Genomic DNA, 57509 nt, shown 5'->3' with positions numbered 1-57509 from the left:
CGAGCCAGCAGCCCAGCAGGTCCAGCCGGTCAGCGGCCAGGACAATCCCGACTTCTTCCCGGAGCTCGCGCACCGCCGCCTCCGCGGCGCTTTCGCCGGCCTCGGGTTTGCCGCCGGGGTGCATGAACTTGTCCGTGCCCCTTTTCCGGACGGTCAGGAGGCGTCCGGCGTCATCGAAGACGCAGACGGCGGAGACGACGATGCGGGGGTTCACTCTGAAAGCCTAGCGTTCGGCGCTGGATCGAGTTTCGTGTCCACTGCGGCGTCCAGCCGGCGCAGGACCGACTCCAGCAGCTGGTCCTTGGCCGGCCCGGTGACGTCCCAGCGGTAGCCGCATTCGTCGGGCCCGGCCACGGTGTAGGTCACGCGGTACGTGTCGGGGTCGCACCAGTGCACGTCCCGGTTGGCCTGCCCCGCAAAGCCCATGCGGTGAAAGGGACGGCCGTCCGGGAAATACACGTCCAGGACAGCCGGCGTGTCCGCCGGCCGCAGCAGATATTCCCGGCTCGCCGGCGCGGTGAACGGCGTGCCGTCAAAGGAGGCCCAGCGGACGGTGCCTTCTTCGCGCCAGTGCAGGCCGCCGTCGTCGTCGGTAAAACGGACGACGCCGGTGAAGGTACCGCGGGTTCCGGTCTTGCGGTCCAGCAGCGCGCGGTCGACGGACCAAGAGCCGCGCAGGTAGGCGCGGAGGTCAAAGTCCGGAGCCGAATCCGGGGTTTCTTCCGGGGCAGGAAAGTTCAAGTGCCCTCGATTGGAATCGAACCAACGACACCGGCTTTAGGAGAGCCGTGCTCTATCCACTGAGCTACGAGGGCGGGCATCCGCGGCCGGCCACTGGCCGGCCCAGTCGGACACGGATACAAGCATACAAGGTGAGCGGGGGTACTACGCTCGTGGCATGACCGCAGGAACCACCGAACTTTCCGCCGGAGCCATCTACTACCCGGATGTGGCCGCCACCCGGTTCTACGTCGGAGCCCTGGCGAAGCTGAGCGTGCTGCAGTATTTCGTGGCGGAGTCTGCCGTGATCGGCGCCTGGGCCGGAGCGGACCCCTACAGCCGCCGCACCGGCTACATCAGCGACCTCGGCGCCTCGGCCTGCGGGGACTTTTCCGGCCGGGACGTCTGCTCGCCGGCGCACGTGCTGATGAACGCGTCCTTTGTGGTCCAGGGTCTTGGCATGATTGTCGGCGCGCTCCTGCTCGGTTCGGCACTCCTGTGCCTTGCCGCGCGGCCCGGTGTTCCGCTCACGCGGGGCGCCGGCCGGCCGGCCCAGGCGCGTGGGAATACAGGCCGAGCGCAGAACCCGGCGCGCTGGAGCGCGGGCGTGGCCGCCGCGGCTGCGGCACGGCTGTTGACCGGCACCGCCGGCGTGGGCACCGTCATTGTGGGGTTCGTACCCGAAAACACCGGATCCCCCTGGCACGTGGCCGGTGCCCTCATGTACTTCGCGGCCGGCGCCCTGGCCCTCCTGGTGATCGGCTGGCTGTGGCTCAGGCAGACCCCGCTGGGGTGGCTCATCCTGGGTTGCGGCGCAGTGTCCCTTGCGGCGCTCGTTGCCGGCGGCGTGACGGGCATGCATGTGCCGGAACCTGGCACGCTGGAGCGGCTCATGGGCTACCCCATTACGGTGGGCGTCGCGGCGGCCGGCCTCGTCATCGCCCAGCGGGTCCAGCATGAGCGCACGCTCCGCAAGCGCGCCCGGGCCCGGGCCCGGACCCGCTGACGCTTGACGCTTGACGCTGACGCTTGACGCTGACGCGGGCCGGGCCCGGACCCGCTGAACCGGACCTTCTAGGGCGCCGGAGCGGACGCCGTCGTGCTCGGAGCCGGAGAAGCGGGCGTCGCCGACTTGGCGGCCATGATTTTCAGCAGTTCTTCATCGCGCAGTTTGGACCACGGCGAGTCTGGTGATCCCTGCAGCGAAGCTTCGGGGCTGTCGGTCTGGGTCCACCACTTTGCCTCAAAGACCCTGCCCTCGAAGAGCACCCGGTCGCCCTTGCGGTAGACCGTGCTGGGCTGCCACGCCGGTGCCGTGCCGGCCGGCGCCGTGAGCTGGGGCGTGGGCTTGTCTCCAGCCAGGACCGGACCGATGATGCGCCACGGGGTCGCTGTGCCCTGGAGTACGGGATCGTCCGGGGTGTCGGCGCGCGTCCACCACTTGGCCTCGTACACGTTGGAATGCCACACGATCCGCTCGCCCGCGTTGTACGCGGCGTTCTCAGACCACACGGGGTACGGGCTGGTGGAGGGGTTATCGCTGACGGCAGGGACCGGCGTCGGCTGAGCGGCGCTGGCCGGCGCGGCCGACGGGCTCGCCATCACCCCGGCGCCGAGGATCGTGGCGAACGATGAGCCGCCCTGGTCCACCCCGCTGCAGCCATCGGAGACCTTCGTGACGTCGGGGAAGTTCTGGCTGCAGGTACGGTCTCGGTTCAGGGACCACATCGACAGGCGGCCGATGCCCTTTGCACTTGCGTAGGCGCTGAGATCCTGCGCGTCGTTGAGCGTGAAGATTTCGCCGGCGACGTCGTTCTGGCCGATCATCGGCGTCAGGCCGACCTTCCGCCATACCGTTTCGCTGCCGAGTTCACTGCCGGCTGCCCGGTACAGGCCCGTCAGCTGGCGGTGGGTGGCTTCCGCGGCGGACACCGCGTTCTCGTACATCGAACGACCCGGCAGCTTGCTCCCGCCGTAGTCCATGGTCATCGCGTTGACCCCGGCGAGGTCGACGCCTGCGGTGATCATGTGTTTCACGGCGTCGCTGCCCGCGGTTGTGAGGCCGTTGGGATCCGCCGGCAGCGTCAGCCACACGCTGAGTCCCTTGCCGTCGCGCTGGCGGTCGTGCTGGAGCGCCGCGATGGCCGTCGCACGCCGTTCAAGGGCCGCGGGGTCGGACAGGGCCTGGCCTTCGACGTCCAGATCGATGCTGCTGACGTTGTAGCGGTCGACGACGCTCCGGTAGGCCGACGTCAGCTTCGCGGAATCGGTGCAGGCGACGGCGAGTTCCTGGTTGGTCAGCCCACCGAAGGAAACGGCCACGCTCCCGCCGAGTTGCTGAAGCCGTGCCACGCGCCGGTCCAGGTCCAGCGAGTTCGCTGCCTCGGCGAGGGAGTAGGCGGCGCCCCACGATGGCGTGCACGGATCCTTGGGATCAGCGACCACGAAGGACAGTACGACTTTTTCGGCTTCCTTGGACGCCGGGGCCTCGAAGGCATACCGCGGCGTTGCCGTGACGTCGACATATCCCGAAAAGACGGACGGGATGCTCTCGGCCGCCCGGACATCCTGGAAATTGCCCCACGCGGCGACGCCGCCGGCGGCGACTGCCGCTACGGCGGTGATGAGTACGCCCAGCCGGACCAGCGACAGCTTGCGGCCTGGGAATCGTTCGGACACAGGGCCCCCCTTGTGTGTCTTGCATGGAGCAGCCGGGCATGCGCCGGCCGCCGGTATCAGCGCGCGCATTTGCCGGAGTGTCTGATGTCCGGCAAGCGTCTGACCTTGCATTATCATAAGGGCACTCACCGGAACATTCCGGTGCGGCGTGCGGGTTTTGCCGTAGGCGCGCGCCAATATGCCGACTTTGCAGTCTTATGGGGACTAATGCCAGATCAGCTTGTCTTGCCGCGCGTAGAAGCGGAAAGCGTGACTTCCGAACAAAAGGGTGCGGTCCGGCGCCGTCAATGGGGGGCTGAGCGGCGTTCCGAGCCGCTCTCAATTGTTCATCCGAGGCCGTCCAGGCGCAAAATAATCTTGGGCCGGCTAGGAATTCTGACCACGTTGGCTGCCTGGGTTACCTACCTCATTTCCACCATTCTGAAAGAGCTCGCGGACAACCCGAATGCCGGCTTCAGGTTTCAGTTTGAGACGACTTCCTATCTTGTCGTCGTAACATTCCTGACGTTTTCGGCCCTCATGTATCTTCTGGCCCGGCAAGGGGCCCTATATCGTTTCCGCGATCATTCCAGGGTGCCCCGCGGCGAACTGGACCGCCACTTTGCCGAATACTCCGAGGGCATCACGGTGCTGGTGCCCTCCTATGCCGAAGAACCCCAGGTGGTGCGCGCCACGCTGTGGTCCGCCGCCCTGCAGGAGTTCCCGGATCTCAAAGTGGTGCTGCTCCTCGATGACCCGCCGCACCCCGCGGACCCCGGCGATCGCGCCCGGCTGGACACAACCCGCGCGTTGACTGGGGAGATCTCCGCCGCACTCAGCGCCCCGGCCGCCCGCGTCAACACCGCCCTGGCCGAATACCGACGTCGGCAAAAGACGCCCGCGGGCCCCGAGGGGCGCGAACTGGAGTTGCTGGTCTCCGAATACGAGGCAGCCGCCGAATGGCTTGAAGCGATGGCGTCGGCCGAAAAAGTTGAGGACCACGTCGACGAGTTCTTTGTCGACCTCGTCCTCATGGGCCTGGCCCGCGAACTGAGGCTCGTGCTCCTGGGCCTGAACGCCGCGTCAGTGCAGCAGGCATCGCTGCCGCTGTCCCGGATCGAAGAGCTGTACCTCCGGCTGACCTGGATCTTCAACGTCTCCACCGAGACATTCGAACGCAAGAAGTACGCGAGCCTTTCGCATGAAGCCAACAAGGCCATGAACCTCAACGCCTACATTTCGCTCATGGGCCACACCTGGAACAAGGAGACCACCGCCGACGGCGTGGTGCTCCGGAAGGTGGCCGCCGACGTCGCCCCTGACGAGCAGGGCCAGGTCATGGCAGTCCGTGACACCACCTACGTGTTGACGCTCGACGCCGACTCCCTGCTTCTGCGCGACTACTGCCTCCGCCTGGTCTACTTCCTGGAATCGGCCGGCAACGAGCGCGTGGCTGTGACGCAGACGCCCTATTCCTCCTTCCGCGGCGCCCCCACCCGCATCGAGCGGGTTGCGGGAGCCACCACCGACCTCCAGCACATCCTGCACCAGGGCATGAGCTATTACGGTGCGACGTTCTGGGTGGGCGCGAACGCCGTCATCCGCAAGCGCGCCCTCGAGGACATCGTGGAGGTGGAAACCAACGGGGCCTTCGAAATCCGGACCTACATCCAGGACCGCACCGTCATCGAAGACACCGAATCCAGCATCGACCTCGGCCAGCACGGCTGGACCCTGGTGAACTACCCGGAACGGCTCAGTTACAGCGCCACCCCTCCCGACTTCGGCTCCCTCGTGGTCCAGCGCCGCCGCTGGGCCAACGGCGGCTTGCTGATCCTGCCCAAACTGTGGGCCCAGCTCCTCCAGCACCGGTCCGACCGCCGCAAGATCCTGTTCCGGGAGGTGCTGCTCCGGGTGAACTACATGGCCTCCATCGCCTGGGCGAGCTTCGGCCTGGTGTTCCTCCTGGCATACCCGTATGACAGCCGGCTGCTGAGTCCGATCGTGTTCCTCGCGGCCCTGCCCTACTTCCTGGCCATGGGCAGCGACCTGCGCGACTGCGGCCACCGGTTCAGTGACATCTTCCGGATTTACGGCTTCAACCTCGTCCTGCTGCCGGTGAACCTGGCGGGCGTGCTGAAATCGCTGCAGCAGGCCGTCACCGGCGACAAGATTCCATTTGCCCGCACCCCGAAGGTCAAGGACCGCACCGCGGCCCCGGCCATCTACGTCCTGACGCCGTACGCGATTGTGGCGTTCTCGCTGTTGACCGTGTGGCGGGACGCCCAAGTGGGCAACTGGGGCAACGTGGCATTCGCCTCCCTGAACGCCGTCCTGGCCGCAGGCGCCATCCGCGCCTACATCGGCGTCTTCAATTCCGCCGTGGATGTTTTCCTCGGGATGGTTAACTGGCTTTATGTCAGTCCCCGCCCCAAGAAGGTGAAGGAGAGCCCCGTGATTGCCAAAACAGCCGAGGAAGTCGACTGGGAAACGATTCTCTATCACGGCGACCGCCGGCTGAACCGGGACCTCCGGGGTTCCGCGGACCGCCGCCGTCGAATTGCGATCCGATGACGCTCGAGGCCCTGGCCGGCCACGGCGAGCGGCTCCCGGACGATGAAACCGGCGCCGCCCAGGGTGCGGCGGTGACGGCCGAAGCGGCGGTGCCTTCGGAGGTGGCGGTGACGGCCGGCTCGCCTGCCGCGGACAGCGAAGCGGCCGCGATGCCGGAGACGCCTGCCACACTGGAGACAGCAGCGGCCCTTACGGCGGCCGCCGCGATGGCGACGGCCGCGACGCTTGCGGCACCCCCGGCGTCGGAAGTGCCGACGTCGGACGGGCCTTCCGCGGACGCCGGTGCCGCCCGGGACCTGGCCGGGGACGCGGCCCGCGCCATAGGCGTACGGATGATCGACGGCGCCATCATCGAGGTCCTGCTGCCCCCCAACCAGGAAATCGAGGGGCCCGAAGCGCGTATTGCCGGTGACGCCGTCCGTGCCCTCGCCGCGGGCCGGCGGATGCCGGTGCTCCTGGTGATTACCGGCGTCGTTGGTGTCAGCGTCGAGGCCCGGCAGGTCTACACGGGATCCATCGCGGCGACGGCGTTCGCCCTGGTGGGCGAGAGCCCGGTGGACCGGGTCATTGCCCACTACCTCCTGCGGTCCAGGAGCGAAACGATTCCGGCACAGTTCTTCAGCTCCGAATCCGCGGCCGTCGAATGGCTAAGGCAGTACGTCCGTGACGAGTGAAGCGCAGGACCCCAGGCTGCATGCTCTCGTGGAGGGCATTGTGCGCATCGCCGGCGGCGATCTGAGCACCAGGATCCCGCACTCAGGGGCCCGGGACGACGTCGCCGCCGTCATTGCCGGCATTAACCTGATGGCTGATGACCTGCAGACCATTTATCAGGAGCTGGAGGAGCGCGTCGAAAGCCGCACGGCGATGCTGCGTGACGCCCAGGTCGAACTCGAACGCATGGCCTTGACCGACCCCCTCACGCAACTTGCCAACCGCACAGCACTCAACGCGGTTCTGAGCCATGCCCTGGCCGAGTCCTCGCGGGGCGAGATGCCGCCGGCGCTCCTGATTCTTGATCTCGATTCGTTCAAGGGCATTAACGACACCCTGGGGCACAGCGCCGGCGACGACGTCCTGCGGGTGATCGCGCGGCGGCTGGAGGGCGCCGTCCGCGAAACTGACACCGTGGCCCGCCTCGGGGGCGATGAATTCGCGGTCATGCTGCCCAAGTCCAATCTGGTCCGCGCCCGCCGGGTGGCGAACAGGATCCTCGCCGCGCTCAACGAGAGCCTCGACGTCGGGGACCTGAGAATTACGTGCGGAACGAGCATCGGCCTGCGGATCGCGGAGCCCGGACAGTCCGTTGATGACCTTGTGATGGAAGCCGACACGGCCATGTACGCCGCCAAGGCCCAGCCGCACAGCAGCATCAAAGTGTTCGAACCGGCCCTGCTGTACGCGCGCCGGCTGCAGAGCGTCATGATTACGGAAATGCGCGAAGCGATCAGGGAAGACCAGCTGACCCTGCACTACCAGCCGGTGGTGGACCTCGCCACCGGCAGGATCGAAGGCGTGGAGGCGCTGGTCCGGTGGAACCACCCCGAACGCGGCCTGCTCATGCCGGACAGCTTCATTCCGCTGGCAGAGGAAACCGGCATGATCGTGGACCTGGGCCACTGGGTGCTGCGTAATTCCGTGCGTCAATTGCGGCAATGGCAGCAGGAACAGCAGGTGGACAGCACCTTCAACGTCCGCGTCAACATTTCCACCACCGAACTGCAGAACCTCGAACTGATCGAACATGTCCGGGACATCCTGCGGGAGACCGGGGTGGATGCGTCAAACCTGATCGTGGAGCTGACCGAGTCCATGGCCGTCAACGGCGGGGATGTGGACCAGTATTCGCTCAACGGCCTCCGGCGACTCGGCGTGCAGCTTGAGATCGATGACTTCGGAACCGGCTATTCCTCCATCAGTTACCTGCGCAAGCTGCCCGTCAACGTCGTCAAGATCGACCGGAGCCTGATCAGCGGCCTGGGCACTGACGAGCAACAGCGGGACTTTGTGGCCGCGGTGCTGCATCTCATTCACGCCTGCGGCCTCAAAGCCCTGGCCGAGGGCATAGAGACGGCGGAACAGGCCGAGATCCTGCGCGAGATGGGTTGCGGCAGCGGCCAAGGCTACTACTTTGGCCGGCCCGCGCCGGCTGCGGATATTGCGGCGTTGATGAGCCGGCGGACGTAGGCGTTTGGGCCCGCTTTCAGGTCATGCTGGTTGATCCTTGAGCTTAAACAGCGACGGCGGGTGCCGGAATTTCTTCCGGCACCCGCCGCCTGTCACTACAGTCTCCGTTACTTCTGAGTGGAGTTCGGCCACCAGCCGACCGCTACAACAGAGCCCTGGCTCGAACCGCTTGAGGCAGACACTGCTGCTGAGGCGGACAGACCGGCGCCGGCCAGCGCGCCAGCGACGAGGAGCGTTGCGAGGATTTTCTTCATTTGAACTCCTGATACGTAAGAGGCTGATGTGACTCATGTGGTGCAGGTTTAGTATATGGGGAAATCGACACGCCACAAGGTAACGATTTATAAAGAATTGCGCTGGAGTGTGATATCCGCGCTCCTGGGTGAATCTTGCGTGAAGCCTGCGCAGGTCCTTCTTGCGTGGCTGGTTCGATTCCGCTCTCGCGGCAACGGATAATTGAGGCATGCAACGAAACTCTGTTTCACCCTCCTACGCCGCTGCAGAGCTGCAGGCACGGGAATATCGAACCAGCCATGACTTCGGCCGTGCGGCTAGCAGTGCGCAGGTGGCCTCGGAAATCGCGCGGAACGATGGTGACTTGGCGGCAGCCTGGGGCATGCGGCTCTTTCAGGCCGAGAATCTGCTCGACGCCGGCGATTTCGAGGCGTGCGCCGTGATTGCAGCCGAGTTGGTGGATGGCGCTCCTGGAGCCCCGGCTGAAGATGCCCGTGGCAAAGCAAATATCCTGCTCGCAAAAGCCAGGCAGGGCGCCGGGATGCTGGGGCAGGCGGCCGACGCCGCGCGAATAGCCGCGCTTTTGTCCTCGGGTGCTGGCGATGTGGAGAATAACGTCAAGGCCCGGCAGGCCCTCATCGCGGCCCTCGCCGAAAGCGGAAGGTTGGAGGAAGCCTGGAATGAGAGTCTGCTTTTGGCCGACGACATATCCAACGAGGTCGACGACCAGTTGGTCGGCAAGGCGTACTGGGTCATCGGCAATGTTGCTTTTCTCTGCAACAAAGTGATCGAAGGGCTCGAGTATCACGAACTTGCGGCGGAGACATTTTCGCCGGCGCGAAATCTTGATGTTTGGGCAAAGTTCAACAAGGCATCGGCGGCTATGCGCCTGGCCGCCGAGGTCGCCGACGCGGACACACTCCGCTGCATTGAACGGGCGGAACTGGCCACAGACGTCATTGGCGGCTCCGACGAGGACCATATTCTGTTGAAGCTAAATCGCGGTCACTGGAATTTCCTGGCGGGCGACCCGCAGTCTGCCATCGAAATCCTGACCGAGATCAGCACGGTTGCGGAAAAGACGTCGCCGCAAATTCTGGGCGAGGCCTCACTGTTGCTTGGCCGATCCTATGCTGCCATGGGCAACGTTCCCGAGGCACGGACACACCTGCTGGAAGCCGCAGATCACTTCGAGAAGGCCGGCGCACCGCAACGCGCAGAACAGGCCCGAGAATTCCTCACGAACGTGCCCTGACTTCCCACCGAAGTGGACATGCCCCTCGTTGTCGGCGAGGACTGGACATAACGCCAACATGTCCGGCGGCCGCGGCCAAAGGGGGACATGTCCCGTCGTGGGTCTCGTGCTGCTTCGCGGGACATGCCCCGTGCAGGGACCGAGGAGTGGGCATAGGACCACTGGGCCCGCTGCTCGTGGTCATAGCTGGACATGTCCCGTGGTTGAGTCAGTGTGCCAAGGACAAGTCCAATGGCGGGAGTCAGGACTGGACATGTCCCGTGGTCGAATCAGGGTACGAAGAACAAGTCCAGCGCCGGGGACCCAGGCTGGACATGTTCTACGGGTGAAGCCGGGTTCGAGGGACAAGTCCAGGGACAGGGACTAAGGCTGGACATGTCCCGTGGTGGGGGAAGCTGCAGTGGCTTTGCGTCCGAGGAATACGGCCACGCCGCCGGCCACGAGGCTCAGCGCCAGAAGTGCCCAGCCGGCCACGGTGAGCCCGGAGGCCAGGGCCACCTGACCGGCGTCGAGAGTCCCGGCGGACATCATTGCATCGATCACGATGTTGCCCCACAGCCTGACCACGGCAAAGAGCAGCGGCAATGCCCACAGCGCCCAGCGCAGGGATTTTTTGGCCACGTTGGTTCCGATCAGGAGCAGCCAGGTGAATCCGAAGATCAGCGGGAAGAGCATGCCGGCTGTCTTGTGGACATAGCTGAGCTGGCCGCGGGCGTCGGAGTCCATGGCCGCTCGCAGCTGCTCCACGAACCCCTGGTCGAAACCGCCCACCATCGAATCCGGCATCGCCTGGCCGCCCGACAGTTGCGTGAGCTGGTTGAGGGTGAGCAGATGCAGGTACCAGAACAGGAACAGGCTGGCCACGACCCCGGCGATCACAATCAGGTGGGTGTTGTTCTGTGCCTTCTGCGGGGTCCGGTCGGTGGTCGGATTGATCACCGGCGGAAGGTGGTGTTGGGGGACCGCCGCATTGGCGCCGTGCTTCTTGATCCGCTGCGCGGGTGTCTTGGCCATGGCTCCATTATCGCCCGTCCGGCTCGGCCTCCCGCGCCGGCTGTTCACTGCCAGCGGGCGCCGATACTCTGGAACGCGTGACCGAACTAGGAAAACACCGGCTTGGCCGGCACAGCACCGCAGATCTTGACCCGTCGCTGGATGACTACCAACTGGCCGAGGCCCTGGTCCGCGAGGCCGGCACGCTCGCGCTCTTGATGCGGCAGGCAGGGCTCGAGGGCAGGCAGAAGACGTCTGTCTCCGACGTTGTCACGGCCGCAGACCACGCCGCCGAATCCTATGTGCTGGAGCAGCTGCGGCGCTGCCGGCCCGAGGACGGCATCCTGGGCGAGGAGGGCGCCTCCGTGGCGGGCAGCAGCGGCCGGACCTGGGTCATCGACCCCGTCGACGGGACGTACAACTTCCTGCATGGATCCACGTACTGGTGCTCGGCCATCGCTTTGAAGGACCCGTCCGGTGCCGGGCTCGGCGCCATCTTCCAGCCGGAGGAGGACAAGCTCTGGCTTGGCGGGACGTCCCGGGCGGCAACGCTCAACGGCGAGAAGCTCCTCACTTTCCTCCCCGGCGCGTCCGGAGGCAAGGGAAGGTCGGCCACACCGGTCTCGGAGCTCGGCGCCGCAACGTACATCCACCCGACGTGGCTCGCCGATCCGATGTGTGCCATGCCCTGGCATGCGGCAGCGACGTCGGCAGCGGCCCTTCGCATGTTCGGATCCGGCTCCTGTGACCTTGGCCGGGTGGCCGACGGCGAGCTCGGCTGCTGGTTCCAGCACAGTTGCCCCGAGTGGGACTGGCTGCCGGGCAAGGCGATCGTCGAGGCGGCCGGCGGCGCGACCGACGTCGTGCGAGTCAACGGCCTGGACTGGTTCATCGCGGGAGGCACGACGGCGGTCCGGCAGCTGCGTGCCGCACTCGTCTCCGGTAGCGTCGGCTAGCTTCCCGCCCGGTCCCCGGGCCCCGGAGCCCGGAGCCCGGGGGTCCGCGGGCTAGGGGGTCCCCTCCTCCGTTTCCGGGTCTATCGGAGGGCCAGGGACGCGGCCTATACTTCCGGACATGGGGGACCGATCACCAATTCCGGACGTGCCTGATGTGCTGCCCAGACGAGGAACTGATCGGGTGCGGACCCGCCGGCTGCGGGGAGCAGGATGAGCGGTTACCTCGCCGAATCCGTACTCGTTGAAGCTCACGGCGCCAGGCGGCTCCTCCTGGAGTCAGGTCTGGGCGCCACCCCACAAGGACTGGTGGAAAATCCCAGCTTCTTTCACGGGTTTGCGGCAAGGCCGGACGTGGTGTCCAGCGCGCTTCTCGCCGTTGCCGACGTCGCGGCGTCGAGGTACTACGACGCAGGTTTCCGGCTCAGCGATGTCGTAGACCCGGTCATGACTGCAGGAGGAGACCGCCTGCGTTGTGAGTCGTTTTCGGCATGCAATGGGGTCCAGGCGCGGCTGGACCTGCTGGGCAGCGGCCTGGATGGCGGCGAGATCGGCTTCGGAACCACCAACGTGGACATCAACAGCCCGCTTCGCTCTGCGCTCGCCAACGTGCACCGCAACGACCTGCTCCACTTCGACGTCGGCCGGGACCGGCTGGTGGTCTCCACTCCCGAAGAGAGCCACGTGGAGCGGAAGGTGGACCTGCCTGACCGGTGGGTCCGCGGCTTCGCCGAGACACCCGCCATCGCTGCCGGCATGACGCATCTGGCCGCCGTTTCCGGCTCCGGAGTCAGTCAGTTTCTGGCCTCCTTGCCGGCAGCCCAGCCCGGACGCACGGTCTTCCTACTGCCATCGGCCCGGGGATTGCGCGAGGTGGCGGCGGCGAAGCCGTCAACGGTCACGCTGGCAGGTACCGGACGGCTTGCCGCCGCCAGGCGGGTCGCCCGATTCGCCACCCGCCTGGACATCTTCCGTCACGACAACGGGGCCAGCGGCTGGGTGTTCAGGCTCCCCGGTGCCGACTTCACGCTGCTGCTGTCCCCGGCGGCCGGCCGGGGATTCTCGGGGGAAGGCGGGATCCTTGCGGCACTCGCCGCCCCTGGCGTGAAGGAAGCCGGAGCGACTGTCCTGGACTTCCTTGGATGGCAGGCGGTCATTTCGATAGAGGCGCTCCGCGCAAAGACCTGTCTCTCGTCGGAGCGCGTCAGCCAGGGGCTGGCCTGGTTGGGTGCTTCCGGGAAGGTGGGGTTCGACTTGGTGGAAGACGCCTACTTCCACCGGGAACTGCCGCTGGACCCGGGCCGTACCGTCAGGGACCACCCCCGGCTGCAGGCTGCCCGTGGCATTGTTGCCCGGGGCGGGGTATCCCCGTTGGAGGACTGCTGGGATGTCCTGGCCGCAGACGGAAAATACGCCTACCGGGTGACGGTCGGGGACGGACTCTACCAGTGCACCTGTGCCTGGTGGTACGACTTTCGCGGCTCCAGGGGTCCTTGCAAGCATGCGCTCGCCGTTCAGCTTCTGCGGCTCGAGACGGCACCCGGCCACGTACTGGAAAACACATGACGGCGCCGGAGGGCCGCGGCGACCCGCCGCTCGTGCAGGAGGTACGCCGGCTCGCCACAGCCGAAGACTGGATTGCCCTTCGCGAATACATTGCCGCGCCCCCGCCGGACGAACTCGCCGAGGCGAGGACGTGGTTCGCCAAAGGCGGCCGGACCCTGCTGACCCAGGACCTGGACTGGCGACTCCACGGGACCATCAGCCCCATCGACTCGCATTCCCGCTCAATTGTGAGGGAAATGGTCACCGTCGCCGTCAGCGCACCTGCCGATGCCGCCAGATTCCTGCCCTGGCGGGCGATGGGATGGAACCGCAACGTTCAGATCCTGACGCTGCTGGATGTTCTGGTTTCAAAAGGCGACCATTGGTGCCGGCGCTTCGTGGCCGCGGCGATCCGCCGGAACGCGAGAGCCGGGCAGGAGATTGCCACAACCGTCATCCGCTATTGCCTGCCGCTCATTCTGCACTTTGGAGTTGCCACTGCAGATTTCGAGGCCTATCCGCGGCTTTGGGCGTTCTACTATCGGGGGCTCGCGAACGGCCGGCTCCACGAGGACTGGAACGATGAGCTTGCGGCGCACTTTGAGTCCCCCCGTTGGTCCGGACTCGGGTTCCGCATCAATGCCGCCGGAAGCGCGGTGGTCTTTCCGAAAATGCAGAAATCGTTGCTGGAGTTGTGGGATCAGGACCTGACGGCTTCGAAAACTCTGTTGCGTTGCTTTGAGGCGCCTGACGCGCTGGGGCCCCTGGCCAGGGTAGGAACGCCGACGGAGTGGACCGTCGGGGCCGCAATCGGCGGCTACCTCAACCGGGAGACCTTCAGCAGCGAGGAGGTCTTCGACAAGCTCCGCACGGCGCTCGCACGCGACGATGGACTCCCGACCCAGCGAGTGTTGGCCGATGTCCTGAAGTGGTGTCCGCCCAGCCCTGGGGAGGTTGCTGCCAGCATTCCGCTCCTGCTGTCCGTGGTCGCCACAGCCCCCGGATTCCTGTCCTTCCCGGCGCTTGGGCTTCTGCTCCAGGCGCCACTGGACGGCGGTGACCTCCGGGACCTGAGTGTTGCCGTGTTCGGCAGGACGGAGAAGAAGCCCCAGGAGCTTTTGGTTCGGCACCTCAAGTCGCTCCAGGCTGCGCAGGCATACGACGGCGACGTCCTTGCCGCCTGCTGGGAGGCGGCGGCCGGATCCTCCGATCTGTTGGTCCGGACGACAGCGAAGGAGATGACGGGGCGAGGTCTGGACCCAGCCCGGGAAGAGCCGCTTTACGCCACATCGCTCTGGGGGACGGGGGTCCGACAGCCTCCAGAAATTCCCCTGTTCGTGGCTCAAGAGGTCGATTCGAACAAACCGTTACCGCGGTGGTTCGGACCGCGCGAGCATTCCATCGCCGACGAGCAGCATGTTGATCGCTTCCTGCGGACCGTCTACCGCCGCCCCCAAAACGTTCAGGACTGGTATCGCCGGAACTGGCCGCGGTCGCCGAACACCTGGCGGCACTGGGCGGCCCCGGGCCCGGAGGTTGTCCTGTCGATGTGGGCATCAGGGCAACACAACCTGGCCGCTCACCGGAATCTGATCGGCCTGGTCCGGGCATCCCTGGCCCGCTCCTCCGATACGGACGACCCTTTTGGCTGGTCGAGTCCTTTGGCCGCAGTCCACATATTTCGTCAAAGTGAGCTGGTGGTCCAGGCAGGAACCGTGCCCTACTCCCTGGCCACACCGAGTTATGACAACTTCCGTGTGGAACTGGGCAGGCTGGTGTCACTGCTCCGGCTTTTTGAACGCGAAGGCTGGGCGTATGGTGAAGCCGACCTGTTTCAGGCACTCTTGCGCCTGGGGCCGATGGATGCGCGGCTGGCAGCCGATGTCCCTGAACTGCCCGTCCTGCCATTTGACGGTCCGGACGGGCAGGAGCGGCATGCCGGTCGAATTCTGCGCGAGTGGGTCGGAGGAGGAGGATTCAGGCCCCCTCCGGTGGACGCTCCGCTTACCTTGCCGGTCCCCTTGGAACGGTTTCCGTCGATCCCCCCGGAGCTTCTGTCGCCAGAGGTGTGGAGTGGCAGCGGACGCGGACATCTGGGTACGTGGCTCGCCTCTGAGGCCTCGGCGGTGGTGCCTTTCTGGCCCGACCTGGGCGCCATCTGGTTGGACAGGCGGGTGGTCTACAGCGGGCTCGTCGCACTGGCGGCAGGCGGACCTGCGGGGGCAACGGCCGGAGAACTCGGGCAACTGACTCACGATTGGTTCATTGCCATGCTCACCAGTTCCCGCCCGGACGACAGGAGCAGCACCCTTGAAACGGTGCTGGAAATGGCCGCGAGGCGCCAGTTGTCAGCTGAACACCTGGCCATGGCTGCACGGAAGCGCGTCGAGGCCGGCGACCAATCGCTGGGCCGGCTGTCGAGGGCCATGGCGCTGGTGGCCTATGAGGGTCATCTGGAGTGTGTCTGGCCGGTGCTCACCGCCCTTGTGGTGACGTCCTCCAAACAGCAGAGGCTTCCTGCCGGGACCAGTGAACTGCTCGCCACTTGCACGGAATTCTGGGAATCCATTCCTGTTGATCACCGGACAACCGCAACAGCCCAAGACTTCGCAGTGGCCGTCCAGAGGCTGGCCGGCGCCAAGACTGCCACTAAGACGGCTTTGGAAGCGAAGCGGCTCGCGTCGCAGATGGACCTCATGCGTTAAGCCAGCCTGGAGCTTCTCCCGATAAACAGGCCGGCGCCGCCAGCCGGCAAGCTCATTCCCTAGCGAAGTTTTTCAGTGGGACATGCTCATTCTTCGTGGTCAGGACTGGGCATGTGGGGATTGTGCCCATTGGTGGCTGGTTCCGCGGGACATGCTCATTGCACAGTCCGACGTTCAGGGGACATGCTCTTTCTTGAGCTCAGGCTTCGCGGGACATGCTCACTCCACGGTCCAACCTGCGTGGGACATGCTCATTCTTCGCGCTCAGGCGTGGGCATATGGGGGTTGTGCCCATTGGTAGCTGGTTCCGCAGGACATGCTCATTCCACGGCCCAACCTCCACGGGACATGCTCATCGCGCTGTCCAATGTTCAGGGACATGCTCATCGCGCAGTCCAATGTTCAGGGACATGCTCATTCTTTAGCGCAGGCTCCGCGGGACATGCTCACTCCACGGTCCAACCTGCGTGGGACATACTCATTCTTCGTGGTCAGGACTGGGCATAAGGGGATCATGTCCACTGGCTGCGGGCGGCGGAGGGCATGTCCCGAGGGGCGGACGTGGCTGTCAGCGCCACCGCCTAGACTTAGATACACCATGGATATGTTGTTTGACCCTTATGCCGACGGACCCTTCCAAGCTGCCTCCAAGGCGGCGGCAGGCACCAAAGAGCCTTCCGGGACCGGCCTTCCGGGGCTGGATTCAGAGGCCGGCTTTGGCCTGGACGGCAACGGCTTCGGCCCGGGCCATGCTCTCGGCAGCGCCCCTGGCAACGCCTGGGACGGTCCGCAGCTTCCGAACGCGAGCGAGCTTCTGGAAGGCCTGAACCCGCAGCAGGAAGAAGCCGTGAAACACGCCGGCAGCGCCCTGCTGATCGTGGCCGGCGCCGGCTCTGGCAAGACCCGGGTGCTCAGTAACCGGATCGCCTACCTGATCGCCACGGGCCGGGCGCACCACGGCGAGATCCTGGCCATCACCTTCACCAACAAGGCCGCGGCGGAGATGCGGGAACGCATCGAGGTCCTGGTCGGCGCCCGGGCGAAGACCATGTGGATCTCCACCTTCCACTCCTCCTGCGTCCGGATCCTGCGCCGCGAGGCGAAGAACGTCGGCCTCAATTCCAACTTCTCCATCTACGACTCCGCGGACTCGCTGCGCCTGATCACTCTCGTCGCCAAGAACCTGGACCTCGACCCCAAGCGCTTCGCCCCCAAGGCCATCCAGCACAAGATTTCCGCGCTGAAGAACGAGCTCATCGACGACGACTCCTACGCCTCCAGCGCCAACTACAACGATCCTTTCGAGCAGGCTGTCGCCGAGGTCTTCAAGGGCTACACCCAGCGCCTCCGCCAGGCCAACGCGATGGACTTCGATGACCTGATCGCCCAGACCGTCTACATGTTCCGGGCCTTCCCCGCGCTCGCCGACTCGTACCGGCGCCGCTTCCGGCATGTCCTCGTGGACGAATACCAGGACACGAACCACGCCCAGTACGCCCTAGTGCGCGAGATTGTCGGCGAGGGGCCGGAGGCCTCCGAGCTCACCGTGGTGGGCGACTCCGACCAGTCCATCTACGCCTTCCGCGGCGCGGACATCCGCAACATCGTGGAGTTCGAGAAGGACTACCCGGACGCCCGGACCATCAAGCTGGAGCAGAACTACCGCTCCACCCAGACCATCCTCAGCGCCGCCAACTCGGTCATCTCGCGCAACCCCAACCGGCCGGAGAAACGGCTCTGGACGGCCGAGGGCGACGGCGAAAAGATCGTCGGCTACGTCGGCGAGAACGAGCACGACGAAGCGCAGTTCATCGCCAAGGAAATCGACCGGCTGCAGGACGAGGGCAATCTGCGTCCCGGCGACGTCGCCATTTTCTACCGCACCAACGCCCAGTCCCGCTCGATCGAAGACGTCCTGGTGCGCGTGGGCCTGCCGTACAAGGTGGTTGGCGGCACCCGCTTCTACGAGCGCAAGGAAATCAAGGACGCCCTCGCCTACCTACGGGTTCTGGTCAACCCCGACGACGACGTCAACCTCCGCCGGATCCTCAACGAACCCAAGCGTGGCATCGGCGACCGTGCCGAGGGCGCTGTCGCTGCCCTTGCCGAGCGCGATCGCACCTCCTTCATGACCGCCGCGAGGCGCGCCGACGAAGCCCCGGGCATGGCAACCCGCTCGGTCAACGCCGTGCTGGGCTTCGTGAAACTCCTCGACGACCTCGCCGAGGTGGCCTCCGGCTCGGGTGCCGCCGCCGCCCTGGAAGCCGTGCTCGAACAGACCGGCTACCTCGCGGCGCTGCGCTCCAGCACGGACCCCCAGGACGAATCGCGGGTCGAGAACCTGGCGGAACTCGTCGCCGTCGTGCGCGAATACGAACGCGACAACCCCGAAGGCTCCCTCGGCGCCTTCCTGGAGCAGGTGTCCCTCGTGGCCGACGCCGATCAGATTCCCGATGCTCCCGGGGCAGATATTGACGCCGCGGTGGCCGAGGCCAAGCGTCTGGGCGTCGTCACGCTCATGACCCTGCACACGGCCAAGGGGCTGGAATTCCCGGTCGTGTTCCTCACCGGTATGGAGCACGGGCTGTTCCCGCACCAGCGCTCCGCCACCGATCCCAAGGAACTGGCCGAGGAACGCCGGCTGGCCTATGTCGGGCTCACCCGCGCCCGGAAGCGCCTCTACCTCACTCGGTCCGAGGTTCGCAGCATGTGGGGCCAGAGCCAGTACAACCCGGCCAGCCAGTTCATCGAGGAGATCCCGGCCGAACTCGTGGAATGGAAGCGGGAAGGCGCCAGCCGCCAGAGCGGCGGCTGGGGGAGCGGCCCCGCGATCGGTTCCAGCCGCTACAGCGGATCATTCTGGGGCGCCGGAACGCCCCGCGGCGCCGGCGCCAGCCCGTCTGCGGGCTTCAACGCCGATGTTCCCGCCGCCGTGGCCAAGAACAGGGTCCAGCCGCAGAAGGAAATCGTCGCCGTCAGCGTGGGGGACAAGGTCAACCACACCAGCTTCGGCAACGGCACCGTCCTTGCCGTGGAGGGCGCCGGGGACAAGACGGTCGCCAAGGTGAAGTTCGACGTCGGGGAGAAGCGGCTGCTGCTGCGCTACGCGCCGCTGACCAAGCTGGACGCCTAGGGGAGGTGCCCGGCGCCGGCACCGCCAGCGCACGCGCCAGAAGGCCATTGCGCATGACCGCTCGCCGGCCCTCGCCGAGCACGCATCTGCCGGCCGCCGCGCATCTGCCGGCCGCCGCGCATCTGCCGGCGCCTGCGCCGGCTCCTCCCGCCTACGTTACGAAGGCGCATCTGACACGGCCTCACGGCCGGTCCGCACGCCGTCGGACACCCCAAAAACCGCGTAATCTAGCGGTTTTTCTACGCTCCATAGAATAGTGTCCTTACTCACATAACGGGTACTCTGGAACGGGCTGGTCCGATCGAAGGACTAGAGTTCCCAGAGGAGCATTGCGCCGTGTGGCTCGTTTCCAAGCTTGTCGCAGGGTGCGTTTATTCCGCAGCCCGGTAACCGCGAATACGTGGGGTCCGGCTGTACAGAAACTACTTCGACGTAGAAGGACACTAAACCGTGGACCTGTTTGAATACCAGGCGCGCGATATGTTCGAGGCGCACGGTGTACCCGTGCTTGCTGGCATCGTGGCGCACACCCCTGAAGAAGCAAAGGCAGCTGCCGAGAAAATCGGCGGCGTAACTGTCGTCAAGGCCCAGGTTAAGGCCGGAGGCCGCGGCAAGGCCGGCGGCGTCAAGGTCGCCAAGACCGCTGACGAGGCATTTGAACACTCCACCAACATCCTCGGGATGGACATCAAGGGGCACACCGTCCACCGCGTGATGATCGCCCAGGGTGCTGACATCGCCGAGGAATACTACTTCTCCGTCCTGCTGGACCGGGCCAACCGCAACTACCTGGCCATGTGCTCGGTTGAAGGCGGCATGGAAATCGAGCAGCTCGCCGTTGAGCGCCCCGAAGCCCTGGCCAAGATCTCGATCGACCCGGCCGTGGGCATTGACCAGGCCAAGGCCGACGAAATCGTCGCCGCTGCAGGCTTCGCCGAGGAACTGCGCGGCAAGGTCGCCAGCGTAATTCTGAAGCTCTGGGACGTCTTCAAGAAGGAAGACGCCACCCTCGTGGAGGTCAACCCGCTGGTCCTGACCGGCGCCGGTGACATCGTTGCCCTCGATGGCAAGGTCTCCCTCGACGAGAACGCCGACTTCCGCCACCCCAAGCACGCGCACCTTGAAGACAAGGACGCTGCTGACCCGCTCGAGGCCAAGGCCAAGGCGCAGGACCTCAACTACGTCAAGCTGGACGGCGAAGTCGGCATCATCGGCAACGGCGCCGGTCTCGTGATGTCCACCCTCGACGTCGTTGCCTACGCCGGTGAGAACCACGGCAACGTCAAGCCCGCCAACTTCCTGGACATCGGCGGTGGAGCGTCCGCCGAGGTTATGGCAGCAGGCCTCGACGTCATCCTGGGCGACCCGCAGGTCAAGTCCGTCTTCGTCAACGTCTTCGGCGGCATCACCGCCTGTGACGCCGTTGCCAAGGGCATCGTTGGCGCACTGGCCGAGCTGGGCCACTCCGCGAACAAGCCGCTGGTCGTCCGCCTCGACGGCAACAACGTTGAGGAAGGCCGCCGCATCCTGGCCGAGGCCAACCACCCGCTGGTTACCCTGGCCGCCACCATGGACGAGGGCGCCGACAAGGCCGCCGAGCTCGCCAACGCAGCGAAGTAGAGGGACTCGACTATGTCTATTTATCTGAACAAGGACTCCAAGGTCATCGTCCAGGGCATCACCGGCGGCGAAGGCACCAAGCACACCGCCCTGATGCTCAAGGCCGGCACCAACGTTGTTGGCGGCGTCAACGCCCGCAAGGCCGGCACCACGGTCCTGCACGGCGACACCGAGATCACCGTATTCGGCACCGTCAAGGAAGCCATGGCCGAGACCGGCGCTGACGTTTCCATCGTTTTCGTGCCGCCGGCCTTCACCAAGGACGCCGTCGTTGAAGCCATCGAGGCCGGCATCGGCCTCGTCGTGGTCATCACCGAAGGCGTGCCGGTCCAGGATTCCGCCGAGTTCTGGGCACTGGCCCAGTCCAAGGTCGACGCCAACGGCAAGCAGGTCACCCGCATCATCGGCCCGAACTGCCCCGGCATCATCACCCCGGGTGAGGCCCTCGTCGGCATCACCCCGGCAAACATCACGGGCAAGGGCCCCATCGGACTCGTCTCCAAGTCAGGCACCCTGACCTACCAGATGATGTACGAACTGCGCGACCTCGGCTTCTCCACCGCCATCGGCATCGGCGGCGACCCGGTCATCGGCACCACCCACATCGATGCCCTCGAGGCCTTCGAAGCTGACCCGGAGACCAAGGCGATCGTGATGATCGGCGAAATCGGTGGCGACGCCGAAGAGCGTGCCGCCGACTACATCAAGGCACACGTCACGAAGCCGGTTGTCGGCTACGTGGCCGGCTTCACCGCCCCGGAAGGCAAGACCATGGGCCACGCGGGCGCCATCGTCTCCGGCTCCGCCGGCACCGCCCAGGCCAAGAAGGAAGCCCTTGAGGCTGCCGGCGTCAAGGTCGGCAAGACGCCGTCCGAGACCGCCAAGCTCCTGCGTGAGGTCTTCGCAACCCTTTAGTTCGAAGCACCTGCACCACGCACCAAAAGCAACGCGGGGTCACTTGCGGCCCGTCCCACTCACTGGGACGGGCGCGAAGTGGCCCCGCGTTGTTGTTCAAGTACGACGGCGGCAGTGCCACCTTCCCGGCGGAGGTGGCACTGCCGCCGTCGTACTTTGTGTTCGATGTATTTGGGGCTCCGGTTAGACCTTTGCCCCGGTGAGGACTTCTTCGAGCCGGTCGTAGCCCTCGGACATGCCGCCCTCCATCCCGGACTGCGCCATGCCGTCGCGCGCCTCCACGCTGGGGTAGACCGCGTGGCCGATGAGCCGGGACCGGCCGCCACCCAGATCCACGAAGGTCATGGAATCGAGGCTCACCACATCCGGGTAGCCGTCGAACTCGAAGGTCTGGATGGCGAAGTCGTTCTCGCGGACGGTGTGGAAGACGCCGCTGAAAACATACGCGCTGCCGTCCGGCGCTGTGTGGGTGTAGCGGTAGCTGCCGCCGGTCCGGAAGTCATAGTGGTCAATGCTCATGCGCATCCTCCGCGGCCCGAGCCACTGGGCGACGAGTTCGGGGTCCTGATGCGCCCGGAAGACCTCGGAGACCGGGAAGTCGAAGTCGCGCTCGAAGTCGATGAAGGGGAGTCCCGCGGGGACCTTCAGCGTCAGTGCGTTGCTCATGATGCGTCCTTTGCCTGTGTGCCGCCCTGCGCGGCGCGGGTTTCAAGCACGGCGTCAAGGCTGCGGTACTGGCCCTCGCGGATCAGCCGGTACTGGTCGATCCAGGCGGTGAGCGCCTCAAGCCGTGCGGGGTTCAGGTGAACGGGCCGGCGCTGGGCGTCACGGGTGCGCGTGACCAGCTGCGCCTTCTCGAGGACCTGGATGTGTTTCGAGACCGCCTGTTTGGTGATCCCGAAAGGTTCCGCCAGTTCATTGACGGTGGCCGGACCCCGGCTGAGCCGGGCAATGATGCGGCGCCGGACGGGATCGGCGAGGGCCAGGAAGGCCGCGTCGAGGTCGCCGTCGTCGCTGGAATCCATGGGGTGGGTGCCTCCTCTTCAGTAGTCACCTGCTCAGTAATCAACTAACTAATTAATCAACTAACTGCTTGATCAATCTCTAGGTTGTTAACGCTACGCCGACACTCCGAGCCGCGCAATACCCCAACACTGTGAGCCCCCGGGAATCCTTGCGCCACTCCTTCGAACTTTGTTAGTATGTCAGGACAAACTACCGAAGGAGACGCGAGTGCCTCTCGTGCGAATCGACGTCAATCAGGGCCGCACCACGGAGCAGCTGCAGGGACTCAGCCAGGGAATCCACGCTGCGATCGTGGCTGAATACGGCATTCCGGAACGGGACTACTTCCACATCCTGACGGAACATCCGGCCGGGCAGATCGTCGCCCAGGACGCCGGCCTCGGCTTTGACCGGACGCCGGATGTTGTGATGATCCAGATCTTCACCCAGGCCGGGCGCAGCCAGCCCGCCAAGCAGTCCCTGTTCGCTGCCATCGCGGAAAAGTTGGCCGCGGTAGGGGTTTCCGGCGAGGACGTCTTCATTGGCTACGTCGAAAACACGGCCGGGGACTGGTCGTTCGGCTTTGGCCGGGCCCAGTACATGACCGGCGAACTTGGGGTCCCCAGTCAGTAGCCGAGGGCCGTCCTGCCGCCGTCAGGACGGCCACTCCACGGCGCTGTTAGTGCGTCCCGTGTCAAGTTGTAAATATGTCAGTACAAACCTTTGACAGTACATGGATTCTAGGGCAAAGTAGTGGATGTGGCCCGGCTCACGCCGGCCCCTAAGCACCGAAGCTCAGGCTGCGAAAAGGTACCGAGTTCACACCAGAAAGGTCCACGATCACCGTGACCCACGAACTGCTCACGATCGGGCGAATCAGCGTTGATATCTACCCGAACGACATCGGGGTGGATCTGGAGGATGTCACGTCCTTCGGAAAGTACCTTGGCGGATCCCCATCCAACGTAGCGGTCGCCGCTGCCCGCCATGGCCGCCGCACCGCCGTTATCAGCCGCACCGGCGACGATGCCTTCGGCAAGTACCTGCACCGCGAGCTGCGCAAGTTCAACGTGGACGATTCCTACGTCACCGCGGTCAAGGAGTGGCCCACTGCGGTCACGTTCTGCGCGATCAAGCCGCCGGAAGATTTCCCGCTCTACTTCTACGGCCGGTTCCCCACGGCGCCGGACCTGCAGATCAGGGCCGAGGAACTGGACCTGGACGCCATCAGGGACGCCGGAATCTTCTGGTCCACCGTCACCGGCCTCTGCCAGGAGCCCAGCCGCACCGCCCACATCAAGGCCCACGAGGCACGTCCGCGCACCGGGCTGAAGCCAGGCCAGTTCACCATCCTTGACCTCGACTACCGGCCGATGTTCTGGGCCTCCGAGGAGGAAGCCCGGGAACAGGTCGGCAAGATCCTGCCGCACGTCACCGTGGCAATCGGCAACGACAAGGAATGCGCCGTCGCCGTCGGCGAGGGCACCCCGGACGAACAGGCCGACCGGCTGCTCGCCGCCGGCGTCGAAATCGCGGTCGTGAAGCTTGGACCGGAAGGCGTCATGGCCAAGACCCGCACCGAACGCATCGTCTCCGCCCCGGTGCCGGTGGAAACCGTCAACGGCCTCGGCGCCGGCGACTCCTTCGGCGGGGCATTCTGCCACGGTCTGCTCTCCGGCTGGCCGCTGGCCCAGGTGCTCGACTTCGCCAACGCCGCCGGCGCCCTGGTCGCCTCCCGCCTGTCCTGCGCCGACGCAATGCCGACGCCGGAAGAAGTCACGGGCCTGCTCGCCGAACGCGGCCGTCTGGCGCCGGGTTCCTACGCCACCGAAGGAGCAACACTGTGAGTGTCAACCCGGCCGCCGCCACCCTCACGCTGGGCGATGACCCCCGCCGCTACGAGCACCTGAGCATCATCCGGCTCGAAGACCCGGACGCGATCGCCCGCGCCGCGAAGGCCCGGCGCCGCCACCCCGGCGTCAAGGCCGGCAAGCAGAACTTCATCGTCGCCGCCGACCACCCCGCCCGCGGGGCCCTCGCGGTCGGCAGCGATCCGGTGGCCATGGCCGACCGCCGCCAGCTGCTGGACCGCCTGCAGATTGCGCTGGCCAACCCGGACGTGGACGGTGTCCTGGCCTCGCCGGACATCATGGACGACCTCCTCCTGCTCGGCGCGCTCGAGGGCAAACTGCTCTTCGGCTCGATGAACCGCGGCGGCCTCTCCGGCCTGGTCAACGAATTCGATGACCGCTTCACCGGCCACACCGCGGCCGCCCTCGAGGCCCTCGGCGCCGACGGCGGCAAGATGCTGACGCGCATCTGCCTCGGTGATCCGGACACCGTGGCCACGCTCGAGGCAACGGCGAGGGCGATCGATTCCCTGGCCGAGCGCAAGCTGATCGCCATGGTGGAACCGTTCCTGTCCGTCTGGGAGAACGGCAAGGTCCGCAACGACCTCTCCACCAACGCCGTGATCAAGTCCGTCGGCATTGCCGAAGGCCTCGGCGCGACCAGCGCCTACACCTGGATGAAGCTCCCCGTGGTGGCCGAGATGGAACGTGTCATGGCGTCTACCACCATGCCCACCGTGCTCCTGGGCGGAGACCCCGAGGGCAGCCAGGAGGACGTTTTCGCCAGCTGGCAGGCGGCCCTGGCCCTGCCGGGTGTCCAGGGCCTCACGGTCGGCCGGACCCTGCTCTACCCGCACGACGGCGACGTCGCCGGCGCCGTGGCAACCGCCGCCTCGCTGCTAAACAACAAAGCGTCCGTGCCCGCAGCCGCAGAGCACGCTGGGATTGCTGGGCCGACCTGGTCGGACCGCATCCCCCTGAAAGCATCGGAGTAACTTCCCATGGGAATGAGAACTGCCTCAGGAACACGCAGAATGACAGTCGCCCAGGCTGTCGTGGAATACCTGTCCAAGCAGTACACCGTCGATTCGATCGGCGGCCGGGACTTCCGGGAACGCCTGATTCCGGGCACGTTCGGCATCTTCGGCCACGGCAACGTTGCCGGCGTCGGCCAGGCCCTCAAGCAGTACCAGCAGCTCGATCCGACGATCATGCCGTACTACCAGGGCCGCAACGAACAGGCCCAGGCACACCAGGCTGTCGGCTACGCCCGGCACACCCGGCGCCGCCAGACGTTCGCGATCAGCACCTCGATCGGCCCGGGTTCCTCAAACCTGCTCACCGGCGCGGCGCTGGCCACCACCAACCGGCTGCCGGTCCTGCTGCTGCCGAGTGACACCTTCGCCACCCGTGCCGCCGACCCTGTGCTGCAGCAGCTTGAGCAGCCCTACGCCTACGACATCACCGTCAACGACGCCTTCCGGCCGCTGTCCAAGTTCTTCGACCGGGTCTCCCGGCCCGAGCAGCTGTTTTCGGCGTTCCACCACGGCCTGCGTGTCCTGACCGACCCGGCCGAGACCGGTGCGGTCACCATCTCGCTGCCCCAGGACGTCCAGGCCGAGGCCTTCGACGTGCCCGAGGAATTTCTCGCCGAACGCGAATGGCGGATCCGCCGCCCCGACGCCGACGACGAGGACGTCCGCCGCGCCGCCGACGCGATCCGCGCCGCCAAGCGCCCCCTGATCATCGCCGGCGGCGGCGTCCTCTACGCCTACGCCAACGAGGAACTCGCCAAATTCGTCGAACTTACCGGCATCCCGGTGGGCAACACCCAGGCCGGCGTCGGCGTCCTGCCTTGGGACCACAAGTTCTCCCTCGGCGCGATCGGCTCCACCGGCACGACGGCGGCCAACGCCATCGCCGCCGAAGCGGACCTCATCATCGGCATCGGCACCCGCTACGAGGACTTCACCACCGCGTCCCGGACCGCGTTCCAGAACCCGGACGTGAAGTTCATCAACATCAATGTCGCCGCCATCGACGCCTACAAACACGGCACCTCCCTGCCGATCGTCGCGGACGCCCGCAAGGCCCTGGTGAAGCTGAACCAGGCCCTCGGCGGCTACCGGATCGGCGCGGACCTCGAACAGCAGATCGCGAACGAGAAGACCCGCTGGAACGCCACCGTCGATGCGGCCTTCGACACCCGCTTCACCCCGCTGCCCGCGCAGAACGAGATCATCGGCGCCACGAGCCGCGCCATGGACGCGGCGGACGTCGTCATCTGCGCCGCCGGGTCCCTGCCCGGAGACCTGCACAAGATGTGGCGCGTGCGGGACCCGTTCGGCTACCACGTCGAATACGCCTACTCCTGCATGGGCTACGAAATCCCCGGCGGCCTCGGCGTCAAGCGTGCCGCCCTGGCCGAAGCCGCGAAGGGCGGGGCGCAGCGCGACGTCGTCGTGATGGTGGGGGACGGCTCCTACCTGATGATGCACACCGAACTCGTCACCGCCGTCGCCGAACGGATCAAGCTGATCGTGGTCCTGATCCAGAACCACGGCTACGCCTCGATCGGCTCGCTCTCCGAGTCCCTCGGCTCGCAGCGCTTCGGCACCCAGTACCGGGCCCTGGATGAGGAACACCACAGCTTCGACGACGGCGAGCGGCTGCCGGTGGACCTGGCCCTGAACGCCGAGTCCCTCGGCGTGAAGGTGATCCGGATCGAACCCGGCGAGAAGGTCATCGCCGAGCTTGAGCAGGCCATCCGCGACGCCAAGGCCGCCCCGGAAAACGGCGGCCCGATCGTCATCCACGTCGAATCCGACCCGCTGCTGGATGCCCCCAGCTCCGAGTCGTGGTGGGACGTTCCGGTCTCCCAGGTCTCCGAACTCGAATCCACGAAGCAGGCCTTCCAGACCTACGTCGACCACAAGAGCCGCCAGCGCAAGCTGCTCGGCTGACCCCCTCACCACCACGAACAGCCACAGACCAAGGAAGTCCATCACCATGTCAACGACGACCGTCACCACCATCAGCCACTTCATCAACGGCGCCGAAACCTCCGGCGAGGGCACCCGCACCCAGCCCGTCTACAACCCCGCGACCGGCGCGGTCTCCGCGGAGCTGCGGCTGGCCAACCGGGCGGACCTGGACGCCACGGTCGCCGCGGCCCGCAAGGCTGCGGACACCTGGGGCGATATCTCCCTGGCCAAGCGCACCGCGGTGCTGTTCAAGTTCCGCGAACTTGTCGCCTCCCACATCGACGAGCTCGCCGAGCTGATCACCGCCGAGCACGGCAAGGTCCTCTCCGACGCCAAGGGTGAGATCGGCCGCGGCCTGGAGGTCATCGAGTTTGCCTGCGGCATCCCGCAGCTGCTCAAGGGCGACTACTCGGACCAGGTCTCCACCGGCATCGACGTCTTCTCCTTCCGCGAGCCCCTCGGTGTCGTTGCCGGGATCACCCCGTTCAACTTCCCGGTCATGGTGCCGCTGTGGATGGCCCCGATGGCGATCGCCACCGGCAACGCCTTCATCCTCAAGCCCTCCGAACGCGACCCCTCCGCCTCCATGCTCCTGGCCAAGCTGTGGAAGCAGGCCGGCCTGCCCGACGGCGTCTTCCAGGTCCTGCACGGCGACAAGGAAACGGTCGACGGCCTCCTGACCCACCCGGACGTGGACGGCATCTCCTTCGTCGGCTCCACCCCGATCGCGAAGTACGTCCACGAGACCGCCACCAAGCACGGCAAGCGCGTCCAGGCCCTCGGCGGGGCGAAGAACCACGCGATCATCCTGCCCGACGCCGACCTCGACAACGCCGCCGACCACCTCGCCGCCGCCGCCTTCGGCTCCGCCGGCGAACGCTGCATGGCCATCTCGGTTGCCGTCGCCGTCGGCGACGCCGCCGACCTGCTGGTCAAGAAGGTCCAGGAACGCGCCCTGGACATCAAGGTCAACAACGGCACCGTGCCCGACGCCGAAATGGGCCCGGTCATCACCCCCGCCTCCAAGGAACGCATCGTCCGGATCGTCACCGAAGCCGAAACCGCCGGCGCCGCCATGGTGGTCGACGGCCGCGACCTCGTCGTCCCCGGCCACGAGGACGGCTTCTGGGTCGGCCCCACCGTCCTGGACCACGTCACGGCCGGGATGACCGCCTACACCGAGGAAATCTTCGGGCCCGTCCTGGTTGTGGTCCGCGTCGAGGACCTCGACGCCGGCATCGCCCTGATCAACGCCAACCCGTACGGCAACGGCACCGCGATCTTCACCTCCTCCGGCGCCAGCGCCCGCAAGTTCCAGCGCTCCGTGGACGTCGGCATGATCGGCATCAACGTCCCCCTGCCCGTGCCGGTCGCCTACCACTCCTTCGGCGGCTGGAAGGCATCCCTCTTCGGTGACAAGCACATCTACGGCCCCGAAGGCGTCTCCTTCTACACCCGCGGCAAGGTGGTCACCTCCCGCTGGCCCGAAACGCATCACGCCTCCGGCGCCTCCTACAACTTCCCCTCCAACTAGTCCCCACCGCCAGGGAACCCTGGCGGCGTGGGCCCACCCAACAGACACGATCGATTGCTCCGCAACCGCCGTTTTGAGCGTCCAAAACGGCACCTGCGGAGCAATCGATGAGAAGGAATGGAAATGACAGAGAACAAGCTGATCATCGGCACCGCGCCGGACTCCTGGGGCGTCTGGTTTGCGGACGACCCGCAGCAGACCCCGTGGGAACGCTTCCTGGACGAGGTCGCCGAATCCGGCTACAAGTGGATCGAACTGGGCCCCTACGGCTACCTTCCCACCGACCCCTCCCGCCTCGCTGAAGAACTCAAGGCCCGCGACCTGAAGGTCACCGCAGGCACCGTGTTCACCGCCTTCCACCGCGGCCTGCACCAGTGGGAAACCGCATGGGAGCCGGCCCGCAAGGTCGCCGAACTCACCGCCGCGATGGGCGGGGAACACATCGTGGTCATCCCGGCGATGTGGCGCGACGACGTCACCGGCGAGGCCGTCGAGAGCGGCACGCTTACCGAGAAGGCGTGGAGCGACCTCTTCACGGGCCACAACCGTCTGGGCAAGACCCTGCTGGAGGACTTCGGCCTGAAGCAACAGTTCCACTCGCACGCAGACTCCCATGTCGGCGCACAGGAGGACATCGAGACCCTTCTCGCCGCCACGGACTCCAAATACCTCAACCTCTGCCTGGACACCGGCCACGCAGAATACTGCGGGGCCTCCAGCCTCGACCTGATCAAGAACTATCCGGACCGGATCGGCTACCTGCACCTCAAGCAGATCAACCCGGACATCCTCAAAAAGGTCAACGAGGAAAACATGACCTGGGCCGCCGCCAACCTGGCCGGCGTCATGACCGAACCGCCGAACGGACTGCCGGACCTGCGCGCCGTCATCGAAGCCGTCGAGGCGCTCAACCGCCCGATCTTTGGCATTGTGGAACAGGACATGTACCCCGTGGCCTTCGACGTCCCGATGCCGATCGCCAAGCGCACCCGCAACTACCTGCTCTCCTGCGGCTCCCGCACCGCCGTCAACTAGAACTGAGGACAAAATCATGACCAAGACCCTCCGCGTAGCTGTCATCGGCGCCGGCCGTATGGGAGCAGACCACATCCAGCGGCTCAACACCCGCATCCACGGCGCCGAAGTTGCCGCCGTCGTCGACGTCGACCTCGCCCGCGCCCAGGCCGCCATCGAAGGCATCCCGGGCGCCGTCGCCCTGGCCGACGCCGACGAAGCCCTGAACAACGGCGACGTCAACGCTGTGCTGATCGCCACCCCCGGCTTCCTGCACGAGGACATCCTGCTCAAGGCGATCGCCAAGGACATCCCGATCCTCTGCGAGAAGCCGCTCACCCCGGACGCCGAGTCCGCGTGGAAGATCGTCGAGGCTGAAGAAAAGCTCGGCCACAAGCGCATCCAGGTCGGCTTCATGCGCCGCTTCGACGCCGAATACGCCGCCCTGGGCAAGATCATCCGCGACTCCGAACTCGGCGAGCTGCTCATGCTGCACCACCAGCACCGGAACCCGACCACCCCGGCAGGCTTCACCAACGAGATGCTGATCAACGATTCCGTGGTCCACGAGTTCGACGCCATCCGCTACTTCACCAGCGAGGAAATCACCTCGGTCCAGGTCCGCCTCGGCAAGCCCACCAGGAACGCCCCGGCTGGTCAGCACGACCCGCAGCACGTCCTGATCGAGACCGAGTCCGGCGTCCTGGCCGACGTCGAGATCTACGTGAACGCGAAGTTCGGCTACGAAGTGGCCACCCAGGCCTCCTTTGAGGACGGCATCGTCAGCATCGGCGGGGACAAGGGCCCGTACACCCGCAGCAACGGACACTGGGGCGGCAACGTCACCCCCGGCTTCGAGGAGCGTTTCGGGGCGGCGTACGACGTCGAAATCCAGTCCTGGGTCGACGCGGCCCTCCGCGACGAGATCGGCGGCCCCACCGCCTGGGACGGCTACGCCACCGCCGCCTGCTGCGAAGCCGGCGTCGAGGCGCAGAAGAACGGCGAAAAGGTCGCCGTGAAGCTCAACGCCAAGCCTGCCCTCTACCGCTAGGAACCCTGCCGGCCGGCCGCCTTCTGCTAACAACACGGCGCCGGCCGGCCGCGCGTCCGCCAGATCCACAATGGAGTGTTCAGAAGTGAAAATCGCCCTTGACCCCACGCCGTTCCACCACAGCCACGGACTCCTCGAGTTCCCGCGCGTGGTCGCCGACCTCGGCTACAAGTACATGCAGATGACCCCGCACGCCGATTTCATCCCGTTCTTCAACCACCCGAAGGCCGACGACGAGCTTGTGGGCAAGCTGAACAAGGCCTGCAAGGACGCGGGAATCGAAATTGCCTCGGTGCTGCCCGTGCTGCGATGGTCCGGCCCGGACGAGGACGCCCGCGAGGCCGCCGTCCGCTACTGGAAGCGCGCCATCCAGATCACCGTGGACCTCGGCGTCAGCACCATGAACACCGAATTCAGCGGCCGACCGGAGAAGGCCGAGGAATCCGAGCGTGCCTTCTACCGTTCGATGGAGGAACTGCTCCCCATCATCGAGCGGGAGGGGATTGACCTGCTGATCGATCCGCACCCGGACGACTTCGTCGAGGAAGGCCTCGCCGCGATCCGGGTGATCCGCGGACTGAACTCGAAGAACGTGGGCCTGGTCTACGTGGCCTCGCACAGCTTCCACATGAAGAACGAACCGCTGGAGATCATGCGGGCCGCGGGGGACAAGCTGCGCCTGGTCCACGTCGCCGACACCATGAACCACCACGCCTCGCATGGGCTGCGCTACATCACCAACCCGCCCGGGAACCCGGTGCGCGTGCACCAGCACCTGAAAATCGGCGACGGCGACGTCAACTGGGACGAGTTCTTCGGCGGCCTGAAGGAAATCGGCTTCCTCGACCGCGAGGACACCGTCATGGTCTCCAGCGTCTTCGCCGAGGACGACAACGCTGCCGAGGTCTCCCGCTACCAGCTGGAGACCATGATGCAGCGCGTCGAGAAGGCGAGTCTATGACGAAGTCCGACGGAACACTGACGAATTCGGCTCCGCCCACGGACGCGCCCGTTTCCGAGGCTGACTCCGATGTCCAGGAAGCCGCCGTCCGGAGAACCGGTGGAGCATCGAATCCCAAGAGGTTCATGCGGCGCGTGGCGCTCTTCTCCACGTTTGGCGGCCTCCTCTTCGGCTATGACACGGGCGTCATCAACGGCGCCCTGCCGTTCATGCAGCGGGACCTCGGCCTCACTCCGCTGACCGAGGGACTCGTGACATCCACACTGCTCTTCGGTGCGGCGTTCGGTGCCATCTCGGCGGGCCGGCTCTCGGACCGCTTCGGCCGGCGCCGGACCATCATGGGGCTCGCGTTGATCTTTGCGGTGGCCACCGTTGCCTGCTCTGTCTCGCCGAGCACTGAACTGCTCATCGCCTCGCGCACCCTGCTGGGCCTTGCCGTCGGCGGAGCATCGGTGATTGTTCCGGTCTACCTCGCGGAAATGTCCCCGGCAGCCCAGCGCGGACGCATCGTGACGCAGAACGAACTCATGATTGTCACGGGGCAGTTCCTGGCCTTTACGTTCAATGCCGTACTGGGCAACGCCTTCCCGGAGGCCTCCCACGTGTGGCGGTGGATGCTCGTTATTGCCACGCTGCCCGCCGTCGTCCTCTGGTTTGGCATGCTGGTTCTGCCGGAAAGCCCCCGCTGGCTGGCTTCGGCCGGCCGCTTCGGTGAAGTGCTTGAGGTACTGCGCCGGTCGCGCGCCACGGAGGACATCTCCACCGAGTTCGACGAAGTCCGGCAGGCCGCGAGGGAAGATTACCAATCCAAACTCGGCACATTCCGCGACCTCACGGTGCCGTGGATCCGGCGCATCTTCGTCGTCGGACTGGGGCTGGCCGTGATCAACCAGATCAGCGGCGTCAACGCCATCATGTACTACGGCACCTCCATCCTCTCCAGCTCCGGCTTCGGCGATCAGGGCGCCCTGATTGCCAACGTCGTCAACGGCGTCACTTCGGTAGTCGCCGTCGTCGTCGGAATGTCCCTCATGTCGCGTCTGCCCAGGAAGTCCATGCTGATCGCCGGCTTGATCGGCACGGCAACGTCCCTGCTGGCCATCGGCATCATCTCCATGGCGATCCCGGAAAGCATGCTCCGCGGCTATCTGGTGCTGCTGTTCATGGTGACGTTCCTCGCCTCGATGCAGTCCTGCATCGGCACGGTGACGTGGCTGACGATGGCCGAAATCTTCCCGCTGCACGTCCGCGGCATTGGCATGGGGATCTGTGTCTTCGTCCTGTGGATGATCAACTTCCTGATCGGGTTCTTCTTCCCGCAGATGGTGTCCTGGATCGGCGTCTCCGTGACCTTCTTCATCTTCGTGGCGATCCAACTGGCAGCCATCGTCTGGGTGAAGCGCGTGGTTCCGGAGACCCGGGGCAAGAGCCTCGAGGATCTGGAACACTTCTTCAAACAGGCGGCCGCCAAGCAATCCGTCACCGTATAGCGTTACCAACCGCGTAGCCTGACAAAGCAGCAAGCCCCGCCCCCGGCATGACCCAACTAGCTAGCAGCAGGGGCCGTTATGAGCCTTCATAACGGCCCCTGCTGCGAGTCACTTGGGCTGTAGCGGGGGCGGGGCTTTCTGCGTTGATACGGTTGAAGCGGTTATCGCGTTAGACCGCGGCGTGCAGCCGGGGGAGGGCGTCGACGAGCGGCGCCAGTTCCGGCACTTCCTGAGCCTCGGCCAGCGCGCGCTCCAGGGTAGCGTCGTGGACCGGCCTGCTCTGCTCGAGCAGCGTGATGCCACTGGGCGTGAGCTCGGTATAGATCCCGCGGCGGTCATCCGCGCACAGGATCCGGGTCAGCAGCCCGCGGTCCTCCAGCCGGTTGACCAGGCGCGTGGTGGCGCTCGCGCTCAACGCCGTGGCGCGGGCCAGCTGCTGCATCCTCATGTGCCAGCCGTCCTGCCGGCTCAGCGCGTCCAGCACCGTGTACTCCACGACGGAGAGCTGCGCCTCGGCCTGCAGGGAGCGCTCCAGCTCGGCTTCGATCAGCCCGTGCAGGGCCGCGAGGGTCCGCCAGCCTTGCGCCCGGACCTCGACGGCGTCGTCCTTGATGCCCATCTGGTGAATCCCTTCAGCTAGCGTGCCCGGCGGGAGTGGTGCCAGGCACATCAAATAATAGTTGCTTGCGCGCTGTATCTGCTTGTGCAAGAATAAATAACGCGTCTGCAACTACTAGCTTACGCGTCATACCCCTTTCCGTACAGCTTTGTAAGGAGCACCCCCATGCCTGTTGGCCTGATAGCCCTAGCCCTCGGCGGGTTCGGCATCGGACTCACCGAGTTCGTCATCATGGGTCTGCTGCCGCAAGTGGCCGCAGACTTCCACGTCACCGAGGCCAACGCGGGCTGGCTCATCTCCGGCTACGCGCTCGCCGTCGTGGTCGGGGCGCTGGGCCTCACCGCGGCCGTGACGCGATTCGAACGCAAGCCCGTGCTGGCCGTGCTGATGGTGCTCTTCATCGCCGGCAACCTCGTCTCCGCGCTCGCCCCCGACTACCCGATCATGATGGCAGGGCGCATCCTGGCCGCGCTGTCGCACGGAGCGTTCTTCGGCATCGGCGCCGTGGTGGCCGCCAGCATGGTGGCGCCCGATAAGAAGGCCGGCGCGATCGCGATCATGTTCACCGGCCTGACGGCGGCCAATGTGCTGGGTGTCCCGTTCGGCACCATGCTGGGCCAGGCTGCGGGCTGGCGCGCCACGTTCTGGGCGATCACCGTCATTGGCGTCCTCGCCCTGGCGGGCATCCTCGCCCTGGTCCCGAAAACCGGCTCCGGCGAGGCGGCCGCCGGTGGGCTCCGAAGCGAGCTCCGGGCCTTCCGGTCCGGCCAAGTCTGGCTTTCCATCCTGGTCACCATCCTGGGCTACGGCGGCATGTTCGGCGCCTTCACCTACATCGCGTTCACCCTCACGGAGGTCACCGGCTTCGCCGCCTCCACCGTGCCGTGGCTGCTGATCCTCTTCGGCGTCGGGCTCTTCATCGGCAATACCCTCGGCGGCAAGGCGGCCGACAAGAACGTGGACCGCACCCTGCTCGTGGTGCTCGCCGTGTTGGTGGTGGTGCTCGTGGTCTTCGCCCTGACCTCCGGCAACCAGCCGATGACTATTGCTTCCATGGTGCTGCTGGGCGGCTTCGGCTTCGCCACGGTCCCCGGGCTGCAGATGCGCGTCATGAAGTACGCCAGCAGTGCTCCCACCCTGGCCTCGGGCGCTAATATCGGTGCCTTCAACGTCGGCAACGCCCTCGGTGCCTGGCTGGGCGGCGTGACCATCACCGCCGGCCTCGGCTACACCTCGCCGATCTGGGCCGGGGCCGGGATCACCGTGCTGGGCCTGGCGGTCATGGTGTTCGCGGCAGCCGCTGCAAAGAAGCACGACGCCGGCCGGCCGGCCGCCGTCGACAGCTCCACGGCGGATGCCGCGACTGAGTTGCAGACGGCCTAACTGCCCGGCCTGCAGACCTACTGGCCGAACGGCAGCCGCGGGTCCAGGTCCTGGCCCTCCCAGGTCTGGCGGATCCAGCCGTGGTGCGGGTCGTCGCTGATGAGCCAAGCGCGGACCGGGCCCGGGCCGGCCATGACGTTGAGGTAGTACATGTCGTAACCGGGGGTGGCCATGGCGGGCCCGTGCCAGCCGTAGGGCACCAGGACGACGTCGCCGGTGCGGACCTCGGCCGAAACGTCGATGGGCCGCTCGTCGGACGCGTAGACGCGCTGGTAGCCGATGGCGTCGTCGGCGCCCGGGCGCTGCGGCGCTCCCGGTGTGACCCGGGTTTCGAAGTAGTAAATCTCCTCGAGGTTCGTCTCGCCGTCCTTTTCCTCATCGTGCTTGTGCGGGGGATAGGAAGACCAGTTGCCGGCCGGGGTGAGGACCTCGCAAACGATGAAGCGGTCCGCTTCGAGTGCGGCGGGGGTCCCGAAATTGTGCACCTGGCGGGAGCAGTTGCCCGCTCCGCGCAGTTCCACCGGCGTCTCGGCGGCCGTGATGAGGCGGGTCGGGTAGGACGCTTTGGCCGGGGCGGTGGCAACCGCCACCCGTCCGCCGTCGGCCGAGGTGATCTTCACGGCCTTGTCTGTTCCCGTGTAGAGCACATCGCTGGGGCCGCTAAAGACGCTGTCCCGCCCGGCCAGCGGATACTCCTGCCCGTCCACGGTCGCCACGAAGGAGCCGTTGAGCGGCACCACGATGCGTTCCTCCGCTGCGGCGGCCAGTTCGACGGCGCCGCCGGCGGCCAGTGTGGCGACCTTCAGTCCGGTATGGGCCCAGCCCTCCACCTCCAGTGAGGAATCGGATGTTCCGATGGAAATGTCCCACTTGCCTTGCGCGGCGGTGCCGAGCGGATAGACCCAGTTGGCCATGGAAGCTGCCCTTTCGTAGTCGCGCCGGAAGAAGGCGCGGGTGTGCGGGGTTGGAGGTGGCGGTGCTCGCTGTTGAACGCCGGTGTCCGGACTGTGGTTCTCTCGACGCCGATGTCAGGGCGCCTAGGTCGGACCGCTTGTCTCACGGCGCCGGTTACGGAACGCCTATCTCTGAACTCTTATCTCTGAACCAGTGTCATTTCAAAGCTGTAGGAATCGGCCCTGTAGGCGTGGTGGCCGGTTTCCACCATCCGCCCGGTGTCATCCACAGCCGTGCGCTCCATGGTGACGAGGGCGGAGCCGGCGGTTGTTTCGAGCAGCGGCGCCTGGTAGTCGTTGGCGATCATGGCGCCGATCCGCTGGGAGGCGAGACGGAAATTCACGCCACCATTGCGCAGAATGCCGTAGAGGCCCTGCGATGCCAGGGATGCCTCGTCGATCGTGGTGATGTCATCGCGCACCCAGTTCTCCATCAGGGCCAGCGGCTTGCCGCCTACTTTCCGGAGCCGGGTGAAGTGGTAGACCTTGGCGCCGTCGGGGAGCTGCAGCGCCTTCCGGATCGAGGCGTCTGCCTCTTCATGGGAGAAACTGAGCACGTCGGTGGTGGGTTTGCTGCCGCTGTTGCTCAAATCGTCGTAGAGGCTGGAGAGTTCCAGCGGGCGGCGGACCTGGCTGGACACCACCTGGGTACCAACGCCGCGCTTGCGGACCAGGAGGCCGGAGCGGACCAGCTCATCCATGGCTTTGCGCATCGTGGGGCGCGACAGGTTCAGCTGGGCGGCCAGATCGATCTCATTTTCCAGCCGGCTGCCGGGCTCCAGCAGTCCGGTATGTATCGCGGCCTCGATGCCCTGGACCACTTGGTGGTACAGCGGTACCGGGGACGACCGGTCGATCCGCAGATTTAGTTGATTCGCCACTGGACGTGCTCCCTTGCGCTCCGCAGCGGCCGTGATAGCGGTCTGTCTGCGTTTGTCAGGCTCATGTTCGCTTGATAGGACATACTGCCTTTTTCTGATAGTAGCAGGGTGGACAAAAGGAGCCAAGGGCTGCCGTGGGGAGCCGTGCGAGTAGGGGGCGCATTGTCAGCTTTGTGCTGGTCACGCCCGCGAAACCGGCGTTTTCATCGCTTAGCGTTACGTCAAAACATCCTAATGTCAGGACAAACTATTGACATCTGTGATTGAAGTCACCATGATCGGTTGTAGATGGCTCACAGACCGACGCGATGAAGCGGCCGGCGTGGCCCAGAATCGAAGGAGATTAATCGTGACCAAGTTCTCGTGGCGGAAGGCAGCCCTTGTGGCTGCCGTTGTACCCATGCTGGCCCTGAGCGCGTGTTCCAGCAGTGGCGGCAAGCCCGCGGATACAGGAAATGCGGCCGGTGGCGGCCAGGCCGTCTCGACGCCGCGGCTCAAGGTCGCCCTCATTACGCATGCAGCGGCTGGGGATACCTTCTGGGACATCGTTCGCAAGGGCGCTGAGGAGGCATCAGCGAAGGACAACGTCGAGCTTCTCTACACGTCCGATCCCGAAGCCGGGCGCCAGGCCCAGCTCGTCCAGCAGGCCATTGACCAGAAGGTTGACGGCATCGCTGTCACGCTCGCCACGCCGGACGCGCTCAAGGACGTCCTCAAGAAAGCCACCGACGCCGGGATCCCCATCGTAAGCCTCAACGCCGGCGAGGGTGTCTCCCAAGCTCTCGGTGCCTTCACCCACTTCGGTTCCAACGAACAACTCGCCGGCGAGGCCGTCGGCACCAGGCTCGCAGCGGAGGGCTACAAGCATCCCGTCTGCGTGATCCAGCAGCAGGGCCACGTGGGCCTTGAAGCCCGTTGCGCCGGCGTCAAAGCCAAGGTCCCCGGAACTGAAATCCTTTACGTCGACGGCAAGGACATGACCGCCGTCCAGTCCACCGCGACCGCCAAGCTCCAGGCCTCCAAGGACGCCGACGTCATCATCGGCCTCGGCGCCCCGATCACCCTCACGCTCCTCAAATCGGTCACGGATGCCGGCAGCTCAGCCAAGGTGGCAAGTTTCGACCTGAACGCGGAGCTCGCCCAGAAGATCGTCGACGGGGCAGTCCTCTTCACCGTGGACCAGCAGCCGTGGCTGCAGGGCTACATGTCCGTTGACGCGCTCTGGCAGAACAAGCGCGGCGGCTTCAAGCTCGGCGGCGGCCAGTCGGTCCTCACCGGCCCGAGCATCGTCGACAAGTCAAATGCGGCCGATGTCCTGACGTTCGCCAAGCAGGGTATCCGCTAACAGCCCGCTGGCCGGGCCGGCCGCTGGCCGGCCCGGCAGCAAGGAGAATCATCATGACCATCACCCAGACAAAGACAAAGTCGCCGGCGCCCGATGAGCGCGTCGCCAAGCGCAGTCCGTTCCAGAAACTGCTCGGACGTCCCGAGGTCGGTGCCCTCGTCGGGGCCATCGTCCTCTTCATCTTCTTCGCGTTGGTGTCCCCGACGTTCACCCAGCCCAACGCGCTGGCGACCATCCTGTACGGTTCCTCCACGATCGGCATCATGGCGGTCGGGGTGTCCTTGCTGATGATCGGCGGGGAGTTCGACCTCTCCACCGGCGTCGCCGTGATCTCCTCGGCGCTGACGGCGTCGCTGTTCAGCTGGTACTTCACCACGAACGTCTGGGTCGGTGTCGGCCTGGCCCTGGTGGTCTCGTTGTCCATCGGCTTCATCAACGGCTGGATCCTGATGAAGACCAAACTCCCATCCTTCATCGTGACCCTGGCGACCTTCCTGATGCTGACCGGCCTGAACCTGGGCCTGACCCGCCTGATCGGCGGCTCGGTGTCCTCGCCCTCGATCTCCTCCATGGACGGCTTCGCCTCGGCCCGGGCGGTGTTCGCCTCCTCCATCAACATCGGCGGCGTCGAGGTCAAGATCACCGTGTTCTACTGGTTCCTCCTCGTCGCGGTGGCCACCTGGGTGCTGATGCGGACCCGGGTCGGGAACTGGATCTTCGCCGTGGGCGGCGACGCGAACGCGGCCCGCGCCGTCGGTGTGCCGGTCAAGGCCACCAAGATCGGCCTGTTCATGGCAGTCGGGTTCTGTGCCTGGATCCTGGGCATGCACAACCTCTTCGCCTTCGACGCCGTGCAGTCCGGAGAGGGCGTGGGCAACGAGTTCCTCTACATCATCGCCGCGGTCATCGGCGGCTGCCTCCTCACCGGCGGCTACGGCTCGGCGATCGGCGGCGCGATCGGCGCGTTCATCTTCGGCATGGCCAACAAGGGCATCGTCTACGCGCAGTGGAACCCGGACTGGTTCAAGTTCTTCCTGGGCCTGATGCTGCTGCTGGCCACCATCGTCAACCTCATCGTCAAGCGCCGCGCGGAACTCAAGTAAAGGGGCACGGACTACAATGAACGCCAAAGAGATCGACCAGCAGACCCTGCTGCAGAACGAAAAAGACCCCCTCACCCACACCCCGGTGCACCTGCTCTCCCTCGACGGGATCGCCAAGCACTACGGCAACATCATCGCCCTGTCCGAGGTCACCATGGCCGTGGACAACGGCCGCGTCACCTGCGTGCTGGGCGACAACGGTGCGGGCAAGTCCACCCTGATCAAGATCATCGCCGGCCTGCACCAGCATGACGCCGGGATCCTGAAGGTCATGGGCGAGGAACGGAAATTCACCTCGCCCCGTGACGCCCTGGACGTCGGCATCGCCACGGTCTACCAGGACCTCGCCGTCGTGCCCCTGATGCCGATCTGGCGGAACTTCTTCCTCGGCTCGGAACTCACGTCCGGCTTCGGCCCGTTCAAGAGCATGGACGTCGAGAAGATGAAGGAGATCACGCTCAAGGAACTCGCCGCGATGGGCATCGACCTGCGCGACGTCGAGCAGCCCATCGGCCAGCTCTCCGGCGGTGAACGCCAGTGCGTCGCGATCGCCCGGGCCGTGTACTTCGGCGCGAAGGTCCTGATCCTGGACGAGCCCACCGCCGCCCTGGGCGTGAAGCAGTCCGGCGTCGTGCTCCGCTACATCCTGCAAGCCCGCGACCGCGGCCTCGGCGTCATCTTCATCACCCACAACCCGCACCACGCCTTCCCCGTCGGTGACCGCTTCCTGCTGCTCAAGCGCGGCAAATCGATCGGCTACTACGACAAGAAAGACATCACCCTCGACGAACTCACCGCCCAGATGGCCGGCGGCGCCGAACTCGCCGAACTCGCCCACGAACTCGAACAACTCGGCGGCCACGGCGACGTCGTCAAAGAAGTCCAGGGCGAAGTCGCCGAAGTGGCTCAGACGACCGGCAAGACCTACGGATAACGGCCATCCCCACGCTGGAAGGCCTGGGACGTTCCGGGCAGCATCCACCGTGCCCGCACTACACACGAGAGTAGAAGTATGAAAGACGTAATCCTGGGGCTCGTCGGAGTTGGGCGGATCGGCGTCATGCACGCCAACAACATCGCCGCCCTCAACGAGGTCCTGAACCCGCAGGGGATCCGTGTCCTTCTCCGGCTCACGGACGTCGCAGAAGATCATGCCCGGACCGTGGCATCCGGTCTCGGCGCGGAATTCCTGCCGTCGGTCGAGACACTCCTTGCCTCCGGGGTGGACGGCCTCGTCATCGCCACCGGAACCGGAACCCACCCCGAGCTCATCAAAGCCGGCGTGGACGCCGGGATCCCGGTGTTCTGCGAAAAGCCTGTGGCCCTGAACGTGGACGACGCCCTGCCGGTGCTCGATTACATCCGGGAGCGCAACGGCGTGGTGCAGATCGGGCATCAGCGCCGGTTCGACGCCGGCTACCTTGAGGCCCGCCGCGCCTACCAGGCCGGCGAGCTGGGCTGGATCCATTCCCTCCGCGCCGTCACGTGCGACATGACGCCGCCCCCGGTCGAATTCCTGGCCAGCTCAGGCGGCCTGTTCCGGGACTGCTCGGTCCACGATTTCGACATCCTGCGCTGGCTCACCGGCCGCGAAATCGTCGAGGTCTACGCCAAGGGCTCCAACAACGGGGATCCGGCGATCGGCGAAGCCGGCGATGTGGACACCGCCCTCGCGCTGGTGACGTTCGACGACGGCACCGTGGGCACGGTCTCCGCGACCCGCTACAACGGGGCAGGCCACGACGTCCGGCTCGAAATCCAGGGTTCCCGCAGTTCGCTGATGGTGGGCCTGGACGACAAGACGGCGATCGCCTCCGCCGAAGCTGGGACTACCTTCCCCTCCGGGAAGCCCCACCAGACGTTTGCCGAACGGTTCGACCAGGCGTACCGCTCCGAGATGGAGGCCTTCGTCGAACTGATCCTTGGTCGCCGGGACAACCCCTGCACCCCGGAAGATGCCGTGGCGGCGTCCCGGGTGGCGGACGCGGCCCAGGAATCGCTGGCCACCGGTGTCCCGGTCGAGGTGGCGGTGAGCGTCGTTAGCTGACCGGGGCCCCGTGCGGGACCCCTGGCCCGGATGGAATTGAAGGAACCGGAACCTCCGGGGCTCATTGAACTGGCCCCGGGGGTTCTGTTGTCTCCCTTAGGGCCGGTTCCGGCACACCTCGACGAAGGCCCGGAACGGTGCCAGCCGTTCCGCCGCAGAAAGTTCCAATGCCTCGGGATGCCACTGCACCGACACCACCCAGCGGTCCGGATGCTCCAGCGCTTCAACGGTCCCGTCCTCGGCGACGGCCGTCACCCGCAGTGCTCCGGCCACCCGGGCCACGGCCTGATGGTGGCCCGATGCGATCTTCACCGTCACGGCACCGGATCCGCCGCCGTAGAGGGCTGCCACCTTGGAGCCGGCCTGGACCGCTACCTCGTGCCAGGCCCACGGACCGGCCCCGTGTGCCGGCGCGGGCTCGCGGTGCGCCACCGTCCCCGGAGCCATGTCCTGGATGAGGGTCCCACCATAGAGGACATTGAGCAGCTGATGCCCCCTGCAGATGCCCAATAGCGGCAGGCCGGCGTCGATCGCCTGCCGCGCCACCTCCGCGTCCAGCTCGTCCTGGGCATGATTGACGTCGTAACAGACTCCGCTTCGCTCCTCGCCGTACAGGCCGGGGTCGAGGTCGCCGCCGCCGGGAAGCACGACGCCGTCGAGAGACTCCAGCGCAGCCCCGAGGCCGCCGTCGTCGCTCACCGCAGCGGTGAGCAGCACCGGTTCGCCGCCGCCCTCACGCAACAGCTCCACGATGTATTCGAACAATGCGTTGGCTTCCGCCACCCGCGGGTCGGGATCGGATGAGCTGGTGAGGCGGACAGGAACGCCGATGCGCGGCCGGTTGCCCGGGGTGCTGCGGAAAATCTGCATGCCTCATTCTGCAACACCATCCCCGGACTAGGATTGCCAGATGAAAGCCCGCTATCTCGTGTCCCGCAGCCGGTTCATCGCGGCCGCCCCGGATGCCATCTTCGACGTGCTCGCCACGCCCGCCCTGCACAGCGCGATCGACGGCTCGGACACCGTGAAGGGAGCCCAGCCGCGCGGGCCCGAACGGCTCTACCTCGGCGCCAAGTTCGGCATGCAAATGAGGATGCGGGTGAACTACAAGATCCTGAACAGGGTCTGCGAGTTCGAGGAAGGCCACCGGATCGCCTGGCGGCACTTCTACGGCCACGTGTGGCGTTACCTGCTCGAACCGTCCACGGGTCCGGACGGCACCGCCGGCACCCTCGTCACGGAACAGTGGGACGCGCGGCGGGTCCGCGGCAAGAGCCTGCTCCGGTTGGCCGGCTACCTTCGCCGCCATCCGGTCAACCTGGAACGGACGCTGGCCAAGCTCGACGCCTACATGGCTGCGCGGTGACTTGGGGCACGCAGGGACTTGGGTAATGTGGATGGAAGCACGAGCCGCGACTGAAGGTGGGAACTGGGATGGGCCGCAGGACACTGGTCGACGATCTCGTCGACGGCCTGCTGACCGAGATCCTCGACGGAAAGCTCCCGCCCCACACTGCGATTCCGCCGGAAGCCGACATCGCCAAGGCCTACGGTGTCAGCAGGCTGACCGTGCGTGAAGCCCTGAAGGCGCTCCGCGCGCAAAACATTCTCTATGTGAAGGCCGGCCGGGGAACCTTCGTCAATCCCACGGACAACTGGACCGGCCTCGACGCGATCTTCAGGGCGGCCTCGCACGGCAATGCGGCCGAGCAGGTCTCCGTGGGGCTGATCGAGATGCGCCGCATGGTGGAAACCGGGGCGGCCGCACTCGCCGCCACGCGCTATACCCCGGAGCACGCCGAGCGGATGCGCGAGTGCATCGAGGACATGAAGCGCTCCCACGAGTCCGGCGACCTGGACCGCTTCGTGGAGGCGGATATCGGATTCCACGACGCCGTCCTGAGGGCCTCCGGCAACCCCTTTGTCCGTGCCCTCTTCGCCCAGCTGGGCCAGCTGCTGTACATGACCCGACGGGAAACATCCGCCGTCGACGTGATCCAGCAGCACGCCATCGATTACCACCAGAGAGTCCTGGATGGCATCCTCAGCGGCGACGCCGAGCGCTCGCGGCAGGCGATGGATGCGCACATGGACCAGACCAACGCGGACTACGAACGCTACGTCCGGGGCGCCAAGTCCTGACGCCCGCCTGCGGACTCTTCGCCTGATCCAACAGACTCTTGACGTAATCCGGATCACATTCTAAGCTCGTGCCTAGTTCTTGAGTCAGATGTCTGACATCTGACTCAAAGGTTGATCCTGATTCCGCAGTCGCAGCTGCGGACAGGACCTCTCCCACATACCCACGAATCCCTACGCGGCAAAGCTGCCGGAGGGAACCGCACGTAAGAAGGTCGATGATGACTCTATTAGCCCCCAAGTCCTCCGGACTCGGCGAACTGGGTGACCGCACGCTCCGCAAGGTCCGCCGCCGCGTCATGCCCCTGATTGTCCTGCTCTACTTCGTTGCCTATCTGGACCGCAACAACGTCGGATTCGCCAAACTCACCATGAGCGAGGACATCGGCCTGAACTCCGCTGCCTACGGCCTTGGCGCCGGCATCTTCTTCCTCGGTTACGCACTCCTCGAGGTTCCCAGCAACGCGGGCATGTACCGGTTCGGGGCCCGGAAGTGGTTGGCCCGCATCCTCATCACGTGGGGCCTCTTCGCCACCGCCATGTGCCTGGTGAACGGCGAAAGCACCTACTACATCGTCCGGTTCCTGCTGGGCGCCGCCGAGGCCGGATTCTTCCCGGCGATCCTGTTCTACCTGACGCTATGGTTCCCCGCTGCGCAGCGCGTGACCGTGCTGGGCATCTTCATCCTCGCCCAGCCCGTCTCCAACGCGCTCGGCGCCCCGGTATCCGGGCTCCTCCTGCAGCTGGACGGCGTCATGGGCCTCCAAGGCTGGCAGTGGCTCTACATCATCGAAGGCATCCCGGCGATCCTCCTCGGCGTCCTGACGCCCCTCCTCATGACGGACCGCCCGCGGGACGCCAAATGGCTTGAGACTGACGAGCGCAACTGGCTGTCCGCCACCATGGACGCCGAACTGGCGGCCAAGTCCCAGTCCGGAAAGCACAACTTCCTGGCCGGGCTCAAGGACAAGCGCACTCTGGTCTACTCCGCCCTGTACTTCGGCCTGGTGTGCGGAATCTACGGCCTGGGCCTGTGGATGCCCACCATCGTCGCGGCCCTCGGCAAGTTCTCCATGGCCGAGGTGGGATTCATCGTCTTTATCCCCTATGCCGTGGCCGCAGTTTTCGTCTACTTCTGGAGCAAGCGCGCCGACCGGACCGGCAAGCGTGCCTGGCACTCCGCCGTCAGCATGGTGCTCGCGGGCGTGGGACTTCTGGCCGCCGGCTACCTGTTGCCGGTCAACCCTGTCCTGGCGATGATCGGCCTGACGGTCTCGGCCATGGGGATCTACGGGGCCATCGCCCCGTTCCTCTCGATGCCCTCCGCGGCGCTGACCGGCGCGGCTGCCGCTTCCGGCCTCGCCCTGGTGAACTCCCTCGGAAACCTCGGCGGCTTCATCTCCCCGTACGCCGTCGGCCTCCTCAAGGACGCCACCGGCAGCAACCAGAGCGGACTGCTGTTCCTCTCCCTCTGCCTGTGCCTGACCGCGGCGGCCACGTACCTCTACGCCCGCAAGCGCCCCGAAGGTGACGCCGCCCTCGACCCCGCCGTCGCAGCGGCGGCCGCCGTCGACCCCGCCAAAGTCTCCTAACCCCGAACTCCCAGAAGGAACCGTCGTCATGACATCAATTACCCCTTTCCCGACTGAACGCACCGTAGTCCTGACCGGCGCCGCCTCGGCCCGCGGCATCGGCCGCGCCGCCGCCGACCGCCTGGCCAGCGAGGGCTGGTCCATTGCGATCCTGGACATCAATGCCGAGGACGCTGCCGCAGCTGCCGCCGAAATCGGCTCCAACCGCGCGGTCAAGGCCATCGGCGTCGGCGCGGACGTTTCAGACGCCGCATCGGTAGACCGGGCCATCACGGAGATCGAAGGCTCGCTGCCCCCGATCGTTGCCCTGGCCAACCTGGCCGGCATCAGCTCCCCGACGCCGTTCATGGAGACCACGGTCGAAGAATGGGACAAGGTCTTCGCCATCAACATGCGCGGATCCTTCATCGTCTCCCAGCGGGTACTCAAGGGCATGATCGAGCGCAGGCTCGGCAGGATTGTGAGCATCTCCTCGATTTCGGCACAGCGGGGTGGCGGCACGTACTCCAAGGTCGCCTACAGCGCATCCAAGGCCGGCATCATCGGATTCACCCGCGCCCTGGCCCGCGAGGTGGGCGAATTCGGGGTCACCGTCAACGCCATCGCCCCCGGCCCCATCGACACCGACATCATGGGCGGCACGCTGAGCGAGGAACGCAAGGCCCAGATGTCCGAGGGCATCATGATGGGACGGGTCGGCAGCCGCGAGGAAGTGGCGGCCCTCATCGCCTTCCTGCTCGGCCCGGACGCCGGCTACATCACCGCGGCCACCTACGACATCAACGGCGGCCTCCAGGTCTCCTGACCGTTCCCCGCCCTCCCAACCTCCCCGTTGCGCTATCACTTGTGGCCCTTAAAACCCCGGAATGCCCGCCACAAGTGATAGAGCAACGGGGGGAGGGAGGGGCCGGCCACGGTCTAGGCTGGCTCCATGAGCGCCGCCCGCAGCCTGCACCCCAGCCCCCGGACCCTGGAGGTCGAGAGCCTGGCCGGCTTCGACCGGCTTGTCGCCGCCGGGGCGCGCAGCATGCACGGCTGGCATGTCCAGTCGCTGGACCTGCGGGGCCGCCGGCACCAGCTCGAGGTGCTGGACGTGCAGGGTGCGATTTTCCTGGGCTGCACGTTCGACGGCGGCGTGGAGGATTCGCTGCGCAACCGGGGGGCCCTGCTCTTTCCGCGGCTCGAGGCCGTGCCGTTCAACCCCTACCGCGGCAAGCTGTACACGCCGCAGGAACTGTATGCCGGCATCAACACGTCACGCTATGAGGACACTCTCGACGCGCGGATCTACCAGTGGAGCATCCGACCGGGCCAGCGCCACCGCCTCGATGCCACCCTGGCCGCGGCCCTGCATGACCACTCGATCGGCGATGCCCTCGACGAGCTGACCCGCTCGGACTTCTGCGCGGGCCGCACGATGGTGGGCGTCATGGGCGGGCACGCTGCCCGCCGCGGCACGGCCCTCTTCGAAGAAGCCGCGCTGCTGGGCCGGCTGCTGGCCCGGAACAACCGGGTGGTTGCCACCGGCGGCGGCCCCGGGACCATGGAGGCCGCCAACCTGGGCGCCTTCCTCAGTGAAGCCCCGGAGCCGGTCTTCCGGCAGGCCCTGGCCGACCTCGCTGCGGTGCCGGCCTTCCGCCCCTCGGTGTCCGCCTGGGCACGGGCGGCCGCCGCCGTCGTCGAACGCCATCCTGAGGGAACGCCGTCGCTGGGAATTCCCACGTGGTACTACGGACATGAGCCGCCCAACTTCTTCGCCACGCACGTGGCCAAATACTTCGCGAATGCCATCAGGGAAGCGATCCTGCTCGAGCTCTGCAACGGCGGCATCGTGTTCCTGCCGGGCTCCGGCGGCACGGTGCAGGAGATCTTCCAGGACGCCTGCGAGAACTACTACGGCGCCCCCGAAACCATCACCCCCATGGTCCTGGTCGGGGAGGAGCACTGGCTGCGGCGGTTCCCGGCATGGCCGCTCCTGCAGAGCCTGGCCTCCGGCCGCCGGATGGAAGGACGGATCTTCCTGGTCGACACCGTGGAGGAAGCGCTCGACGCGCTGGCGCGCTAGCTGTCCCGTGCCATCCGGCTAGAGGTCTTTGCGGCACTGGGCGTGGCCGAGCTCGTACAGCCCGTTCAGGTCGCCGGCGGCAAGCCCGTCGGGGGTTCCAATCTCCGGATACATCAGCTGGGCGGGGTCATTGACGTGTTCCAGGCCCATGACATGGCCGAGTTCGTGCAGGATCACCGCCGTGGCATACGACGCCCCGTCGGACCGGCCCAAGTCTTCCGTGATTTGCGGGGCATCCAGTTCGAGGCTGCCGGTGACGAAGCTCTTGGGACCGTCGCCGAAACTGAAGTGGGTGCTGCCGCCCGTGCCGATCACCGGGCCCTTGAGCTGCGGGGCCTGTTCCGGTGTGGTCCAGGCAATCAGCAGCGGCGCCCACCTGTCCCCGTAGACGTCCTTCTGGTATGGCGCACGGTTTGGCGAGGGGAGCTCGCCCGTGGGGCCGTCATTGATGAACTTAATCCCGGTGGCCTCCGAGATGGTCCGGATGGAGTCGTCCACGAGCCGTTCGGACCCCTGCGGAGCCAGGGCGGCATTGACCACATAATGCAGCGGCCGGCACGGCGAGTAGCCCACCGGGCTGCCGTCCTCGTTCGTTGCGAGGAACTTGTAGGAGGTGCTGGCGACGTCCGGTTTCCGGGCCGAGCCGAGAGGTTTGTCCTGTTCCTCGAGCCCGGGCGGGGGAGTGTCCGTCCGGGACTCTCCGGCCGGAACAGCAGGCTGGCCCGACACCTGGCCGGTCCGCGGCGCCGGCTGCACGTCAGCGCCCTGGCTGTGGCCTGCGTTCTGCCCTGCGTTGTGCCCAGTGCCGCGGGAGACCTCGAAGAGCCCCGTGAACCCGGGATCGCCGTAGATGAGTCCGGCCGCGAGGAACGCCGCACCGGCGATCATGGCAGCGGCGACCAGGTTCCTGACCACCCGCAATGCCGTGGCGGGCCGGCTGTGCTGCGGCCCGCGGTCCCGAAATTCAGGACCGTCCACTAGCCCACCACGGCGCCAAAGACCATGCCCAGCAGGTACGTCACGCCCGCGGCGCCCATGCCGATGCCCAGCTGGCGCAGGCCGCGGGTGGTCGGGGACGTGCCGGACAGCAGACCTACGACGCCGCCGGTAAGCAGCAGCGCCAAGCCGACCAGGGCCGCGGAAACCACCAGCGCGGCTATTCCCGTCATGCCCAGCAGGAAGGGGATGATGGGCACGATCGCGCCGGAGGCGAAGAAGCAGAAGCTCGACGCCGCTGCTCCCCAGGCCGTGCCGACAGCCTCATGCTGGTCCTCGGCATCCGGCAGTTCCGGCTGCAGGGACAGGCTCGGATCGCAGTCGCAGTCCAGCAGGCCCATGCGCTCGGCGACGCGGTGCTCGGCGGCCTCCCGGGACATGCCGCGGGCCAGGTATACGAGCAGGAGTTCGTTGTGCTCGATGTCCAGCAACGGCGCCGCCGCCAAGGTGATCTGGGTGGGCCGGGTCGCGGCAAGGAGCTCCCGCTGCGACCGGACGGAAATAAACTCGCCGGCACCCATGGACAGCGCACCGGCCAGCAGCCCGGCGACACCGCTGAGGAGGACCACCTGGCTTCCAACGCCCGAGGCCGCCATGCCCATGACGAGGGACAGGTTGCTGACCAGCCCGTCGTTGGCGCCGAAGACGGCGGCCCGGAAGGTTCCGGCCAGGCGATTGCGGCCCCGGGTGGCCAGTCCGCGGACCACTTCCTCGTGGATCTGCTCGTCGGCGACCATTGCCGGCGTGGCAGAGGGGTCGTTGGCGTAGGGGGAGCGGCTCTCCGCGCGCTGGGCCAGGGCCAGGACGAAGACCGAGCCGAAGTGCCGGGCCAGGAAGCCAAGGAACCGGCTCCGGAGCGAGGCATGCCGGTCCTTGCCGGCGTGTTCGCCCAGCAGCTGAAGCCAGTGGGCCTCGTGGCGGCCCTCGGCCTCGGCCAGCGCGAGCAGGATGGCATGTTCCTCGCCGCTGCGGTTCTGCGCCAGATCGCGGTAGACGGATGCCTCGGCGCGTTCATCGGCGAGGTACTGCCGCCAGCGTTTGATGTCCGCAGCGCTCGGAGTTGCGGTTGGCGCGGGGCCGGGCGTCGAGGCCTGCGGCGGCGCGGGGCGCGGGTCCGTGTGGCCGCGGTCCGAAGAATCCTGTGTCGGGTGGGGCTGCTGGGAATCGTTGTGGTCCGATTCGGTGTACTGAGACACGAAAAAACTCCTGGGTTTGGTCGGGCATGGTCCGGCCCCATTGCGACTCCAGAGTACCCCGTAATTCCGAGCTTTTCCGGCTGGCAATCCTTAGCGGAAAGTTTCGGGAAGCCGTAACCGGCGAGCAGTGGCAGGGCTGCCCGCAGATAGTTTCCGCCAACGATTGCGGGCCCTTGACCGCCCGGGTTCACGGTGTTCGAATGAAACCCAGGGCGGGCCCTCCGGGGCCCTTGCCGCCACCCCTGTCACACGGAGGTTGCACCATGGACAGCACCGGATCACCCATCCCGCCGGCCCGGGACTCCCTCGAGTCCGATCCCGCTTACGACTACGCCGAGGACGCGCCCGTGAGTGATGGCGCGGAGACCGAGGAGGAGGAGCTTCTGGAGGAGGCGGACCGGCTCGTTCCCTTGGACAGGGAGGACTTCCTGGGCGAGGAGAAACCGGTAGTGCCCCTCGAAGGGGAAGAATTCCTTGAACCCGAGGAAAACGAGTGATTCTCCCACCCGGGTGACGGTTCACTAAACAACGAGCCAACAAACGACGACGGCGGCGCCCCCGGAAGGGGAGCGCCGCCGTCGAGCATTAACTTACTTTCAGTGCGTCAGAACGGGGACCTGTTCGTCCTCGGCTGCGCCGCCGGCGACCCGCCGGTGCCAGTTCTGCATGACCGCCGGATCCGTCGGCTTGGTCAGCAGCGACACCGCGATGTAGACGACCGCGGAGGCGATGAGGCCGTAGTAGATCGGCTCGTTGGCGTAGATGCCGTCCAGCGGAACTTCGGCGTTGATTTCCAGGATGATCATGGTGCCGAGAGTGATGACCGAGCCGACCGCCATGGACGCCGCGGCGGCAACGCCGGTGCCGCGCTTCCACACCAGGCCGCCGAGGATGGCCACGAGCAGGCCGCCAACAAGGATGTCGTAGGCAATGGTCAGGGCGGCGACGACGTCCTTGGTGATGATGGCGATCACGATCGCCACGACGCCGAGGCCCAGGACCCACAGGCGGTTTGCCTTGACGTCGTGCTCCGGGTTGTCGGTGTCATCGGTGTTGACGGTCTTGCCGAACCAGCCGGCGACGAACGGCAGCACGTCGGCGCGGGCCACGGTGGCGGCCGCGATCAGGGCACCGGAGGCGGTGGACATCATGGCGGCGACGGCGGCGGCGAGCACGAGGCCGCCGATCCCGATGGGCAGCAGGTGGGTGGCGACCTCGGCGTAGACAACGTCCTTGCCGAGGGCCTTGACGTCGATCTGCGGGAGGGCCACGCGGGCGCCGAGGCCGATCAGGGCACCGGCTGCACCGTAGAGGATGCAGTAGATGCCGGCCGTGGCGCCGCCCCAGCGTGCCACTTCGGGCGTCTTGGCGGTGAACACGCGCTGCCAGATGTCCTGGCCGATCAGCAGGCCGAGGGTGTAGACCACGAAGTACGTGATGATCGTCTGGGCGCCGATGCCGTCGATCTGGAAGAAGGTGGCATCCACGCGGCTGCGGATCCCGTCAAGGCCGCCGGCGGCGTTGAGCGTAAACGGCAGCATGAGGAAGAAGATGCCGACCGTCTTGATGACGAACTGGACCTGGTCGGCCAGCGTGATGGACCACATGCCGCCGATGGTCGAGTAGACCAGCACGATTGCGCCGCCGACGGCGATCGCGAGGGCGCGGTCCCAGCCGAAGAGCACCACGAAGATGGTGGCGTAGGCGCCGGTGGAGGTGGCGCAGAGCATCAGCGTGTAGGCGAGCATGACGATGCCGGAGGTCTGCGTGGCATTGCTGCCGTAGCGCAGGGTGAGCATCTGGGAGACGGTGTAGATCTTCAGCTTCTGGATGGTGCTGGCGAAGAGCAGGCTCAGCAGCAGGACGCCGGAACCGATGGCGACCACGAGCCACATGCCGGAAATGCCGAACTTGTAGCCCAGGCCCACGCCGCCGACCGTCGAGGCGCCGCCCAGCACGACGGCGGCCATGGTGCCGGTGTAGAGGAACGGCCCGAGGCGGCGGCCGGCGACGAGGAAGTCGCTGTTGTTCTTGGTGCGGGACTTGCCCCACCATCCGAACGCCAGCATGGCGAGCAGATACACCACCACAATGGCGATGTTGACGAAACTTGCGTCCATAAAAAGGGCTCCTTGGAGCTGATGGGCAGCGTGCGCGGGCATTGCCGGGCCTCAACGGTGCATTCGGCAAGTCAGCTGCTGCGCGTGACGGGGGTGGAGGAGGTGTCCGTCGGAACCTCCAGTATTGCCTCATAGGCAACACATGTTGCCAAAGGGTATGTTGTGACTCCGGTAACAGTCAAGGCGCAGCGCGTGCCGCCGCCGGTTCCGCGTCACCAACGCCCGCTCCGGCTAGGATTGCTCCAATGATGGGGCCAAGCGGCCGGCCGTGAAAGGTTCCTAAATGAAGGCTCTACCAGTTGAACCGAGCAACGTTCCCGTTGCCATCGGTTCGCGGATCCGCGCCGCCCGGCAGTCCCAGCGGCTCACCATTGAACAGGTCGCCGACGCCACCGGGCTCACCAAGGGATTCCTCAGCAGGGTCGAACGGGACCTCACCTCGCCCTCTGTCGCCTCCCTGGTGACACTGTGCCAGGTCCTGTCCATCTCGATCGGCGACCTCTTCGCCGCCCCCGAGACCCACCTCACGAAGCGGAACGAAGGCCCCCGGATCTCCCTCGGGGGCGAGGGGATCGTCGAGCGGCTGCTGACTGCCCGCTCCGAGCGCCGCGTCCAGATCATCCAGGCCGTGATCGAGCCCCGCGGGCGCGGCGAGTCCGAACTCTATGCCGTGGACTGCGATGTCGACGTCCTTCACGTGGTCAAGGGAAGCATCCGGCTGATCCTCACCAACGAGGAATTCGAGCTCAGCACAGGTGACACGGTGACGTTCCCCGGCCGGGAGCCCCACACCTGGGTCAACCCCACGGACGACGCCGTCGAGGTGCTGTGGGTGCTGGTACCGGCCGCCAGCCGGTAAGGCTGGTAAGCGTGAGGAAGTAACCACTCCGGCTCCGCCGGAAATATCTGTCGGAAATATCTGTGCCGGAACCATACAGGACGAGCGGAAGCCGCTCACACTAGCTTCAACTGGGGGATTTCATGAACCGCAACGACGTCTTTCTGTCCCTGGCGCTGGCCGCCACGCTCGCGGCCGGACTCGGCCTGAGCTCCTGTGCCGCGCCGGGCCAGCGTGCCGGCGAGACCGGAAGCGGCACGGCGAGCGCCACCGCGGCGGCCCCGACGCAGCAGGAGTCCGGCCCCGTCGCGTCGGCGGAACCCTCCGCGACCGCGGCCACGCCGGCCCCCGCAGTCACTGCCACCTCGCCGGCCACGCCGACAGCGGGTGCTGAAGCCGGCGTCAAAACCTTTACGTTCCCGGACGGACATCTGTCCTTTTCCTACCCGAGCGACTGGTCCATCCGGGTGGTCGGCTCTCCCGAGAATGCCGCCAAGCTGCGTGGCGTGCAGGCGGTCCTCGCCGATGCCACGGGCAACGAGCTGGCGTCGATTGTCAGCAGCACCAACGGCAGCAGTGCGTCCGGCCCGGTGGCCCGGACCGTCCTGGACACCGCTCCGGTGCCGGGGCTGAAAGATGTGGACGGCGAACAGTTGGCCTTCGGGTTCGCGTTTGACTCCTTCGCCGATAAGTCGGACTTCCATATGGGAGTGCGCAAAGAACGCGACTTCGCACCTTCGGTCACGGAAGCCGGTTATTCCCACGTCCAGTTCCCCAATGGCGGCGCCGAGGCCAAGGTACTGTTCGGCAGCCCGGCGTTCGCCTCCGTCGACTCCGCGAAAGCCTGGATGACCACGGAGCAGTACACCCAGCTCAAGCGCCTGCTGCTCAGCCTCAAGTACAGCTGACCCGCGCGCGGCCGACAGCTGCGAGTTTTGGTGAGATGTACGTCACATTCCGGTAACCTGCCGGAAACGGCGAATTCATGCCCGGGGCCGTCCCGTAACGCGCCCGCAAAACGAGGAAAGCCTTCCTGAAACACGCGGTGGGTAGCGTCATCTGCGGGGGGACGCACAACAGTCCCATTCGTCTCATGGTCTCGCCGAATCGGCGCCCTCGGAGCGCCGGCCCTCGAGGAAGGCTCCCGCAATGAACTTCGCTGTGCTTGCAGTAGGAATGGACGTCGATCCGCAAACCCTTGACCCTGGATCGACGGCATGGATGCTCACGGCTTCCGCCCTCGTCCTCCTGATGACCCCCGGGCTCGCATTCTTCTATGGCGGCCTCGTCAGAATGAAATCCGTCCTCAACATTATGATGATGAGCTTCGGCGCCATGGGCGTGGTCGCCGTCGTCTGGGCCCTGTGGGGCTACGGCCTCGCGTTCGGGCCGGATACCTTGGGCGGCTTCGTCGGAGACCCCTTTACGAACTTCGGACTCAGCGGGCTGACCACCAGCATCGGCACCAAGGCGGCGGGCCTGCCGGATATGGTGTTCATCGGCTTCCAGGCCACGTTCGCCATCATCACCGTCGCCTTGATCAGCGGGGCGGTAGCCGAGCGCGTCCGGTTCGGCCCCTGGCTCCTCTTTGCCGGGCTCTGGGTCACGCTCGTGTACGCGCCGATCGCGCACTGGGTCTGGGGCGGCGGCATCTTCGGGCCCACCGGCGTCATTGGCAGCAAGATCTCGGCCCTCGATTTTGCCGGCGGTACCGTGGTCCACATGAACGCCGGCATGGCAGGCCTCCTGCTGGCGGTGGTGCTCGGCAAACGGCTCGGCTTCATGAAGGATCCCAACATCCGCCCGCACAACCTGCCGTTCGTCATGCTCGGCGCGGGCCTGCTCTGGTTCGGCTGGTTCGGCTTCAACGCCGGCTCGGAACTTGCCGCCGACGCCACGGCCGCCCTGGCCTGGACCAACACGCTGCTTGCCACCAGCGCCGCCCTGCTCGGCTGGCTGTTCGTGGAGCGGTTGCGCGACGGGCATGCCACGTCGTTGGGCGCCGCCTCGGGCGCTGTCGCGGGACTCGTCGCCGTGACCCCGGCCTGCGGGTTCATCGACCCCGTCGGGGCAATCCTGATTGGTACGATCGCGGGGGCCGTCTGCGCGCTCGCCGTCGGGCTGAAGTTCAAGATCGGACTGGATGACTCCCTGGACGTGGTGGCCGTGCACTTCGTCGGCGGCCTGTGGGGGACCCTGTCCCTGGGATTCTTCGCCCTCCCGTCCGCCAAGACCGGCGGCGGGCTGTTCTACGGCGGCGGGCTGGCACAGTTCTGGCCGCAGATCCTCACCGCGCTGATTGTCACGGCTTGGAGCGCAGTGATGACCTTGCTGATCGGCTTTGCGATCCACAAGACCATCGGCATGCGCGTCTCTGAGGCCGACGAACTCTCCGGCATCGACGTGACGGAACACGCCGAAACGGCCTATGAACTCCTCATGGTTGGCGGCAGCTTCCACCCTGGAGACCCCCACAACCGGGCTGACGCTGCAGCGGTCCAGTCGCAGCCGGAAGCCCATGCCGAAGGCCAGGCCGAAAGTGAGGCTGTCCGCGGCAAGGTCTCCACGTGAAGCTCGTGACCGCCATCGTGCGGCCGGAGCGGGTCAACGCCATCAGTACGGCCCTGGAGCGGTTTGGAGTCAACGGCCTGACGGTGAGCCAGGCCAGCGGCTACGGACGGCAGCGCGGCCACACCGAGGTGTACCGGGGTGCCGAATACAACTCCGACCTGCTGCCCAAAGTGCGGCTGGAAGTGCTGGCCAACGAGGACGCCCTGGGCGGCGTCATGGCCGCCATCGAAGAGGGCGGGCGCACCGGACACTTCGGCGACGGCAAGATCTGGATCATTGAGGTGCACGACGCCGTCCGCGTGCGGACGGGGGAGCGGGGAGCCTCGGCCATCGCGTGAGGCTGCGGGGCCGGGGCGGCCGCCTCTGGCGGCGCGCCGGCGGGTCCGAAACATGTCGGACCCGCCTGGGGAAGGCTGCCGGCGGCCGGGTCCTTTGGTAAACAAATGATGCGCGACATGAAACTTCGAGTGTATGATGGCTATCACAACCGTCGGTCAATCCTCGAAGGAGAGGCTTCTTTTGGAAGAGCTGCGCATCGAGGCCAATGGCAACCTTGGCCCCATCGATTCATCCCGCATCCCGCGCTACGCAGGGGCTGCCACCTATGCCCGCCTGCCGCGGCTGGACCAGGTGGCCAAGGCCGACGTCACTGTAGTTGGCGTGCCTTTCGACTCCGGCGTCTCCTACCGCCCCGGCGCCCGCTTCGGCGCCAACCACGTCCGTGAAGCCAGCCGGCTGCTCCGGCCGTACAATCCGGCCTGGGACGTCAGCCCCTTCGAAGCCATCCAGGTGGCCGACGCCGGCGACATGGCCGTCAACCCGTTCAACATCAACGAGGCCATCGAAACCATCCAGCAGAACGCCCTGGACCTGACGGCGTCCGGCAGCAAGCTGCTGACCCTCGGCGGAGACCACACCATCGCCCTGCCGCTGCTGCGCGCCGCCGCCGAGCGCGCCGGCGAACCCATCGCCATGCTGCACTTCGACGCGCACCTGGACACCTGGGACACCTACTTCGGCGCCGAATACACCCACGGCACACCCTTCCGCCGCGCCGTCGAGGAAGGCATCCTGGACACCGAGGCCATCAGCCACATCGGCACCCGCGGCCCGCTCTACGGCAAGAAGGACCTCGACGACGACCACCGCTTCGGCTTCGGCATCGTCACCTCCGCTGACGTCTACTACCAGGGCGTCCTGGAGACCGTCGCCAAAGTCCGGGACCGGATCGGCAACCGCCCGCTCTACATTTCGGTGGACATCGACGTCCTGGACCCCGCGCACGCGCCCGGCACCGGCACGCCCGAGGCCGGCGGCATCACCAGCCGCGAACTGCTGGAAATCATCCGCGGCTTCCGCGGCATGAACCTGGTGGGCGCCGACGTCGTCGAGGTCGCCCCCGCGTACGACCACGCCGAGATCACCGGTGTGGCAGCAAGCCACGTCGCCTACGAACTCGTGACCCTCATGGCGGACCGCGCCGTCGAAGGCGACCGCTTCGGCGCGCCGAACGGCTACGCCGCCCAGGCCCTCGGCCGGGAATCCCGCCGCCCGGCCGGATTCGGCTCCTCTGTGGCTTCGCCGGTGGCCTCGCGGTGACCGGCGTGCGCAACGGCGGGGACCTCGTCGTCGAGACCCTTGAGGCTCTCGGTGCCAAGACGGTCTTCGGCATCCCGGGCCAGCACGCCCTGGGCCTCTTCGACGCCATGGGCCGCGGAAACCTGCACTTCGTCTCCTCCCGGGTGGAAAATAACTCCGCGTTCGCGGCCGACGGGTACTCCCGCGCCACGGGCGAGGTCGGCGTGCTGTTCCTCTCGACGGGTCCGGGAGCGCTGACGTCGCTGGCCGGCCTGCAGGAGGCCTACGCCACCGGCGTGCCGATGGTGGTCGTGGCGAGCCAGATCCCGCTCGAAGGACTCGGCGCCCGGCGCAAGGGCATGCTGCACCAGCTCGATGACCAGAAGGCCTCGGCCGCCAACGTCACCAAGAGCCAGCGGCTGATCCAGCACGCCTCCGGCATTCCCTCGGCGATCCAGGACGCGTGGACCGAGGCGATTTCCTCGCCGCAGGGTCCGGTGTGGCTGGAAATCCCGCAGAACGTGTTGCTGGACCCGATCGTGGTGCCCCCGGTGGAGGATGCCCTGGCCGAGGCCGCGGACAACCCGCCCCGGGTGGAGCTGGTCCGCGAGGCCGTGAAATGGCTTTCGACGGCGGAACGTCCGGCCATCATCGCCGGCGGCGGCACCCGCCGCGGCCGGGCCGAGAAGTCCCTGCTTTCGA

The 57509-nt window shown here is 66.4% G+C and carries 51 protein-coding genes and 1 tRNA gene (2 of these 52 running past the window's edge); 37 read left to right on the top strand and 15 right to left on the bottom strand.

Annotation, left to right across the window (positions count from 1 at the left end):
• The 3 genes from ACVWZ7_RS07040 to ACVWZ7_RS07030 form a co-directional block, all read right to left on the bottom strand.
• Positions 1–214 carry the 5' portion of an NUDIX hydrolase gene (locus ACVWZ7_RS07040; RefSeq protein ID WP_344363594.1) on the bottom strand. Its footprint begins 197 nt before the window's first position, so the window shows 214 of its 411 coding nt (coding positions 1–214); its start codon is at positions 212–214; its stop codon lies beyond the left edge, outside the window.
• Positions 211–741, bottom strand: a complete 531-nt coding sequence (locus tag ACVWZ7_RS07035; protein ID WP_456507412.1) for a DUF6314 family protein — start codon at positions 739–741, stop codon at positions 211–213. Before ACVWZ7_RS07035 ends, ACVWZ7_RS07040 begins: the two co-directional genes overlap by 4 nt.
• A 1-nt stretch (position 742) precedes the next feature.
• Positions 743–815: transfer RNA gene (locus ACVWZ7_RS07030), tRNA-Arg, on the bottom strand.
• Positions 816–898: 83 nt separating this feature from the next.
• Here ACVWZ7_RS07030 and ACVWZ7_RS07025 point away from each other — a divergent pair.
• Positions 899–1726 carry a hypothetical protein gene (locus ACVWZ7_RS07025; RefSeq protein ID WP_456507411.1) on the top strand — a complete coding sequence of 276 codons (828 nt, stop codon included), beginning with the start codon at positions 899–901 and terminating at the stop codon, positions 1724–1726.
• Between the two features lie 68 nt (positions 1727–1794).
• Here ACVWZ7_RS07025 and ACVWZ7_RS07020 read toward each other — a convergent pair whose 3' ends face one another.
• Entirely contained in the window at positions 1795–3399 is a 1605-nt protein-coding gene (locus ACVWZ7_RS07020) for a chitinase (RefSeq protein ID WP_456507410.1), read from the bottom strand.
• Positions 3400–3606: 207 nt separating this feature from the next.
• Here ACVWZ7_RS07020 and ACVWZ7_RS07015 point away from each other — a divergent pair, with 207 nt between their 5' ends.
• From ACVWZ7_RS07015 to ACVWZ7_RS07005, 3 genes are read left to right on the top strand one after another with little or no spacing between them, the layout of a single operon-like run.
• A complete protein-coding gene (locus tag ACVWZ7_RS07015; RefSeq protein ID WP_456507409.1) occupies positions 3607–5952 on the top strand; it encodes a glycosyltransferase family 2 protein in 2346 nt (781 codons plus the stop codon).
• Entirely contained in the window at positions 5949–6626 is a 678-nt protein-coding gene (locus tag ACVWZ7_RS07010; protein WP_456507408.1) for a DUF7793 family protein, read from the top strand. The genes ACVWZ7_RS07015 and ACVWZ7_RS07010 overlap by 4 nt, the downstream gene beginning before the upstream one ends.
• Positions 6616–8139, top strand: coding sequence for a putative bifunctional diguanylate cyclase/phosphodiesterase (locus ACVWZ7_RS07005; RefSeq protein ID WP_456507407.1), 1524 nt, complete (start codon positions 6616–6618; stop codon positions 8137–8139). The genes ACVWZ7_RS07010 and ACVWZ7_RS07005 overlap by 11 nt, the downstream gene beginning before the upstream one ends.
• Positions 8140–8246: 107 nt before the next feature.
• Here the strand turns inward: ACVWZ7_RS07005 and ACVWZ7_RS07000 are convergent, their stop codons facing one another.
• Positions 8247–8393: a hypothetical protein gene (locus tag ACVWZ7_RS07000; RefSeq protein WP_456507406.1), complete on the bottom strand. Its 147-nt coding sequence runs from the start codon at positions 8391–8393 to the stop codon at positions 8247–8249.
• 209 nt (positions 8394–8602) lie between these two features.
• Between ACVWZ7_RS07000 and ACVWZ7_RS06995 the strand changes: the two genes are divergently transcribed.
• Positions 8603–9628, top strand: a complete 1026-nt coding sequence (locus tag ACVWZ7_RS06995) for a hypothetical protein (protein ID WP_456507405.1) — start codon at positions 8603–8605, stop codon at positions 9626–9628.
• 363 nt (positions 9629–9991) lie between these two features.
• On the opposite strand, the gene ACVWZ7_RS06990 is transcribed toward ACVWZ7_RS06995, so the two are convergent.
• Positions 9992–10642 carry a hypothetical protein gene (locus tag ACVWZ7_RS06990; RefSeq protein WP_116766943.1) on the bottom strand — a complete coding sequence of 217 codons (651 nt, stop codon included), beginning with the start codon at positions 10640–10642 and terminating at the stop codon, positions 9992–9994.
• 77 nt (positions 10643–10719) lie between these two features.
• Between ACVWZ7_RS06990 and ACVWZ7_RS06985 the strand changes: the two genes are divergently transcribed.
• The 6 genes from ACVWZ7_RS06985 (at position 10720) to sucD (ending at position 21492) form a co-directional block, all read left to right on the top strand.
• Positions 10720–11577: an inositol monophosphatase family protein gene (locus ACVWZ7_RS06985; RefSeq protein WP_456507404.1), complete on the top strand. Its 858-nt coding sequence runs from the start codon at positions 10720–10722 to the stop codon at positions 11575–11577.
• A gap of 210 nt (positions 11578–11787) precedes the next feature.
• On the top strand, positions 11788–13140 hold the full coding sequence (locus tag ACVWZ7_RS06980) for an SWIM zinc finger family protein (RefSeq protein ID WP_344363617.1): 1353 nt from the start codon (positions 11788–11790) through the stop codon (positions 13138–13140).
• On the top strand, positions 13137–15824 hold the full coding sequence (locus ACVWZ7_RS06975) for a hypothetical protein (RefSeq protein ID WP_456507403.1): 2688 nt from the start codon (positions 13137–13139) through the stop codon (positions 15822–15824). Before ACVWZ7_RS06980 ends, ACVWZ7_RS06975 begins: the two co-directional genes overlap by 4 nt.
• Positions 15825–16422: 598 nt before the next feature.
• Positions 16423–18957 (top strand): DNA helicase PcrA, encoded by a 2535-nt coding sequence (gene pcrA, locus ACVWZ7_RS06970; RefSeq protein ID WP_456507402.1) that lies wholly within the window; start codon positions 16423–16425, stop codon positions 18955–18957.
• Positions 18958–19407: 450 nt separating this feature from the next.
• On the top strand, positions 19408–20577 hold the full coding sequence (sucC, locus tag ACVWZ7_RS06965) for an ADP-forming succinate--CoA ligase subunit beta (RefSeq protein ID WP_018776032.1): 1170 nt from the start codon (positions 19408–19410) through the stop codon (positions 20575–20577).
• A gap of 12 nt (positions 20578–20589) precedes the next feature.
• Positions 20590–21492, top strand: coding sequence for a succinate--CoA ligase subunit alpha (gene sucD, locus ACVWZ7_RS06960; RefSeq protein ID WP_018776033.1), 903 nt, complete (start codon positions 20590–20592; stop codon positions 21490–21492).
• A 183-nt stretch (positions 21493–21675) separates the two neighbouring features.
• On the opposite strand, the gene ACVWZ7_RS06955 is transcribed toward sucD, so the two are convergent.
• Together ACVWZ7_RS06955 and ACVWZ7_RS06950 are read right to left on the bottom strand one after the other, a co-directional pair.
• Positions 21676–22158: an SRPBCC family protein gene (locus ACVWZ7_RS06955; protein ID WP_456507401.1), complete on the bottom strand. Its 483-nt coding sequence runs from the start codon at positions 22156–22158 to the stop codon at positions 21676–21678.
• On the bottom strand, positions 22155–22517 hold the full coding sequence (locus ACVWZ7_RS06950) for an ArsR/SmtB family transcription factor (protein WP_456507400.1): 363 nt from the start codon (positions 22515–22517) through the stop codon (positions 22155–22157). The genes ACVWZ7_RS06955 and ACVWZ7_RS06950 overlap by 4 nt, the downstream gene beginning before the upstream one ends.
• A 208-nt stretch (positions 22518–22725) precedes the next feature.
• Here ACVWZ7_RS06950 and ACVWZ7_RS06945 point away from each other — a divergent pair, with 208 nt between their 5' ends.
• From ACVWZ7_RS06945 to ACVWZ7_RS06905, 9 genes are all read left to right on the top strand, one after another.
• Positions 22726–23130 (top strand): tautomerase family protein, encoded by a 405-nt coding sequence (locus ACVWZ7_RS06945; protein ID WP_456507399.1) that lies wholly within the window; start codon positions 22726–22728, stop codon positions 23128–23130.
• Between the two features lie 212 nt (positions 23131–23342).
• On the top strand, positions 23343–24344 hold the full coding sequence (iolC, locus tag ACVWZ7_RS06940; RefSeq protein ID WP_456507398.1) for a 5-dehydro-2-deoxygluconokinase: 1002 nt from the start codon (positions 23343–23345) through the stop codon (positions 24342–24344).
• Complete coding sequence (locus ACVWZ7_RS06935) at positions 24341–25342, top strand: Cgl0159 family (beta/alpha)8-fold protein (protein ID WP_456507397.1); 1002 nt, start codon at positions 24341–24343, stop codon at positions 25340–25342. The genes iolC and ACVWZ7_RS06935 overlap by 4 nt, the downstream gene beginning before the upstream one ends.
• A 39-nt stretch (positions 25343–25381) precedes the next feature.
• Complete coding sequence (gene iolD, locus ACVWZ7_RS06930; protein WP_456506739.1) at positions 25382–27310, top strand: 3D-(3,5/4)-trihydroxycyclohexane-1,2-dione acylhydrolase (decyclizing); 1929 nt, start codon at positions 25382–25384, stop codon at positions 27308–27310.
• Between the two features lie 46 nt (positions 27311–27356).
• Positions 27357–28865 (top strand): CoA-acylating methylmalonate-semialdehyde dehydrogenase, encoded by a 1509-nt coding sequence (locus ACVWZ7_RS06925; protein ID WP_456506738.1) that lies wholly within the window; start codon positions 27357–27359, stop codon positions 28863–28865.
• A gap of 123 nt (positions 28866–28988) precedes the next feature.
• Positions 28989–29900 carry a sugar phosphate isomerase/epimerase family protein gene (locus ACVWZ7_RS06920; protein ID WP_456507396.1) on the top strand — a complete coding sequence of 304 codons (912 nt, stop codon included), beginning with the start codon at positions 28989–28991 and terminating at the stop codon, positions 29898–29900.
• A 16-nt stretch (positions 29901–29916) separates the two neighbouring features.
• Positions 29917–30930 carry a Gfo/Idh/MocA family protein gene (locus ACVWZ7_RS06915; protein WP_456507395.1) on the top strand — a complete coding sequence of 338 codons (1014 nt, stop codon included), beginning with the start codon at positions 29917–29919 and terminating at the stop codon, positions 30928–30930.
• A gap of 85 nt (positions 30931–31015) precedes the next feature.
• Positions 31016–31891, top strand: coding sequence for a sugar phosphate isomerase/epimerase family protein (locus tag ACVWZ7_RS06910; protein WP_456507394.1), 876 nt, complete (start codon positions 31016–31018; stop codon positions 31889–31891).
• Positions 31888–33381, top strand: coding sequence for a sugar porter family MFS transporter (locus tag ACVWZ7_RS06905; protein WP_456507393.1), 1494 nt, complete (start codon positions 31888–31890; stop codon positions 33379–33381). The genes ACVWZ7_RS06910 and ACVWZ7_RS06905 overlap by 4 nt, the downstream gene beginning before the upstream one ends.
• A 169-nt stretch (positions 33382–33550) precedes the next feature.
• Here ACVWZ7_RS06905 and ACVWZ7_RS06900 read toward each other — a convergent pair whose 3' ends face one another.
• Positions 33551–34000 (bottom strand): MarR family winged helix-turn-helix transcriptional regulator, encoded by a 450-nt coding sequence (locus ACVWZ7_RS06900; protein WP_091251470.1) that lies wholly within the window; start codon positions 33998–34000, stop codon positions 33551–33553.
• 165 nt (positions 34001–34165) lie between these two features.
• On the opposite strand from ACVWZ7_RS06900, the gene ACVWZ7_RS06895 reads away from it, so the two are divergent.
• Positions 34166–35383, top strand: a complete 1218-nt coding sequence (locus ACVWZ7_RS06895; RefSeq protein WP_456507392.1) for an MFS transporter — start codon at positions 34166–34168, stop codon at positions 35381–35383.
• 17 nt (positions 35384–35400) lie between these two features.
• On the opposite strand, the gene iolB is transcribed toward ACVWZ7_RS06895, so the two are convergent.
• The gene (iolB, locus tag ACVWZ7_RS06890; protein WP_456507391.1) at positions 35401–36297 is read right to left on the bottom strand and encodes a 5-deoxy-glucuronate isomerase; all 897 of its coding nucleotides are present in this window, start codon (positions 36295–36297) and stop codon (positions 35401–35403) included.
• A gap of 179 nt (positions 36298–36476) precedes the next feature.
• Entirely contained in the window at positions 36477–37217 is a 741-nt protein-coding gene (locus tag ACVWZ7_RS06885; RefSeq protein WP_456507390.1) for a GntR family transcriptional regulator, read from the bottom strand.
• Between the two features lie 349 nt (positions 37218–37566).
• Between ACVWZ7_RS06885 and ACVWZ7_RS06880 the strand changes: the two genes are divergently transcribed.
• The 4 genes from ACVWZ7_RS06880 (at position 37567) to ACVWZ7_RS06865 (ending at position 41712) form a co-directional block, all read left to right on the top strand.
• Positions 37567–38562 (top strand): substrate-binding domain-containing protein, encoded by a 996-nt coding sequence (locus ACVWZ7_RS06880; RefSeq protein WP_344363664.1) that lies wholly within the window; start codon positions 37567–37569, stop codon positions 38560–38562.
• A gap of 53 nt (positions 38563–38615) precedes the next feature.
• Positions 38616–39665, top strand: coding sequence for an ABC transporter permease (locus ACVWZ7_RS06875; protein ID WP_344363666.1), 1050 nt, complete (start codon positions 38616–38618; stop codon positions 39663–39665).
• 16 nt (positions 39666–39681) lie between these two features.
• On the top strand, positions 39682–40599 hold the full coding sequence (locus ACVWZ7_RS06870) for an ATP-binding cassette domain-containing protein (RefSeq protein WP_456507389.1): 918 nt from the start codon (positions 39682–39684) through the stop codon (positions 40597–40599).
• A 78-nt stretch (positions 40600–40677) separates the two neighbouring features.
• Positions 40678–41712 carry a Gfo/Idh/MocA family oxidoreductase gene (locus ACVWZ7_RS06865; protein WP_456507388.1) on the top strand — a complete coding sequence of 345 codons (1035 nt, stop codon included), beginning with the start codon at positions 40678–40680 and terminating at the stop codon, positions 41710–41712.
• A gap of 96 nt (positions 41713–41808) precedes the next feature.
• Here ACVWZ7_RS06865 and ACVWZ7_RS06860 read toward each other — a convergent pair whose 3' ends face one another.
• Positions 41809–42582 carry a gamma-glutamyl-gamma-aminobutyrate hydrolase family protein gene (locus tag ACVWZ7_RS06860; protein ID WP_456507387.1) on the bottom strand — a complete coding sequence of 258 codons (774 nt, stop codon included), beginning with the start codon at positions 42580–42582 and terminating at the stop codon, positions 41809–41811.
• Positions 42583–42622: 40 nt separating this feature from the next.
• On the opposite strand from ACVWZ7_RS06860, the gene ACVWZ7_RS06855 reads away from it, so the two are divergent.
• The 5 genes from ACVWZ7_RS06855 (at position 42623) to ACVWZ7_RS06835 (ending at position 47508) form a co-directional block, all read left to right on the top strand.
• Positions 42623–43078, top strand: a complete 456-nt coding sequence (locus ACVWZ7_RS06855; protein ID WP_344363676.1) for an SRPBCC family protein — start codon at positions 42623–42625, stop codon at positions 43076–43078.
• A 68-nt stretch (positions 43079–43146) separates the two neighbouring features.
• Complete coding sequence (locus tag ACVWZ7_RS06850; protein WP_344363679.1) at positions 43147–43854, top strand: FadR/GntR family transcriptional regulator; 708 nt, start codon at positions 43147–43149, stop codon at positions 43852–43854.
• 215 nt (positions 43855–44069) lie between these two features.
• Positions 44070–45443, top strand: coding sequence for an MFS transporter (locus ACVWZ7_RS06845; RefSeq protein ID WP_456507386.1), 1374 nt, complete (start codon positions 44070–44072; stop codon positions 45441–45443).
• Between the two features lie 28 nt (positions 45444–45471).
• Complete coding sequence (locus ACVWZ7_RS06840) at positions 45472–46248, top strand: SDR family NAD(P)-dependent oxidoreductase (protein WP_091251491.1); 777 nt, start codon at positions 45472–45474, stop codon at positions 46246–46248.
• Positions 46249–46374: 126 nt separating this feature from the next.
• On the top strand, positions 46375–47508 hold the full coding sequence (locus ACVWZ7_RS06835; RefSeq protein WP_456507385.1) for an LOG family protein: 1134 nt from the start codon (positions 46375–46377) through the stop codon (positions 47506–47508).
• A gap of 18 nt (positions 47509–47526) precedes the next feature.
• On the opposite strand, the gene ACVWZ7_RS06830 is transcribed toward ACVWZ7_RS06835, so the two are convergent.
• Together ACVWZ7_RS06830 and ACVWZ7_RS06825 are read right to left on the bottom strand one after the other, a co-directional pair.
• The gene (locus ACVWZ7_RS06830) at positions 47527–48429 is read right to left on the bottom strand and encodes a matrixin family metalloprotease (RefSeq protein ID WP_456509080.1); all 903 of its coding nucleotides are present in this window, start codon (positions 48427–48429) and stop codon (positions 47527–47529) included.
• Positions 48430–48485: 56 nt separating this feature from the next.
• Complete coding sequence (locus ACVWZ7_RS06825) at positions 48486–49700, bottom strand: VIT1/CCC1 transporter family protein (protein WP_456507384.1); 1215 nt, start codon at positions 49698–49700, stop codon at positions 48486–48488.
• A gap of 263 nt (positions 49701–49963) precedes the next feature.
• Here ACVWZ7_RS06825 and ACVWZ7_RS06820 point away from each other — a divergent pair, with 263 nt between their 5' ends.
• Positions 49964–50197: a hypothetical protein gene (locus tag ACVWZ7_RS06820; protein ID WP_344363690.1), complete on the top strand. Its 234-nt coding sequence runs from the start codon at positions 49964–49966 to the stop codon at positions 50195–50197.
• Positions 50198–50296: 99 nt separating this feature from the next.
• Here the strand turns inward: ACVWZ7_RS06820 and ACVWZ7_RS06815 are convergent, their stop codons facing one another.
• On the bottom strand, positions 50297–51820 hold the full coding sequence (locus ACVWZ7_RS06815) for a sodium:solute symporter (RefSeq protein ID WP_116768468.1): 1524 nt from the start codon (positions 51818–51820) through the stop codon (positions 50297–50299).
• Between the two features lie 283 nt (positions 51821–52103).
• On the opposite strand from ACVWZ7_RS06815, the gene ACVWZ7_RS06810 reads away from it, so the two are divergent.
• The 6 genes from ACVWZ7_RS06810 to ACVWZ7_RS06785 all read left to right on the top strand — a co-directional run.
• A complete protein-coding gene (locus tag ACVWZ7_RS06810) occupies positions 52104–52679 on the top strand; it encodes a helix-turn-helix domain-containing protein (RefSeq protein ID WP_116768469.1) in 576 nt (191 codons plus the stop codon).
• Positions 52680–52801: 122 nt separating this feature from the next.
• Positions 52802–53566 carry a hypothetical protein gene (locus tag ACVWZ7_RS06805; RefSeq protein WP_344363695.1) on the top strand — a complete coding sequence of 255 codons (765 nt, stop codon included), beginning with the start codon at positions 52802–52804 and terminating at the stop codon, positions 53564–53566.
• 241 nt (positions 53567–53807) lie between these two features.
• Entirely contained in the window at positions 53808–55229 is a 1422-nt protein-coding gene (locus tag ACVWZ7_RS06800; RefSeq protein WP_456507383.1) for an ammonium transporter, read from the top strand.
• Positions 55226–55567 (top strand): P-II family nitrogen regulator, encoded by a 342-nt coding sequence (locus ACVWZ7_RS06795; RefSeq protein WP_456507382.1) that lies wholly within the window; start codon positions 55226–55228, stop codon positions 55565–55567. The genes ACVWZ7_RS06800 and ACVWZ7_RS06795 overlap by 4 nt, the downstream gene beginning before the upstream one ends.
• A 181-nt stretch (positions 55568–55748) precedes the next feature.
• Entirely contained in the window at positions 55749–56828 is a 1080-nt protein-coding gene (gene speB / locus ACVWZ7_RS06790; RefSeq protein ID WP_456507381.1) for an agmatinase, read from the top strand.
• Positions 56825–57509: the 5' portion of a thiamine pyrophosphate-binding protein gene (locus ACVWZ7_RS06785; protein ID WP_202615933.1), read on the top strand. The gene runs 968 nt beyond the window's last position; only the first 685 of its 1653 coding nucleotides appear in the window; the start codon lies at positions 56825–56827; its stop codon lies beyond the right edge, outside the window. Before speB ends, ACVWZ7_RS06785 begins: the two co-directional genes overlap by 4 nt.

Source organism: Arthrobacter sp. TE12232, from assembly GCF_054062615.1.
This window is presented reverse-complemented; position numbering and strand designations above follow the sequence as displayed.

Bases quoted from the DNA above. Each gene is read 5' to 3' on its own strand.
- ACVWZ7_RS07025 (WP_456507411.1), top strand. From the start codon at position 899: ATGACCGCAGGAACCACCGAACTTTCCGCCGGAGCCATCTACTACCCG.
- ACVWZ7_RS07015 (WP_456507409.1), top strand. From the start codon at position 3,607: ATGCCAGATCAGCTTGTCTTGCCGCGCGTAGAAGCGGAAAGCGTGACT.
- ACVWZ7_RS07010 (WP_456507408.1), top strand. From the start codon at position 5,949: ATGACGCTCGAGGCCCTGGCCGGCCACGGCGAGCGGCTCCCGGACGAT.
- ACVWZ7_RS07000 (WP_456507406.1), bottom strand. From the start codon at position 8,393: ATGAAGAAAATCCTCGCAACGCTCCTCGTCGCTGGCGCGCTGGCCGGC.
- ACVWZ7_RS06995 (WP_456507405.1), top strand. From the start codon at position 8,603: ATGCAACGAAACTCTGTTTCACCCTCCTACGCCGCTGCAGAGCTGCAG.
- ACVWZ7_RS06990 (WP_116766943.1), bottom strand. From the start codon at position 10,642: ATGGCCAAGACACCCGCGCAGCGGATCAAGAAGCACGGCGCCAATGCG.
- ACVWZ7_RS06980 (WP_344363617.1), top strand. From the start codon at position 11,788: ATGAGCGGTTACCTCGCCGAATCCGTACTCGTTGAAGCTCACGGCGCC.
- ACVWZ7_RS06975 (WP_456507403.1), top strand. From the start codon at position 13,137: ATGACGGCGCCGGAGGGCCGCGGCGACCCGCCGCTCGTGCAGGAGGTA.
- pcrA (WP_456507402.1), top strand. From the start codon at position 16,423: ATGGATATGTTGTTTGACCCTTATGCCGACGGACCCTTCCAAGCTGCC.
- sucD (WP_018776033.1), top strand. From the start codon at position 20,590: ATGTCTATTTATCTGAACAAGGACTCCAAGGTCATCGTCCAGGGCATC.
- ACVWZ7_RS06955 (WP_456507401.1), bottom strand. From the start codon at position 22,158: ATGAGCAACGCACTGACGCTGAAGGTCCCCGCGGGACTCCCCTTCATC.
- ACVWZ7_RS06950 (WP_456507400.1), bottom strand. From the start codon at position 22,517: ATGGATTCCAGCGACGACGGCGACCTCGACGCGGCCTTCCTGGCCCTC.
- iolD (WP_456506739.1), top strand. From the start codon at position 25,382: ATGACAGTCGCCCAGGCTGTCGTGGAATACCTGTCCAAGCAGTACACC.
- ACVWZ7_RS06925 (WP_456506738.1), top strand. From the start codon at position 27,357: ATGTCAACGACGACCGTCACCACCATCAGCCACTTCATCAACGGCGCC.
- ACVWZ7_RS06920 (WP_456507396.1), top strand. From the start codon at position 28,989: ATGACAGAGAACAAGCTGATCATCGGCACCGCGCCGGACTCCTGGGGC.
- ACVWZ7_RS06915 (WP_456507395.1), top strand. From the start codon at position 29,917: ATGACCAAGACCCTCCGCGTAGCTGTCATCGGCGCCGGCCGTATGGGA.
- ACVWZ7_RS06905 (WP_456507393.1), top strand. From the start codon at position 31,888: ATGACGAAGTCCGACGGAACACTGACGAATTCGGCTCCGCCCACGGAC.
- ACVWZ7_RS06900 (WP_091251470.1), bottom strand. From the start codon at position 34,000: ATGGGCATCAAGGACGACGCCGTCGAGGTCCGGGCGCAAGGCTGGCGG.
- ACVWZ7_RS06895 (WP_456507392.1), top strand. From the start codon at position 34,166: ATGCCTGTTGGCCTGATAGCCCTAGCCCTCGGCGGGTTCGGCATCGGA.
- iolB (WP_456507391.1), bottom strand. From the start codon at position 36,297: ATGGCCAACTGGGTCTATCCGCTCGGCACCGCCGCGCAAGGCAAGTGG.
- ACVWZ7_RS06875 (WP_344363666.1), top strand. From the start codon at position 38,616: ATGACCATCACCCAGACAAAGACAAAGTCGCCGGCGCCCGATGAGCGC.
- ACVWZ7_RS06870 (WP_456507389.1), top strand. From the start codon at position 39,682: ATGAACGCCAAAGAGATCGACCAGCAGACCCTGCTGCAGAACGAAAAA.
- ACVWZ7_RS06865 (WP_456507388.1), top strand. From the start codon at position 40,678: ATGAAAGACGTAATCCTGGGGCTCGTCGGAGTTGGGCGGATCGGCGTC.
- ACVWZ7_RS06860 (WP_456507387.1), bottom strand. From the start codon at position 42,582: ATGCAGATTTTCCGCAGCACCCCGGGCAACCGGCCGCGCATCGGCGTT.
- ACVWZ7_RS06855 (WP_344363676.1), top strand. From the start codon at position 42,623: ATGAAAGCCCGCTATCTCGTGTCCCGCAGCCGGTTCATCGCGGCCGCC.
- ACVWZ7_RS06850 (WP_344363679.1), top strand. From the start codon at position 43,147: ATGGGCCGCAGGACACTGGTCGACGATCTCGTCGACGGCCTGCTGACC.
- ACVWZ7_RS06845 (WP_456507386.1), top strand. From the start codon at position 44,070: ATGATGACTCTATTAGCCCCCAAGTCCTCCGGACTCGGCGAACTGGGT.
- ACVWZ7_RS06840 (WP_091251491.1), top strand. From the start codon at position 45,472: ATGACATCAATTACCCCTTTCCCGACTGAACGCACCGTAGTCCTGACC.
- ACVWZ7_RS06835 (WP_456507385.1), top strand. From the start codon at position 46,375: ATGAGCGCCGCCCGCAGCCTGCACCCCAGCCCCCGGACCCTGGAGGTC.
- ACVWZ7_RS06820 (WP_344363690.1), top strand. From the start codon at position 49,964: ATGGACAGCACCGGATCACCCATCCCGCCGGCCCGGGACTCCCTCGAG.
- ACVWZ7_RS06815 (WP_116768468.1), bottom strand. From the start codon at position 51,820: ATGGACGCAAGTTTCGTCAACATCGCCATTGTGGTGGTGTATCTGCTC.
- ACVWZ7_RS06810 (WP_116768469.1), top strand. From the start codon at position 52,104: ATGAAGGCTCTACCAGTTGAACCGAGCAACGTTCCCGTTGCCATCGGT.
- ACVWZ7_RS06805 (WP_344363695.1), top strand. From the start codon at position 52,802: ATGAACCGCAACGACGTCTTTCTGTCCCTGGCGCTGGCCGCCACGCTC.
- ACVWZ7_RS06800 (WP_456507383.1), top strand. From the start codon at position 53,808: ATGAACTTCGCTGTGCTTGCAGTAGGAATGGACGTCGATCCGCAAACC.